60 protein-coding genes (2 of these 60 cut by a window edge) are annotated in these 57671 nt (G+C 39.7%); 26 read left to right on the forward strand and 34 right to left on the reverse strand.

Annotated features, from left to right (window positions below; all coding sequences use genetic code 11):
- Window positions 1-135 carry the beginning of a large-conductance mechanosensitive channel protein MscL gene (mscL, locus tag M3O96_RS06820; RefSeq protein ID WP_249719577.1) on the reverse strand. Its footprint begins 267 nt before the window's first position, so 135 of the gene's 402 nt are visible here — the first part of the coding sequence; the start codon lies at window positions 133-135; the stop codon falls past the left edge of the window.
- A 226-nt stretch (window positions 136-361) separates the two neighbouring features.
- Here mscL and M3O96_RS06825 point away from each other — a divergent pair, with 226 nt between their 5' ends.
- Window positions 362-736, forward strand: coding sequence for a methylglyoxal synthase (locus M3O96_RS06825; protein ID WP_249719578.1), 375 nt, complete (start codon window positions 362-364; stop codon window positions 734-736).
- Window positions 736-1722 carry a 6-phosphofructokinase gene (pfkA, locus tag M3O96_RS06830; RefSeq protein WP_249719579.1) on the forward strand — a complete coding sequence of 329 codons (987 nt, stop codon included), beginning with the start codon at window positions 736-738 and terminating at the stop codon, window positions 1720-1722. Before M3O96_RS06825 ends, pfkA begins: the two co-directional genes overlap by 1 nt.
- Before the next feature lie 68 nt (window positions 1723-1790).
- On the opposite strand, the gene M3O96_RS06835 is transcribed toward pfkA, so the two are convergent.
- From M3O96_RS06835 to M3O96_RS06855, 5 genes are all read right to left on the reverse strand, one after another.
- Entirely contained in the window at window positions 1791-3089 is a 1299-nt protein-coding gene (locus M3O96_RS06835; protein WP_249719580.1) for a TRAP transporter large permease, read from the reverse strand.
- 3 nt (window positions 3090-3092) lie between these two features.
- The gene (locus tag M3O96_RS06840) at window positions 3093-3578 is read right to left on the reverse strand and encodes a TRAP transporter small permease (RefSeq protein ID WP_249719581.1); all 486 of its coding nucleotides are present in this window, start codon (window positions 3576-3578) and stop codon (window positions 3093-3095) included.
- A 95-nt stretch (window positions 3579-3673) separates the two neighbouring features.
- Entirely contained in the window at window positions 3674-4696 is a 1023-nt protein-coding gene (locus tag M3O96_RS06845) for a TRAP transporter substrate-binding protein (RefSeq protein WP_249719582.1), read from the reverse strand.
- Between the two features lie 23 nt (window positions 4697-4719).
- A complete protein-coding gene (locus M3O96_RS06850; RefSeq protein WP_249719583.1) occupies window positions 4720-5382 on the reverse strand; it encodes a beta/alpha barrel domain-containing protein in 663 nt (220 codons plus the stop codon).
- Window positions 5383-5468: 86 nt separating this feature from the next.
- A complete protein-coding gene (locus M3O96_RS06855; RefSeq protein WP_249719584.1) occupies window positions 5469-6464 on the reverse strand; it encodes a sugar kinase in 996 nt (331 codons plus the stop codon).
- A gap of 106 nt (window positions 6465-6570) precedes the next feature.
- On the opposite strand from M3O96_RS06855, the gene M3O96_RS06860 reads away from it, so the two are divergent.
- Window positions 6571-8226, forward strand: a complete 1656-nt coding sequence (locus M3O96_RS06860; RefSeq protein ID WP_249719585.1) for a UxaA family hydrolase — start codon at window positions 6571-6573, stop codon at window positions 8224-8226.
- A gap of 96 nt (window positions 8227-8322) precedes the next feature.
- Here the strand turns inward: M3O96_RS06860 and yiaK are convergent, their stop codons facing one another.
- Window positions 8323-9321 (reverse strand): 3-dehydro-L-gulonate 2-dehydrogenase, encoded by a 999-nt coding sequence (yiaK, locus tag M3O96_RS06865; RefSeq protein WP_249719586.1) that lies wholly within the window; start codon window positions 9319-9321, stop codon window positions 8323-8325.
- A 44-nt stretch (window positions 9322-9365) separates the two neighbouring features.
- Window positions 9366-9653, reverse strand: coding sequence for a DUF1330 domain-containing protein (locus M3O96_RS06870; RefSeq protein WP_249719587.1), 288 nt, complete (start codon window positions 9651-9653; stop codon window positions 9366-9368).
- 107 nt (window positions 9654-9760) lie between these two features.
- Here M3O96_RS06870 and M3O96_RS06875 point away from each other — a divergent pair, with 107 nt between their 5' ends.
- A complete protein-coding gene (locus M3O96_RS06875; RefSeq protein ID WP_249719588.1) occupies window positions 9761-11164 on the forward strand; it encodes a tagaturonate reductase in 1404 nt (467 codons plus the stop codon).
- Here the strand turns inward: M3O96_RS06875 and arfB are convergent, their stop codons facing one another.
- Window positions 11165-11581, reverse strand: a complete 417-nt coding sequence (arfB, locus tag M3O96_RS06880; RefSeq protein ID WP_249719589.1) for an alternative ribosome rescue aminoacyl-tRNA hydrolase ArfB — start codon at window positions 11579-11581, stop codon at window positions 11165-11167.
- Between the two features lie 740 nt (window positions 11582-12321).
- On the opposite strand from arfB, the gene M3O96_RS06885 reads away from it, so the two are divergent.
- The 3 genes from M3O96_RS06885 (at window position 12322) to M3O96_RS06895 (ending at window position 13886) form a co-directional block, all read left to right on the forward strand.
- A complete protein-coding gene (locus M3O96_RS06885; RefSeq protein ID WP_249719590.1) occupies window positions 12322-12831 on the forward strand; it encodes a GNAT family N-acetyltransferase in 510 nt (169 codons plus the stop codon).
- Between the two features lie 150 nt (window positions 12832-12981).
- Window positions 12982-13425, forward strand: coding sequence for an Xre family toxin-antitoxin system antitoxin (locus M3O96_RS06890; protein WP_249719591.1), 444 nt, complete (start codon window positions 12982-12984; stop codon window positions 13423-13425).
- Window positions 13425-13886, forward strand: a complete 462-nt coding sequence (locus M3O96_RS06895) for an RES family NAD+ phosphorylase (RefSeq protein ID WP_249719592.1) — start codon at window positions 13425-13427, stop codon at window positions 13884-13886. The genes M3O96_RS06890 and M3O96_RS06895 overlap by 1 nt, the downstream gene beginning before the upstream one ends.
- A 32-nt stretch (window positions 13887-13918) precedes the next feature.
- Here the strand turns inward: M3O96_RS06895 and trmB are convergent, their stop codons facing one another.
- From trmB to holA, 9 genes are all read right to left on the reverse strand, one after another.
- Window positions 13919-14581, reverse strand: a complete 663-nt coding sequence (gene trmB / locus M3O96_RS06900; RefSeq protein WP_249719593.1) for a tRNA (guanosine(46)-N7)-methyltransferase TrmB — start codon at window positions 14579-14581, stop codon at window positions 13919-13921.
- A gap of 2 nt (window positions 14582-14583) precedes the next feature.
- Window positions 14584-15873 (reverse strand): bifunctional folylpolyglutamate synthase/dihydrofolate synthase, encoded by a 1290-nt coding sequence (locus M3O96_RS06905; protein WP_249719594.1) that lies wholly within the window; start codon window positions 15871-15873, stop codon window positions 14584-14586.
- 3 nt (window positions 15874-15876) lie between these two features.
- A complete protein-coding gene (locus M3O96_RS06910; RefSeq protein ID WP_249719595.1) occupies window positions 15877-16836 on the reverse strand; it encodes an energy transducer TonB in 960 nt (319 codons plus the stop codon).
- Window position 16837: 1 nt separating this feature from the next.
- Window positions 16838-17230 (reverse strand): ExbD/TolR family protein, encoded by a 393-nt coding sequence (locus M3O96_RS06915; RefSeq protein WP_249719596.1) that lies wholly within the window; start codon window positions 17228-17230, stop codon window positions 16838-16840.
- 1 nt (window position 17231) lies between these two features.
- A complete protein-coding gene (locus M3O96_RS06920) occupies window positions 17232-17924 on the reverse strand; it encodes a MotA/TolQ/ExbB proton channel family protein (protein WP_249719597.1) in 693 nt (230 codons plus the stop codon).
- A gap of 1 nt (window position 17925) precedes the next feature.
- Window positions 17926-18672, reverse strand: a complete 747-nt coding sequence (locus tag M3O96_RS06925) for an SPOR domain-containing protein (protein WP_249719598.1) — start codon at window positions 18670-18672, stop codon at window positions 17926-17928.
- A 96-nt stretch (window positions 18673-18768) separates the two neighbouring features.
- On the reverse strand, window positions 18769-20460 hold the full coding sequence (locus tag M3O96_RS06930) for a TonB-dependent receptor (protein WP_249719599.1): 1692 nt from the start codon (window positions 20458-20460) through the stop codon (window positions 18769-18771).
- A 1-nt stretch (window position 20461) separates the two neighbouring features.
- Entirely contained in the window at window positions 20462-23449 is a 2988-nt protein-coding gene (locus M3O96_RS06935) for a tetratricopeptide repeat protein (RefSeq protein ID WP_249719600.1), read from the reverse strand.
- 15 nt (window positions 23450-23464) lie between these two features.
- Window positions 23465-24487 (reverse strand): DNA polymerase III subunit delta, encoded by a 1023-nt coding sequence (gene holA / locus M3O96_RS06940; RefSeq protein WP_249719601.1) that lies wholly within the window; start codon window positions 24485-24487, stop codon window positions 23465-23467.
- A 106-nt stretch (window positions 24488-24593) separates the two neighbouring features.
- On the opposite strand from holA, the gene M3O96_RS06945 reads away from it, so the two are divergent.
- On the forward strand, window positions 24594-25319 hold the full coding sequence (locus tag M3O96_RS06945; RefSeq protein ID WP_249719602.1) for a tetratricopeptide repeat protein: 726 nt from the start codon (window positions 24594-24596) through the stop codon (window positions 25317-25319).
- Between the two features lie 5 nt (window positions 25320-25324).
- Here M3O96_RS06945 and M3O96_RS06950 read toward each other — a convergent pair whose 3' ends face one another.
- Together M3O96_RS06950 and M3O96_RS06955 are read right to left on the reverse strand one after the other, a co-directional pair.
- The gene (locus tag M3O96_RS06950) at window positions 25325-26167 is read right to left on the reverse strand and encodes a universal stress protein (protein WP_241140967.1); all 843 of its coding nucleotides are present in this window, start codon (window positions 26165-26167) and stop codon (window positions 25325-25327) included.
- A 12-nt stretch (window positions 26168-26179) separates the two neighbouring features.
- Window positions 26180-27100, reverse strand: coding sequence for a 2-hydroxyacid dehydrogenase (locus M3O96_RS06955; RefSeq protein ID WP_249719603.1), 921 nt, complete (start codon window positions 27098-27100; stop codon window positions 26180-26182).
- A 205-nt stretch (window positions 27101-27305) separates the two neighbouring features.
- Between M3O96_RS06955 and M3O96_RS06960 the strand changes: the two genes are divergently transcribed.
- Window positions 27306-28157 carry a DUF2911 domain-containing protein gene (locus M3O96_RS06960; RefSeq protein WP_249719604.1) on the forward strand — a complete coding sequence of 284 codons (852 nt, stop codon included), beginning with the start codon at window positions 27306-27308 and terminating at the stop codon, window positions 28155-28157.
- A gap of 284 nt (window positions 28158-28441) precedes the next feature.
- A complete protein-coding gene (serA, locus tag M3O96_RS06965; RefSeq protein ID WP_249719605.1) occupies window positions 28442-30334 on the forward strand; it encodes a phosphoglycerate dehydrogenase in 1893 nt (630 codons plus the stop codon).
- 192 nt (window positions 30335-30526) lie between these two features.
- Here serA and M3O96_RS06970 read toward each other — a convergent pair whose 3' ends face one another.
- Both M3O96_RS06970 and M3O96_RS06975 read right to left on the reverse strand, forming a co-directional pair.
- Entirely contained in the window at window positions 30527-30982 is a 456-nt protein-coding gene (locus M3O96_RS06970; protein ID WP_249719606.1) for an RES family NAD+ phosphorylase, read from the reverse strand.
- 6 nt (window positions 30983-30988) lie between these two features.
- The gene (locus tag M3O96_RS06975; protein WP_249719607.1) at window positions 30989-31450 is read right to left on the reverse strand and encodes an Xre family toxin-antitoxin system antitoxin; all 462 of its coding nucleotides are present in this window, start codon (window positions 31448-31450) and stop codon (window positions 30989-30991) included.
- Between the two features lie 199 nt (window positions 31451-31649).
- On the opposite strand from M3O96_RS06975, the gene M3O96_RS06980 reads away from it, so the two are divergent.
- The 9 genes from M3O96_RS06980 to M3O96_RS07020 all read left to right on the forward strand — a co-directional run bounded on the left by M3O96_RS06980 (window position 31650) and on the right by M3O96_RS07020 (window position 40722).
- Window positions 31650-32207 (forward strand): hypothetical protein, encoded by a 558-nt coding sequence (locus tag M3O96_RS06980; protein ID WP_249719608.1) that lies wholly within the window; start codon window positions 31650-31652, stop codon window positions 32205-32207.
- Between the two features lie 220 nt (window positions 32208-32427).
- Window positions 32428-33039 carry a fumarylacetoacetate hydrolase family protein gene (locus tag M3O96_RS06985; RefSeq protein ID WP_249719609.1) on the forward strand — a complete coding sequence of 204 codons (612 nt, stop codon included), beginning with the start codon at window positions 32428-32430 and terminating at the stop codon, window positions 33037-33039.
- Entirely contained in the window at window positions 33026-34882 is a 1857-nt protein-coding gene (locus tag M3O96_RS06990; protein ID WP_249719610.1) for a M23 family metallopeptidase, read from the forward strand. Before M3O96_RS06985 ends, M3O96_RS06990 begins: the two co-directional genes overlap by 14 nt.
- A gap of 27 nt (window positions 34883-34909) precedes the next feature.
- A complete protein-coding gene (gene bcp, locus M3O96_RS06995) occupies window positions 34910-35359 on the forward strand; it encodes a thioredoxin-dependent thiol peroxidase (RefSeq protein WP_249719611.1) in 450 nt (149 codons plus the stop codon).
- 9 nt (window positions 35360-35368) lie between these two features.
- A complete protein-coding gene (locus M3O96_RS07000) occupies window positions 35369-36220 on the forward strand; it encodes a transketolase (protein WP_249719612.1) in 852 nt (283 codons plus the stop codon).
- A 1-nt stretch (window position 36221) separates the two neighbouring features.
- Window positions 36222-37190 carry a transketolase family protein gene (locus M3O96_RS07005; RefSeq protein ID WP_249719613.1) on the forward strand — a complete coding sequence of 323 codons (969 nt, stop codon included), beginning with the start codon at window positions 36222-36224 and terminating at the stop codon, window positions 37188-37190.
- A gap of 87 nt (window positions 37191-37277) precedes the next feature.
- Window positions 37278-38891, forward strand: a complete 1614-nt coding sequence (locus tag M3O96_RS07010) for a glycoside hydrolase family 99-like domain-containing protein (RefSeq protein ID WP_249719614.1) — start codon at window positions 37278-37280, stop codon at window positions 38889-38891.
- Between the two features lie 53 nt (window positions 38892-38944).
- Window positions 38945-40018, forward strand: coding sequence for a Gfo/Idh/MocA family protein (locus tag M3O96_RS07015; RefSeq protein ID WP_249719615.1), 1074 nt, complete (start codon window positions 38945-38947; stop codon window positions 40016-40018).
- 191 nt (window positions 40019-40209) lie between these two features.
- Window positions 40210-40722: a CPBP family intramembrane glutamic endopeptidase gene (locus M3O96_RS07020; protein WP_249719616.1), complete on the forward strand. Its 513-nt coding sequence runs from the start codon at window positions 40210-40212 to the stop codon at window positions 40720-40722.
- A gap of 44 nt (window positions 40723-40766) precedes the next feature.
- On the opposite strand, the gene M3O96_RS07025 is transcribed toward M3O96_RS07020, so the two are convergent.
- Both M3O96_RS07025 and M3O96_RS07030 read right to left on the reverse strand, forming a co-directional pair.
- A complete protein-coding gene (locus M3O96_RS07025; protein ID WP_249719617.1) occupies window positions 40767-41543 on the reverse strand; it encodes a hypothetical protein in 777 nt (258 codons plus the stop codon).
- An 87-nt stretch (window positions 41544-41630) separates the two neighbouring features.
- Window positions 41631-42497 (reverse strand): AraC family transcriptional regulator, encoded by an 867-nt coding sequence (locus M3O96_RS07030; protein WP_249719618.1) that lies wholly within the window; start codon window positions 42495-42497, stop codon window positions 41631-41633.
- Window positions 42498-42849: 352 nt separating this feature from the next.
- Here M3O96_RS07030 and M3O96_RS07035 point away from each other — a divergent pair, with 352 nt between their 5' ends.
- Complete coding sequence (locus M3O96_RS07035; protein ID WP_249719619.1) at window positions 42850-43602, forward strand: SDR family NAD(P)-dependent oxidoreductase; 753 nt, start codon at window positions 42850-42852, stop codon at window positions 43600-43602.
- Here the strand turns inward: M3O96_RS07035 and M3O96_RS07040 are convergent.
- Window positions 43592-43732 (reverse strand): hypothetical protein, encoded by a 141-nt coding sequence (locus M3O96_RS07040; protein ID WP_249719620.1) that lies wholly within the window; start codon window positions 43730-43732, stop codon window positions 43592-43594. The two genes, M3O96_RS07035 and M3O96_RS07040, sit on opposite strands and share 11 nt — an antisense overlap.
- A 73-nt stretch (window positions 43733-43805) precedes the next feature.
- Window positions 43806-44165, reverse strand: coding sequence for a cupin domain-containing protein (locus M3O96_RS07045; RefSeq protein WP_249719621.1), 360 nt, complete (start codon window positions 44163-44165; stop codon window positions 43806-43808).
- Between the two features lie 248 nt (window positions 44166-44413).
- Here M3O96_RS07045 and M3O96_RS07050 point away from each other — a divergent pair, with 248 nt between their 5' ends.
- The 3 genes from M3O96_RS07050 to M3O96_RS07060 all read left to right on the forward strand — a co-directional run bounded on the left by M3O96_RS07050 (window position 44414) and on the right by M3O96_RS07060 (window position 48067).
- Entirely contained in the window at window positions 44414-45328 is a 915-nt protein-coding gene (locus tag M3O96_RS07050; protein WP_249719622.1) for a sugar phosphate isomerase/epimerase family protein, read from the forward strand.
- Between the two features lie 3 nt (window positions 45329-45331).
- Window positions 45332-46516 carry a Gfo/Idh/MocA family protein gene (locus M3O96_RS07055; protein ID WP_249719623.1) on the forward strand — a complete coding sequence of 395 codons (1185 nt, stop codon included), beginning with the start codon at window positions 45332-45334 and terminating at the stop codon, window positions 46514-46516.
- Between the two features lie 165 nt (window positions 46517-46681).
- Window positions 46682-48067: a Gfo/Idh/MocA family protein gene (locus tag M3O96_RS07060; RefSeq protein ID WP_249719624.1), complete on the forward strand. Its 1386-nt coding sequence runs from the start codon at window positions 46682-46684 to the stop codon at window positions 48065-48067.
- A 114-nt stretch (window positions 48068-48181) separates the two neighbouring features.
- On the opposite strand, the gene M3O96_RS07065 is transcribed toward M3O96_RS07060, so the two are convergent.
- The 6 genes from M3O96_RS07065 to M3O96_RS07090 form a co-directional block, all read right to left on the reverse strand.
- Complete coding sequence (locus M3O96_RS07065) at window positions 48182-49183, reverse strand: c-type cytochrome (RefSeq protein WP_249719625.1); 1002 nt, start codon at window positions 49181-49183, stop codon at window positions 48182-48184.
- 242 nt (window positions 49184-49425) lie between these two features.
- Window positions 49426-49917 (reverse strand): VOC family protein, encoded by a 492-nt coding sequence (locus tag M3O96_RS07070; protein WP_349630836.1) that lies wholly within the window; start codon window positions 49915-49917, stop codon window positions 49426-49428.
- Between the two features lie 71 nt (window positions 49918-49988).
- On the reverse strand, window positions 49989-50963 hold the full coding sequence (locus tag M3O96_RS07075) for an NAD(P)-dependent alcohol dehydrogenase (RefSeq protein ID WP_249719626.1): 975 nt from the start codon (window positions 50961-50963) through the stop codon (window positions 49989-49991).
- Window positions 50964-51086: 123 nt separating this feature from the next.
- Window positions 51087-51698: an NAD(P)-dependent alcohol dehydrogenase gene (locus tag M3O96_RS07080; RefSeq protein WP_249719627.1), complete on the reverse strand. Its 612-nt coding sequence runs from the start codon at window positions 51696-51698 to the stop codon at window positions 51087-51089.
- On the reverse strand, window positions 51683-52048 hold the full coding sequence (locus M3O96_RS07085) for an alcohol dehydrogenase catalytic domain-containing protein (RefSeq protein ID WP_249719628.1): 366 nt from the start codon (window positions 52046-52048) through the stop codon (window positions 51683-51685). Before M3O96_RS07085 ends, M3O96_RS07080 begins: the two co-directional genes overlap by 16 nt.
- Before the next feature lie 41 nt (window positions 52049-52089).
- Entirely contained in the window at window positions 52090-52548 is a 459-nt protein-coding gene (locus M3O96_RS07090; RefSeq protein WP_249719629.1) for a hypothetical protein, read from the reverse strand.
- Window positions 52549-52836: 288 nt separating this feature from the next.
- Between M3O96_RS07090 and M3O96_RS07095 the strand changes: the two genes are divergently transcribed.
- From M3O96_RS07095 to M3O96_RS07105, 3 genes are all read left to right on the forward strand, one after another.
- A complete protein-coding gene (locus M3O96_RS07095; RefSeq protein WP_249719630.1) occupies window positions 52837-53481 on the forward strand; it encodes an SDR family NAD(P)-dependent oxidoreductase in 645 nt (214 codons plus the stop codon).
- A 153-nt stretch (window positions 53482-53634) separates the two neighbouring features.
- On the forward strand, window positions 53635-54219 hold the full coding sequence (locus M3O96_RS07100) for a hypothetical protein (RefSeq protein WP_249719631.1): 585 nt from the start codon (window positions 53635-53637) through the stop codon (window positions 54217-54219).
- A gap of 197 nt (window positions 54220-54416) precedes the next feature.
- The gene (locus tag M3O96_RS07105) at window positions 54417-55790 is read left to right on the forward strand and encodes a serine hydrolase domain-containing protein (RefSeq protein ID WP_249719632.1); all 1374 of its coding nucleotides are present in this window, start codon (window positions 54417-54419) and stop codon (window positions 55788-55790) included.
- Window positions 55791-55976: 186 nt separating this feature from the next.
- Here the strand turns inward: M3O96_RS07105 and M3O96_RS07110 are convergent, their stop codons facing one another.
- The gene (locus M3O96_RS07110; RefSeq protein WP_249719633.1) at window positions 55977-57257 is read right to left on the reverse strand and encodes a polysaccharide pyruvyl transferase family protein; all 1281 of its coding nucleotides are present in this window, start codon (window positions 57255-57257) and stop codon (window positions 55977-55979) included.
- A gap of 24 nt (window positions 57258-57281) precedes the next feature.
- On the reverse strand, window positions 57282-57671 hold the final stretch of the coding sequence (locus M3O96_RS07115; RefSeq protein ID WP_249719634.1) for a phytanoyl-CoA dioxygenase family protein. It continues 468 nt past the right edge of the window; only the last 390 of its 858 coding nucleotides appear in the window; the start codon falls outside the window, past its right edge — the gene reads right to left on this strand; it ends in the stop codon at window positions 57282-57284.

Raw genomic sequence — 57671 nt, forward strand, 5'->3', positions numbered from 1 at the left:
TATGGGAGGCATGATAATGTCATTGACAAAAGATGAAACTATTTTGCCGAATGCACCGCCGATGATTACTGCGACTGCCAAATCGACTACGTTGCCTTTCATGGCAAACTCCTTAAATTCTTTAATTAGGCTCATAAACTAAATAGTTTTGTTTTGTTTGGGAAATAATGTCACAAAGTAACCAAAAAATCAAAACCAAAGAATATTTATAGATTTAAATCATGGCTAGCGTAAGGTTAGCCTATGTTTCTGGTTTTTTTCCAACCAAAATTTGGATTGAGAAAGATTAAAATAAATTATCAAGAAGGCATAAGCTATTATTTTTCCTAAATTTACCCTGACAACCTATTAAACATATCCAATGAAAATAGCATTGATTGCCCATGACGGAAAAAAGGCCGATATGGTACATTTCCTAAGTGGTTTCAAAAAGCAATTGCAAAATTCGAACATTGAATTGGTGGCTACGGGAACAACCGGTTCTCACATCGAAAAAATAGGAATCAATGTCCAAAAAGTGCTTTCTGGGCCAATAGGCGGTGATGCACAGATTGCGGCAATGGCCGCTCAAAAAGAATTGAGCATGGTTATTTTTTTTAGAGATCCTCTTGACAAGCACCCCCATGAACCGGACGTACAGATGCTGATGAGAATTTGTGATGTTCACAATATTCCCCTTGCGACAAATCCAGCTGCGGCAGAACTGATGTTCAAACAACTAACTTCACAATTTTAATGGAACCAAAAACAATCAAAAGAATAGGCGTACTTACCTCAGGTGGTGATGCTCCAGGGATGAATGCCGCGATCAGGGCCGTAGTCCGGGCAGGATTTTATTACAATCTAGAAATGTATGGCATCTACCGAGGATATGAAGGAATGATCCAAGATGACATCAAAAAACTTGAATCCAAGAACATTGCCCATGTCCTAGAACGCGGAGGCACATTTCTCAAATCGGCTAGAAGCAGTGAGTTTAGGACACCAGAAGGAAGGAAGAAGGCCTATGATAACCTTGTAAAACACGGAATCGATGCTTTAGTCATTATCGGAGGTGATGGTTCATTAACGGGAGCCCATTTATTTTACAATGAATATGGAATCCCATCTATTGGTCTTCCCGGCACTATTGACAATGACCTTGCCGGAACAGACTTGACGATTGGATTTGATACTGCCTGCAATACAGCGATTGAGGCTATTGATAAAATAAGAGATACTGCTACCTCTCACGACCGTCTTTTCTTCGTGGAAGTGATGGGAAGAGATGCAGGATTTATTGCCATCAATGCCGGAATAGGAAGTGCTGCCGCCGCAACTTTGATTCCTGAAAAGAAAATGCCAATCGAAAGGCTTGTAGAAAGACTGAAAGCAAGAACCAAAGCAATGAAATCTTCTAACATAGTCATCGTAGCAGAAGGGGGCAAAAGTGGAGGCGCTGTGGAGATCGCTGCAAAAATCAAAAAAGAACTTCCCTATTATGACATCAAAGTAACAATCCTTGGTCACCTGCAGCGTGGTGGGGCCCCAAGTTCATTGGACAGAGTCTTGGCAAGTAAACTTGGCGTATTTGCTGTTGAGGGATTAATGCAAGGAAAATACGATGTGATGGCAGGAATTATCAATAACAAGGTTGTCTTTACCCCCATTGCAAAGGCAATAGTGGGTCACAAGGAAGTAGATGAAGATGATTTTAGAATAGCAAAAATTTTATCAACCTAATGGGTTGAAACAAAAAAGGAGGCGAAAACCTCCTTTTTTGTTTCAACCCTTTTTTGGCAACACCTTTTCTACATTAATCCAAAAAGCCTTGGTAACCACAATGTCAACCCCGGCCATAAGGTAATGACTATCAATCCCAATATCATGGCGATGAAAAAAGGAATCAAGTGGCCGATGACCTTTTCTAATGTCGTACCTGCAACTTGAACCCCAATAAAAAGTACAGAACCGACAGGAGGAGTACACAACCCAATACACAGGTTCATGATCATGATAATTCCAAAATGAACAGGATCCACTCCCAACTCTGTCACTATTGGCAAGAAAATCGGAGTAAAAATCAGAACAGCTGGAGTCATGTCCATAAATACTCCCACAAAGAGTAAAATGACATTGATCAGAATCAAGATAACAATAATATTATCACTGACTGACAGCAAGGAATCTGTAATCGCCTGAGGGATATCCTCACTTGACATCACCCAAGACATGCTCATAGATGTTGCGATCAAAAGCATCACAATGGCTGTTGTCTCTGAGGATTTCAGTAGAATAGAAGGCAATTCTTTTATTTTCAGCTCTTTATAATAGAAGGACAATCCCAAAGTATAAATTACCGCAATTGCGGAAGCTTCAGTGGCAGTGAATATTCCGCCAACTATCCCTCCGATCACAATCACCAATAGCATCAGTGATGGAAATGCACGAAAAAAGGTTTTCGCAAACTCTTTTAATGAAACTCCCTCCCCAGCCGGCAGTTTTTCTTTTCGGATAAAAACTGCTGCTGTTAACATCAATACCAACCCGATAAAAATCCCAGGTAAATATCCGGCAACAAACAATGCGGCAATAGAAACCCCTCCCGATGCCAAGGAATAGACAATAAGGATATTTGATGGAGGGATTATCAATCCGGTGGTCGAGGAAGTTATATTCACAGCCGCTCCAAGTTCTTTTGGGTAGCCATCTGTTTCCATTCTTTTGCCAAGAATGCTTCCCAATGCTGATGCTGCTGCCGCAGCCGATCCTGCGATTGCCCCAAACAACATGGCAGCTATCACATTGACATATAATAAACTTCCCGGAAGTCTTCCTGCCAAGGATTTTGCCAATTCTATCAGTCTATTGGCAATTCCGCCTTTGTTCATTATCTCTCCTGCCAAAACGAAAAAAGGGATTGCCAGCAAAGCAAAACTGTCCAATCCTGTTGCCATCCGCTGTGCAATCGTAGTGGCAGAAGGTCCGGCTGCAACAGAGACAAGCAAAGTAATAAAACTAGCGATTCCCAAACTCCAGGCAACAGGAACCCCTATTGCCAATAAAGTGATAAATGAAAGAATCAAAATGATGATGCTGATATATTCCATCGCTTAGGATTTATAAAGTCTATAATGATGAGATATCTGAAAAATCTGGTAATAAATCACAAGCAATCCGCTGACCGGCAAAATGGTATAGATGTAGGCAAGAGGAATCTGCATAGTTGCAGATTTTTGCTTCAAAATGAAAGTGATGTACACGAGGTTACTTCCTCCCAATACCATTACCAAAAAGGCAAATAACAAAACTACCGCATTGATCAAAATCATTAATTTCATTTTTGATTTACCATGAAGTCTTCTGGGCAAAATGTCAATGGCTATATGCTGATCCTGTCCGGCCACATATGCTGCTCCCAACATCCCCAACCAAATCAACATGTATCTCGATAATTCATCTGTAAATGAACTTGGATTCTGTACCACGTACCTTGACAAAACCTGCCAGGTTACGTTTAAAACCATCAAAGTCATCAAAATAATCAAGAGTGACGAAATGACTTTGTCAAGATTTAATTTGAATGAAGCATTAAGCATTGGTAAATTTATTTTGGGTTAAAGAATTGAATTTAGAAGGAAGGGATCAAAGGCAAATAGTCTGAAACAAAAAGCACCTATAATGCTGAAATCCTTCATTCGACCTTTCTGATTTGATCCACGATTTCAAACAATTCAGGTTGGGAAATTTTGAAATCCTTATACATACTTTCTGTTGCCTCGCTAAAACCTGCTACTTCCGGATACAAGATGGTCACCCCCGCTTTTTTAAGTTCCCTGTAGGATTCCTCAACAGACTCTGCCCAAAGTTTATATTGATAAACAGCCGATTCGTCAGCTGCTTCCTGAAGCCATATTTTTTCCTGATCATCGAGTAGGTTCCAGACTTTGGTACTCACGATGAGCACATCCGGTACAGCAGTATGTTCATTGATAGAATAGAACTTGCAGACTTCATAATGCTTGGAAGTATAAAGACTTGGAGGATTATTTTCAGCCCCATCGACGATTCCTTGTTGCAGAGCGGTATACAGCTCGCCATACGAGACTGGAGTCGGAGAACCTCCAAAACTCTTCACCATATTGATGGCAGTATTACTTTCCATAACTCTGATTTTCAAACCTTTCAGGTCAGATGGATTTTCGATGGGTTTATTTTTGGTATAAAAACTCCTCTTGCCTGCATCATAATAACACAATCCCCTTAACCAAAAATCTTCTCCATCGAGCAGCAACTGTTTGCCGATTTCCCCTTTCAATACCTTATCTCTATGCGCATCGTCTTTAAAAAGGTACGGCATAGAAAGCACCTGCATCCTTGGCGCAAAGCTTTCCATCGTTGCTGAGGATACTTTAGTCATACCAAGACTTCCAATTTGAAGCAATTCCACCAACTCTCTTTCTGTACCCAATTGTTGGTTTGGATAGATTCGGATTTGCATCTGACCATTGGACTTCTCGGCAACTCTTTCTGCCATAAATTCCATCGCCTCATGGACAGGGTGTGTGATTCCAAGTCCATGACCCAATTTGATCAGCCTTACTCCTCCAGGACCTTTACAGGTAGAAAACAAAAGAAGAAATAATACGATCAAAAAAGTTGGTTTTGAGAGGGAATTCAAACACTTACGCTTAATGAACTGTATGTAATCAATCATGGGTTTATTGAGTCAATTGAATTTCATTTTCTAAGTTCTTGGATGGTAGTCAAAGCATTCTTGATATTACTTTCCAAAACCTCAAATTCTCCTTTTTCAATCGCTTTTTTGTCGAATAATTGAGAGCCCATCCCAACACAATGCACACCGGCTTTGAACCATTCTAAAAGGTTTTCCTTGGTAGGTTCCACACCTCCAGTTGGCATCATCTTGATGTCAGGAATGACAGACAAGACTGCTTTGATAAACCCTGAACCCAATAAATTTCCAGGAAAAGCCTTAACCAAAAGTGCTCCCATTGATTTGGCATGATGGACTTCCGTAACTGTGGCACAGCCGGGAACCCAAAAAATACCTTTCATGGTGCAGTAATTGGCGACTTCAGGAATCAACGCAGGAGAAACCACAAAATCTGTCCCGATCAGATGAAAACGGGCTGCGTCTCCTGCAGAAAAAATAGTACCTATTCCCAACAGCAAATCGGGATATTTTTCTGAATAAATCTTCAACTCTTTGAAAACTTCAAAAGCATTGGCTTCTCGGTTAGTAAATTCAAAAACCCGGATTCCGGCATTGTATGACGCATCGATAACTGCCTTTGCGATAGAGATATCCTTGTGGTTAAATACGGGAATCATTCCCGTTTCGGCCATTTTATCAAGGATTTCTTGCTGGGTATATTTCATTACTTGAGTTGGTTATTTGTTAATTGAAATTTGAAATTGCGTAAATGGAAGAGTAATTATTGAAAGGAGTTATTAAAAATCAATTACTACCTCATAAGCTTGCCGACATTTACTCCTTTTACCAAATCATGAACCTCCTCCAAAGAAACAAAATTGGCGTCACCTTTTATACTGTGCTTGAGGACAGAGGAAGCCGTCGCAAATTCAATGGCTTCTTGATCGGAAAAATGTAATAAACCATAAATCAATCCAGCGATAAAGGCATCTCCCCCACCCACTCTGTCTACAATATGTGTCATTTCATAGACAGTAGAGAAAAGGATTTCTTCCCCATTCCACAAGACACCCTTGAGACGGTTGTGAGAGGCAGAAATAGATTCTCTTTTCGTCTTGGTAATATACTTAATCTGAGGGTAATCCTTTTTGGCCTGAAAGCAAGCATCGCCCCAATCATCAAAGGCAATGTCCATACAGTTTTCAAAATCTGATTTTCCAGCTACCAAAACGTGTGTATATCTGATAAGCTCAGGCATGATATCCAAAGGTCCTTTACCATATTGCCAAAGGTTTCTTCTATAATTGATATCTCCACTGATTGTCAAACCTTTGTCATATGCAGCTTTAAGTGCCCTCAGAGTCATGTCCGCAGCATTTTGGCTCAGTGCTGGTGTTATTCCTGTCCAATGAAACCAATCCGCCCCATCAAAAACCATATCCCAATCAATGTCTTTTCCATCAAAATTGGAAAAAGCAGAATCAAATCTGTCATAGATGATTTTAGAAGAACGCTGCATGGAACCGTTCTCCAGAAAATACAAGCCCATTCTTCCCTCAGAAAAATAAATGTAATCCGTATTCACACCTGTCTGTCTCAGGTAACGGGCCGCAGCTTTTCCTATCTCATGGCCGGGAAAAGCTGTGATATGGAAAGTTTCCTGATCCCAATTGGCAAGACATATGGAAACATTAGCTTCCGATCCTCCAAAGACCGCTTCATAAGAACTCGCCTGAACGAACCTTTCGTGTCCCGGAGTGCTGAGACGCATCATTACTTCGCCTATGGTAATAATTTTTTTGCCCATTGTTTTAAAATGCTAATCTTTCATGAAAATAAACACTTAAATTTTGTTTTCAAGAAATACAGGATATAAGTTCATGCAAACGATTTCAGATTAAATCAAAATATATATGGCCGACAAACCAAATACTTTTATTCAAATCCACGAAAAGGACAATGTTTTGATCGCATTGGTGGATTTACCTGCAGAAAGTACCATTGATTTCCGCGGAAAGTCAATCAAACTTCAGCAGGAAATTCAGGCAAAACATAAGTTTACCATTGAACAATTATCAAAAGATGATGTAATCTATATGTATGGGACAGTCGTCGGACGAACCAAAATAGAATTACCTCAAGGAAGTTTGTTGACAACCCAGAATACCATCCATGAGGCTGCATATTACGGCAAGAAAACGGAAAATTACCAATGGAATCCTCCTTCCATAAGTAGATTTCAAAATCGGACTTTCATGGGCTATCACCGGGAAGATGGGCAAGTTGGTACTGCCAATTATTGGTTGATTATCCCATTGGTTTTTTGTGAAAACAGAAATGTCGAAGTCATCAAAGATGCATTTAATGAAGCTCTGGGGTATGGAAAAACGAATCCATTCAAGTCTATGGTCAAAAACATGGTGAAATTGCATCAGGAAGGAAGACAAGACGAAATTGTAAACCTGAGTGTGGAAAAAGCAAAGGAAATGGAGTCCCAAACACTTTTTCCTAATCTGGATGGTATCAAAGTTCTTGATCATCAGGGAGGATGCGGGGGTACGAGAAGGGATTCCGAATCACTGTGTGCACTTTTGGCAGGATATATCAATAATCCAAATGTGGCCGGAGCAACAGTATTGAGCTTAGGTTGTCAGAATGCACAGCCGTCGATCTTGAAACAAAAGCTACATAAAATCAATCCTGAATTAAAAAAACCTGTCATTATCCTAGAACAGCAAGAAGAGGGAACGGAGCAACAACTTCTTTCGGAAGCCATAAAAAAGACTTTTTTGGGCATGGTTGAAGCCAACAAACAAGAAAGAAAACCTGCCCCGCTGAGTAAGATAACTTTGGGATTGGAATGTGGTGGATCGGATGGCTTTTCAGGTATCTCAGCAAATCCTTCCGTAGGCTATGCTTCGGATCTGATAGTTGCTCTTGGAGGAACTACCATGCTTTCAGAATTTCCGGAATTGTGTGGAGTGGAACAGGAATTGATCAACCGATGTGCAACTGACGAATCAGCCGACAAATTCAGCGAATTGATGAAAGCATATGCAGCTTCTGCGATTGCAGTCGGTTCAGGTTTTGACATGAATCCCTCACCTGGCAATATCAAGGATGGTTTGATCACTGATGCGATAAAATCTGCCGGAGCAGCCAAAAAAGGGGGAACTTCACCTGTCATAGATGTCCTCGATTATGCAGAATATTTTCAAAAATCGGGACTCAATCTTGTCTGCACTCCGGGCAATGATGTCGAAAGTACGACTGCCATGGCAGGGTCGGGAGCGAATATCATGGTCTTCACCACGGGATTGGGAACGCCTACCGGAAATCCTATTGCCCCGATCATCAAGATCGCAACCAACACCAAACTTGCCAAACGGATGCCGGATATCATCGATATTGATACCGGAGGAATCATTTCAGGTGAAAAGAGTATACCCCAAATGGGTGAAGAAATCTTGGAAATGATTATCAAAGTGGCTTCTGGGGAAGTTAAACCAAAAGCTGTACTCCTCGGTCAGGACGATTTCATTCCTTGGAAAAGGGGAGTTTCACTATAGAGTTTAAAGGTTTTTGAAGTTGGGGGGTTGATGAGTTTAATGGTTGGAAAGTTGGAAGGTTTGAAAGTTGACCTGTTCAGTTCTACTTTCCATTTGTCATAGTTCCTTAATGATGCTCTTCCAAATCTTTTCGTCGACAGGAATCCCATGCTCCATATTTTGTTTTCTAATCTCAGGTATTTTTCCTCCCGGATACCTTATCTCACTTCCGACAAATGTTGAGGAGGATTGTAAATCAGAGATGATGGCATCCAACTTCTCCTCGGACCATTCTTTAATTCCTATTTTCTCAGCATCCAAGCAAATAAATACTTGCGACAAGCTGAATTCCTCTCCACTTTCGCCAACTTGAAAAGTTGACTTTCCACCAGACAATATGGTGGCCAACATATCAAGTAATAACGATAGGCCCGCCCCTTTCCATAAGCCAACAGGCAATGCCAATTCATTGGCTATTACACTTTCAGGGGATTTGGTAAGGTTTCCATCAGCGTCAAATCCCGCATCAAAAGGCATTTCTTTGCCTTCCCTCAGATAGGTTTTCAATTTTCCGTAAGAAAACTGTGACATAGCCATATCTAAAACGATATGACCATCAGAGTGCGGAATGGCTATAACCAAAGGATTATTGCCAAGTTTCGGTTCACTCCCACCCCATGCCGGCATGTTGGGTTTGGTATTGGTAAAGCAGATGCCGATGCAACCAGCTTCAGCGGCCTGCCAACCATAATTCCCCGCCCTCATCCAATGGTTCGTATTTTGCAGCGCAACAATACCCACTCCCAATTCTTTTGAAATTTGAATCGCCCGATCCATACATTGATAGGCGTTGAGCGGACCGGGACCGAGGTTTCCATTCCATCTTTCAAAAACCCCATAACTATCCAATATGCTCGCCTCCTGATTTGGAAGGACAAGCTTTTTCCTGATCATTTCCAAAAATACAGGAAAGCGATCCAATCCATGGGAAGCCACGCCATCTAAGCTGGCTTGGGTAAAAAGGATAGAACATAACTTTGCCCTGTCTTCTGTAAACCCGTTTTTAAGGAGGATTTTTTCTAAGTTTTGAATGATTTCCTGATAGGCTACACGCATGATTAATTGATTTTTGGGAAAGAAAAAAAGTTAATGAAGCCTAATCACAACCTCTCCACCACCAACATTTTGGATTTTGCAGCTTGGTACCTGATGTTTTTGGCTTTGGTATATTCTTCGGAGTTCCACCAATCTTTGGCCTTTTGGACTGAAGGAAATTCGAGGATCACCAATCTTTCCGGATTCCAATCACCTTCCAAAGATTCTGTTTGGGCACCCCGGACGACAAATTTTCCTCCAAATGGAAGCATGGAACCGGGAGTAAGTTTTTTGTAGGATTCATACATTTCAGGGTCATGGATACTGACCTCAACAAGAACCAATGCAGGCATATTTTTTCTGTTTAGTACATCAAAGTTTAGAAAAAATCCCTGATGTTTGATAAAGTTTTATGTAAACAGCCTTAAAACTTCCATCTAATTTTAGATTCAAACCTCCTATGCCAAACCCTAAGTCAATCTTTTTGGAACCAAAGGAAAAAAGACCGGAGAAAGTCCTTCAATTTGGGACAGGGAATTTCCTCCGTGGATTTGCGGATTGGATGATTGAGATTTTGAATGAAAAAACTGAATTTGACGGTTCTGTACATATCATCCAAAGCCATGGAAAATCCATTCCTGAAGACTTTGTTAAGCAAAATTACAATTATCACGTTTTGATCAGAGGTATTCAGAGCGGGAAAGTTATCGATGATTATAAACTTGTGACCTCGATCTCCGGGGTAAGCAATCCCAACTTGGATTATCGTTACTATTTGGATTTGGCCAAAAATCCCGATTTACAATTTATCATTTCCAATACCACCGAGGCAGGAATAGTATTCTATGAAAAAGATACTGATACCAAAAATGTTCCCACAACATTTCCGGGGAAATTGGCAGCATTGCTTTACGAGCGGTTTATATTCTTTGAGGGAAATGAAACGAACGGTCTGACAATTCTTCCCTGCGAACTCATCGAGAATAATGGGGAAAAGCTAAAAGACGGCGTGATCCATTATTCAGAATTGTGGCAGCTTCCTAAGAAATTTCTTCCTTGGATAGACGCTACTTGCACATTCTGCAATACGCTTGTAGACCGGATTGTTCCGGGTTTTCCTAAAGAGAAATTTGAAGAGTTTGAGAGGAAAACTGGCCTCAGAGACCATTTGGCAGTGATGGCAGAACCTTATCACTTTTGGGCAATAGAAGGGCCTGAATCTTTGAAGGCTGTTTTTCAGACAAAAAAAACAGGTCTGAATGTGGCAATCGTCAAAGACCTTCAACCTTATCGTCTCAGGAAAGTCAGGATTCTCAACGGTGCCCACACGGCCATGGTCCCTGTCGCATACCTACAATGCATTCGGACAGTTGGAGAAGCGATGGAAGATCCAAAGATCTCAATATTTATTTCAGACACCATCTATAAGGAGATCATCCCGACATTGGATTTACCAAAAGAGGAGTTGGAGCAATTTGCTGCCGATGTTTTGGATAGGTTTAGAAATCCATTTATCCGTCATGAGTTGATATCCATTTCCCTCAACTCCATCTCCAAATTCCGAGTCAGAGTCCTTCCCAGCATACTTGAATACCACAGTCGGACAGGTCAATTTCCTGAAAATCTCCTACGGTCATTTGCTGACCTGATCCGGTTTTACAAAGGGGAGATCAATGGTGAATCGATTCCATTGAAAGATGAACCTGCTGTGTTGGAGTTTTTTGAAAAAGTATGGCAAAAGAAAAATCTAGAGGAAATCGTAGAAACAGTGCTTTCTAATGTGGCATTATGGGGAATGGATTTAAATAGGATTCCGAGGTTAAAAGCAAAGATTATTGGCTATTTGGAAATGAGAGGAAATTAATCACCACTCCCCTCTCCTTCCTTTTTTCTTTTCAGATTGGGCTTTTTTTTCCTTCAATCTGTCCTCGACGGCACCTTTGCTAGGTTTGGTGGCTTTCCTAATTTTCTTTTTTTGAAAAGCTTTTTTGAGCAGGTCGTAGAACTTTCTAACTGCTATTTCTTTATTCTGAATCTGCGACCTCTTTTCTTGACTTTGGATACTCAAGTTTCCTTCCGTATCGATTTTGGACGAAAGTTTTTCTGAAAGTGTTGATTTTTCGGTTTCATCAAGGATTTGTGAATTTGGGATATTGAATCTTAGCTCCACTTTGGAGTTGACTTTGTTGACATTTTGCCCACCCGGACCGCTACTTCGGCTAAATTGAAACTGAAGTTCAGCATCCAAAACCTGATTGGCAATTTTTTCAGATATAGTCATATGCTACTTTTTTGGATAAGTTCAGTTGTCCCTTTTAAAAGTATATAAATTATTGATTCCATTGAAATTTGAAATTCAGAGTGTGAAGGATTGGAAAAAAAGGGATAATTCTGTCAAAAAATAAAATATAAGAATATATGGATTTATTTTCACACAATCTTGATTCTATATTTCCTTATACGTTCGTAAACGCACGAAAAAATTTGAGTAAAAAATATTTTCAACTTTTTTAAATTTTTTTTCGCCTTTTCCCTCCCGATGATAGAATTAAAAATGGCATTGGTATTCAAAAAAGTTAAAGTTGTAAAACCTACCTATTGTCAAAAAAAACAGATAAATGTTGTTGGTAGCAAAAAATATAGATTTCAAACTATTATTTGGAATTTTTAAGTAAAAACAATTTAAATAAATATTTTATTGTTTAAACATATTTTTTATTTTGTTTATATGGTTTGGTTTGCATAGTTTTATCTCAACGATAAGGACAAAAGGTTAAATCACCCACCGTTTTTCCTTCATCAAGTTGAAAATAAAAGAGGATTTAAAAGTTAATTCTCGCTTAATCTTATCTATCTCCAAAAATCTTTTTTTTCTCTGAACGCATTTATTTTTAATCTACAGTTTAATTTTTTTGCTTAATTCACCCAGTAAAAACCCTTCAATTCTGAAGGGTTTTTTGTTTTTTTGGCCAATTAAAAAATTTACTCAAAAATTAGTCCACACCTCATATCCATTCTTTTATGATTGACATTGCCAAAGCCACTTTGGAACAACTTTCCATAGTCCAAAAAATAGCCCATCAAACATGGCCTGTGACTTTTTCGAATATCCTTACGCCCGATCAAATTAGCTTTATGCTGGATTGGATGTATGACTTGAAAGCTTTAGAACAGCAGGTCAAAGAAAAGGGACATGTTTTTTTACTTGCCAAAGAAGAAGGTGAGTTTTTGGGATTTGCTGCCTACGAAGTCAATTGTCAGGATCAGGCCAAAACCAAGATCCACAAAATCTACATCTTACCCGGAACCCAAGGTAAAGGTGTAGGTAAATCCCTCATCAATAAAATAAAAAATATTGCGATAGAAAATGGAGATGGCTGCCTATTTCTTAACGTGAATAGGTTTAATGAAAAAGCCATCGAGTTTTATTCCTACATCGGATTTTATGAAGCTTACAGAGAGGTCATTGATATCGGAAATGGCTTCATTATGGATGATGTCGTCATGGAGATGAACCTGACTTTGTTGTGAAACCTTATTAATTAGTAATTTTTAGTTGTACATACAAAAATATCATCCTCGGGCGTCTAATTTTGAAAAATATGAATAAAAGAAGAGCGATAATTTTTTTATTAATCCAAAAAGAAATAAATTCGTTCATATGATAAAATAATTTATCAAATGACAGAAGAAAAAAGATATAAAGAAATTTCAGAAATAATAGGAGGTGTCAATTTCATTGGGAATTTAGATAGTCCTATGGACTTTATTTCAATTGCCTGTGAAGGTGTCGCTTCATATGCACTCAATAACTTTAAAGAAGAATTTGACCTTAGCTTATCGCAGGTTGCTTCTATTTTATCCAGTTCTGAGCCTACTCTGTACCGCCGTATCAAATCCAATCAAAAGCTCCCAAAAAACGACGCCATCAAGTTATTTGAAGTCACAGATTTATTCCTTTATGGTGAGAGGATCTTTGGGTCCAAGGAGGATTTTTTCAAGTGGATGGAATTACCCAATACCGCACTGGGTGGAATGAAGCCAATGGAGCTCATAGAAGTACCTGAGGGTGTCTCTAAGGTCTTTGATCTATTGGGAAGGATTGAGTACGGAGTTTATAGCTGATGTTGGTCTACAGGCTCTGCAACCCAAAATACAGTAATGACCTGAGTGGTACGGGTGCGGCAATTACGGGAGGCCGTTGGAATAAAAAAGGGAGGGCAGTGCTATATACCAGCGAATCAACGGCTTTGGCATTGTTGGAGGTAGTAGTCAATATTCCGCCTATGTTTCAACCAACCCTCAACCTATTGACGTTAGAAATCCCTGAAAATCTGTTAGCTGACTTCAATAGGGATATGCTTCCTGGCAATTGGTTCAAATACCCTGCACCGACCATTCTCGCAGAAATCGGAGAGAATTTTTATAGAAATGATTCCATTTTGGGTATAAAAGTTCCTAGTTCGGTGGTTTCTAATAATTCCAATATCATCCTTAACCCAAATAGCAAAGTGTATCCTCAAGTGAAGATCATTAGCAATGAACCGTTTATTTTCGACCCAAGACTCTACAGAAAAAGCTACTGATAAAAAATTAGAATTTCTATAGATAACTAAAATCAACCAATAAATCTGAATTTCAAATACTTGATTTTTTCCCCCTTTTCGCTGAAAAGTTTCTCATACTTTGTCTGAATGCCGTGATGCTCATCCCTAAACTGAGAAGTATAAAAATCATGGGTATGGATCAAAATTTCGCAATCAGGCCTGTTTTGGATCAATTCTAAAGTGTAATCAAACAAGCCCGTATTGTCAGTCTTGAAATGAATAATTCCATTTTTTTTAAGAAGTGGTTTATACATTTTAAGAAATTTTGGCGAAGTCAATCTTCTCTTTTCATCCCCTTCTCTAGGAAATGGATCTGGAAAAGTAATCCACAATTCAGCAATTTCTCCTGCATCGAATTGCTTCTCTAATAATTGGATTTGTGTTCTTAAGAATGCCACATTTAATAGTCCTTCAGAGATGGCGATCTTACTCCCCTTCCAGATCCTTGAACCTTTGATATCTACGCCTATAAAATTACTGTCAGGATATTCTCTTGCCAATCCAACTGTGAACTCCCCTCTTCCGCAAGCTAATTCAACTACCAAGGGATTTTCATTTTCAAATTGAACAGACTTCCAATCTCCTTTTATCGTTTCAAAAAGTTCTTTTCCGGGTTGGATGACATTACGGCTTTTTTCGTTTTCTTTGAACCTTTCCAGTTTTCTTCTACTCATGATTACAAATCGTTGATTTCGGCGACGACAAAAGTACTTCCACCTATAAATATTAAATCTTCTTTTGAGGCCAAATTTTTAGCCTTTTCGATAGCTAAATTTACATCCTTGACTATTTCCCCTATCAAATCTAACTCAAAAGCCTTTTTAGCCAATTCCTCGGCTTCCATTGCTCTTGGTATGTTTGCCTGACAGAAAATGTACCAGGCATCCCTTGGAAGCAATGACAATACTTTTGAAATATCCTTGTCATTCACCATCCCGATGACCATAAAAAGTTTGGTGAAATTCAGTTCGTTAATCTGCTCTACGATCAGTCTAATTCCATCCTCGTTGTGTCCCGTATCACAGATCGTCAATGGATTTTCCCCCAAAATCTGCCATCTCCCCCTTAGACCTGTATTAGAAACAATGCTTGATAATCCATTTTTCACTTCATTGTCCTCGATTTTCCATCCCAAAGATTTGAGGATTTTGATAGTCTGAAGGATTCCTGGTAGGTTTTTTTCTTGGTAATTGCCTTGAAGGTCAATTTCGATGTCATATTTTTTCCCTTCATCGAAGATCTCAAATAATCTCTTGCCACTTAAATTCATTCCTGATCTTTTGACCTGGATATAATCTTCTGCAAAATATATGGGTGACTGCACTTCCGCTGCTTTGCTTTGAAAAACAGAAAAAGTCTCTTGCTGTTTTTGACTTATCACAACAGGAACTTTTGGTTTGATGATTCCTGCTTTTTCCGCTGCGATCAATGGCAGGGTATTCCCCAAAAACTGCATGTGATCATAACTGATATTGGTGATCACCGAAACTTCAGGCAACACCACATTGGTTGAATCCAATCTCCCCCCCATTCCTACTTCGATGACAGCAATGTCAATTTTCTCTTTGGCAAAATACCAAAAAGCCAAACCCACAGTCATTTCGAAAAAACTTGGTTCTAATTCCTCCAAAAAGGCCTTGTTTTCTTCCACAAAATCAACCACATCTTTTTCAGGAATGTCTTTTCCATTGATTTTGATCCTTTCTGTGAATGATTTTAAATGGGGAGAAGTGTATAATCCTACTTTATAACCAGCTTCCATCATCACAGAACAAAGTGCATGAGAAGTGCTTCCTTTCCCATTTGTCCCCGCTACATGAATACATTTCAATTCTCTTTCGGGATTACCAAGATGGGCACATAGGGCCTCGGTATTTTTTAAATCATTTTTAAATGCGGCGGCTCCAATCCTCTGAAACATCGGTAAAGCATTGAACAAATAGTCCAACGTCTCAGGGTAAGTCATGGATTAATCTACTTTAATGATAAAAGTGATTTTACCTGTGGAAAAATCTGCGGTCGGGTTTCCTGATTGGCGTTTAAAGTTTATTTGATTGACCACAGTACGGTAGTATGCTAGCACCTCATTGGAAACATTGTAAACGTCAGGAATAGCCTGCACGATTTTACCATTGTCATCGACAGTGATTTTAAAAACGATTTTCCCGTTTCGGGTAGATACATTGTCACGGATATTTGGTTTTGATGCAAATTCCCATCCCGCAAGTTCCAGACCTACTCCCGAGGCCGGCCCAGGATTTCCTTCTCCTGATCCAGATCCCATAATAGCTCTGCCATCAACTGTGCCTGTTGGTTTTCCTTCATCTCCTTTTTGTGTGGATGAGCCTTGGGCGCTGCCGGAAGCAGGTTTAGAACCTGTTCCTGAAGTACCGCCTGCTCCAAAGATGGCTCTTTGGTCAATTTTTGGCTTCTCTTCTGCTTTTGTAGTGGTTTTCTCAGCTTCCGCTTCAGATGGTTTGGTTACTGGAGTAGGTTCTTTTTTAGCGGGACTTGGGTCTTTACTGGCTGTGTTCGATTTTTCACTTGCTTTGATTGGACTTGGGGCTTTTGATTGTGACTCGTAAGTTGTTTTGGCAGGAGAAGATTTTGGTTTGGCTGCTTCAGTCTTTGGCTCGGAAACGGGTACTGAAGATTCAACAGGTTTAGAGGCTTGTTCACCTGGCGCCGGAGATTCTGTGTTATTGGTGACTGTTTCAGAAGCTGGAGTAGTTGTTTGTCTGTTTCCATTTCCAGTGTCAGAAAATCCAAGATTGAGTTCCATGCCATAGGTTTCTAGTGGAGGAATTTGTTCTTTCCATACCACAATAAAATAGATAGCAACCAGCAAAAGCACATTCACTAAAAAAGTGATGATCAGCGCTTTTCTTTTGTTTTCAGCTTCTTGGCTATCTGTTTCCCAAATCTGCATATTACTTATATGGTTGTGTTGCGATCGAAACGTTGGCTTCTAGATTAGCAGCAATTCCTCCGATTTCCACCAAATACTCTACAGGTACTTGTTTGTCAATATGAAGAACAACTTGGCCTTTTTTGTCTTTCAGAAGCGCAGTAAGTTCGGTTTTGATCTGATCCCTTGTTACCACCTTATCGTTAACGGAAAACTTCAGGTCTTTGGTTACTGTCACTGTAATTTCCTGCATGACAATGTCAGACGTTTCGCTTGACGGTAGATTTACCGGAAGGCCTGAAGGCGTAATGAAAGAAGACGTCAGCATGAAAAATATCAGCAATAAGAAGATGATATCAGTCATCGAAGACATACTGAAAGAAGCATCTACTTTATGTTTGGATTGTAAACCCATATTATTTGTCTTGTAATAAGTCTATGAACTCCACAGAGGTATATTCCATGCTGTGGACCAATTTGGAAACCTGACTGACCAGATAATTGTAACCTAAGTAGGCAATGATACCTACTACCAAACCAGCGGCTGTGGTAATCATCGCTTCATAGATGCCTTGAGACAATAACTTGGGAGAAACCATTCCCTCCTCCTGTGCTACCGCAATAAATGCTTGGATCATACCCGTCACTGTTCCCAAAAAACCAATCATGGGAGCTGCACCAGCCACTGTGGCCAATATGCCAAGATTTTTCTCCAGTTTGTAAATTTCTATTTTTCCGACGTTCTCTATAGAAACTTCAATATTTTTTAGTGGGCTTCCAATTCTTTCTAAGCCTTTGGCAATCATGCTCGCAACAGGAGTGGACTCACCCTGACATAGGAACTTTGCTTGGTCGACTTTTCCTCCCTGCACCAAAATCTTTATTTGATCCATCAAGTGCTTGGGAGACTTGGCTGCTTTACGCAGCGTAATCAGCCTTTCGACAAAAATAAAAATCGCCAAAATAAAAAGGATATAAAGCGGGATCATCATGTATCCCCCTTTGATCAATAAGTCAAGCAAACCGATACTTGGTTTGCCGGGATCCATCATTGATAGTGAATCAGCCATCATTTGGCTATCTGTACTTAAGGTTTGTGCTAAAATCATGTTAATATTTCAAAATCCAGGTAGACTCATTAAAATCAGTTTTGGCTGCTGCCAAATCGTCGGTTGCGGATTTAAAACTACTGTACTTTCCAACGGAAAGCCTATAATTTCTGGTATCACCAGAAGGAAAAATCAACCAAATATCTTTTCCTTTATTTAAAAAGACCTGCGCCTCTTCTCTTGCTATTCTTTCATTGGGAAGACTTGCCACCACCAAATGGTAATACCGGACGTCTTCTTTTGATTCCAATACAATCAATTTACCATTTGTGGTCGAAACAATTGAGGCCGGTACCTGAGGCAAAGGTATTTCCACCACTTCGGAAGCGGTAGAATCGTGTATAGGTTCAAAAACCTCTTCTACTTTATTTTCAGGTTGAATTTTTGGCTCTTCAGTTATTTCCTCCGCAACAAGCGCGGTATTTTCTGCATCTTTTTGCCCAGGTAAATAATAAAGAAAGTAAGCCATAGAAGCCAATACAACCAATATTAATAATACCAGACTAAACAGTAATGGTACTTGATTTTTTTTCTTTCTCTTAGGTATATCCTGAGTTTTAAATTTGATATTGGCAGGGTGTGGAATTGTTTCAGGCAAAGATTCAATTATTTCAGAAATTTTTTCAACTTCCTCGGGTTGGGAAACGGATTCAACTGGCAAAGGATTTTGTAACGGTTCCACTTTTACTAAAGGAAATCCATAGTCTTTATCGTCTGAAGCGGGGTTAATTTCAGGGTCCTTTTCCATTATTGTTTAAAATCTATTTAAGCCTTAGAAACTAAATTAAAAGGGTGAATTGGCAAATCGAATTTTGACAAAGGTATAAATCAATGTTATATAAATTTAAAATTTTATGGTTGCTCCCACAATACCTTGAATTCCACGAACAGGATAATTCAAAAACCTCTGGTTGTTTCTGTTAAGTAGGTTATTGCCAATTACGAAAGCCGAAATCCTTTCTGTAATCTGATAGTCTGCCTTTAATTGCAAATCCAAAATAGCGGGCAAGACAACCAAAAGGTCACTTTGCTGGTTGAATCCAACAATTCCCCCCATTAGGTGTGCATTGACATAAACCAACCATTTTTCTGCAGGGGTGAACTGATTATTTAGCGTAAACTCCCATTCAGGTCTATGGTACGCAGCCCCTAAGCTACTTAAAGTATAATGAAAGTAATCTGCAGTAAGGCTCATTTTATACCACTCCTCATATTCCCATCCTACTTTAGCCCTGTAATTCAGCACTCTGGTATTTTCATCAAACAGTAAATTAAACGTCAGACTATCGGAAGCACTGTTTGCAAAAAAGTGCATATTCCTATATTTACCGACATTAAATCCCGCTTCATAAGTCAATCCATCTAATACGGTTCCTTTGATTCCGGCACCTGTTTTAAAATTCTGAATGGTATTGAGCAATTGGGAACTTGGTCCCAAAAATTGATTTTCCATTACAAAATCATAGTAGGTTTTCCTCAACACATCTCCTTCGAAAGCTCCATAAATCCCAAATTCTTTGCTCAGCATATATTCACCAGCCAAGGCCGGGAGAACATGAAAATCTGATTTTTTATTGAGTGTCACATCATTTTCAAACACAATATTCACGCCGACAGAAATTTTTAAAGCCTCATCCCTGTAACTTATGTTTGGCTTGGTTTTAAAGTAATTTCTATTGATATCTCCATAAAACTCATCTTTTGGGCTTGTCAGCGATATATCAAAATCTATGGTTCCATTCAAATTGTCATTATACCAATAGGAAGAATTGGCTGTAATAGCAACCTCATTTTCGGAAGCTAGAAAATTATCATTGAAGGCCCGGATGCCTAATCTTGCGTTGTAATTCAATCCTTCCATTTTGTCAATATCCTGAATGCCGCCAAATAACTGAAAGGTGTTAAAGATATTTTGGCTCGGTAGATAGTCCACCAAATTCAGGTTTTCGGGATCAAAACCATAGAAATTGAACTTATGTCTGTCATATTTCAAACCTCCATAAACCTGAAAGACATCCATGAAATATGTTCCATCCAAACCAAAATTGGAAAAACTCTCTGAAGAAGCTTCCTCCCCGACCGGACCTTTGGAAAAGCTTTGGTGTCTGAATTTAGCTCCAAGATTATAATTATTATTTTCCCATATGTTGTATCGTCCTTCGAGGAGAGGAGAACCATAATTTCCATAACCAGCCCGCACAAATCCCGGATACAACTCTTCAACCAACCTTGGAAAATTTTTCTGTGCAGCCTCTGCTTTGATTCCAATTGGGGGAAGTGTCAGAAAATATTGCTTTACGTCATATTGGAAACTTGAACTTCCTTTCGCTGACGGCAGTGCCGGAGCACGATCAAATCTTCTAGGCTGCACAGGCAATGTCAATACCCTGTCTTTTCGGATAATAAATTCCTGATCTTTGACTTCACCTTTTTGTTGGCCTAATGCCAATCCCGGAAGAACTGCCCAAGTAATCAAGCTTAAAATAGTAAACAAGAAAGCCTTTTGGACGGATCGTTTCATCTGATTTTCTTTCATACTATTTTATTTCAGCCAATTTTTTGTTTGCCATTTCTTTGATTTGCTCATTGTTGGAATTTTCGAGAATTGATTCCAAAGTTGCTTTCGCCTGAAACACTTCGTTAAGTTTCAGGTAATTGTCCGCCAATAAGATAAAACAACGGCCATACCAATAATCATGAGGAAAGAATGGGCCAGAGAAGTCAAAAATGGTGTTGTTTGACTGCTGATAGCTTCCCTTCAAGGCTTGGCTTTCTGCCAAAAGATACAGGCCTTCTGCTCCATGAACTGTCTTATATTCATTGATCAAATCCATCAGCGTTTCATCAGCTTCGGCGGTTTTTTTCAATGCTCTTTGGGATTTTGCTTTGAGCAAAGTCGCTGTCGGAACCGCATCCTGGGTCACACTTCCCAGCAAAATCACCCGGTAAGCAAAGTGTGCTGCGGAATCGAATTTTTGGGTTTGGTAATAGGCGTTCATCAAACCTGAAAAGACTTCAAACTCTTCAATTTTATTTCTTGAAAAGTTGATGGCTTCCCTATAAAAACCGATTGCCGGTTTGTAGTTCTTATTTTCCATCTCAATAGCTGCAATTCTTTGAACCGCTCTACTCCTTTGTGTTGAAGTTTTTACTTTCTCTATCTGATAGAAATATTCCAAAGCCCGATCTTTTCGTCCAAGTTTATAATGCGAATCAGCAACGAAAAAATTTGCCTCGTCTTTATTGGCAGATTGGGGATAGTTTTTGAGATATCCCGAAAAAGCAATGATTGCTTGGTCAAAAGAATTGCTGAAATAAAGGTTCTTGGCAGCCTCATATTCAAGATTTTGGAGACTTTTGTTGTCAGGATTTGCATTTCGGTATGTGCCGAGATATTGTGAAAATTCGCCTGACCTCCCTTGAAGAGCCAATGCTTCCTGTAATCCCACGAGTGCAGATTCGGCATTTGATGAATTAGGATGGGTCTGCAAAATCCTCTTGTAATCCTCTATCGTCTGATCATAATTCTGTAGAGAATAATTTGCCACTGCCCTACCCTCCAAAGCGTAAGGTACAAATTGACTGTTAGGACGGGAAGTGATCAACCTTGAATATCCCTCGCGAGCATCTGCATAGCGTGATTCTTCCATGTTGATCTGCGACTTTTGGTAAAGCGCATCCTCAAAATACAAGCTATTGGGATATCCTGTGATTAATCTATCCAATTGGCTTATGGCTTCCTGATTTCTGCTTTGGAAATTATAGACTACCCCTGACCGGAAATAGGCATAATCAACAGAAGAACCTCCTTCATTTATAGCCCTTTGAAAGGCTGTCTGTGCCTCAGGGAATTTTTTCTGGACAAAATACACATCACCTAACCTAACCAAAGCCTCATCATATTTGTCGGGATCATCGTTTTTGCCTCCCTTTTCGACATATTGTCTGAATTGGGTTTCTGCTTTGGCATATTGCTGCAGGTTAAAAAAAGTATAACCTAACCCATAGTAAGATTTCAAAAGATAAGGATCTGTAGTTTTTGGATTGAGGCTTTGGAGCGTTTCATACGACTTGATGGCTTGCGGACTACGGTCAGTAGTAGCATAGTTTTCACCCTTCCAAAAATGAGCCTGAATCACCAAATCCCTGTCAACCGGAGAGGCTATGGATTTATCAAAATAAGTTGTTGCCTGATCATGTTTTTTGTCCCTATAATAGACAATCCCTTGGTAGAAAGTAATTTTTTGATAGGCAGCTTTCAGACGATCCGACTTTTTGGGCATTTTTTCAATATGCTTAATGGCCCGCAGGTAATTGTTGGTGTTGATGAGCGCATCTGTCAACAATGTTTCGGCTTCATTGGCATAAATCCCATTTGGAAAATTCTCCAAATAAGCATCTAAAGCATTGACCGCTTCCTGGAAACTCCCCCTTTCCAGATTGACTTTGGCGAAATTCACCAAAGCATCCTCCCTGATTTTTGGATCACTTGTGTTCTTATAGGCAGCGTTGAAGCTTGTGGAAGCGAATTGTGGGTTGTTCAATTTGAGATAAGCATGCCCAAGATAGTAACTGGAAACCTGTCCGATTTCATCTTCTATGACTGCGGAAACTTTGAAATAGTCTGTAGCTCTTTGGAAGTTTCCAATCTCAAATTGCGCCACTCCTGCTTTATAGATTTGGGACCGGTCTAAGTCCCTTTTTTTGGCATTTACAAAAGCATCATAATTCTGAGCTGCTGCCGCAAAATTCCTTTTTTCAAAATAAGCTTCGGCTAAAAATAAATGGATTTCTTCCTTGCGGTCTAGGTTGGGCCGGGATTTCAAAACCGGTTCTGCATAGGCGATCAGTTCATCGAAATACCCTTGTTGGTAATAAATTCCCGCAAGCATATAGGGGACCTTGGGTGCATAGAAATTTGCTTTTTCTGCTTCCTTGAAATCCTTGATAGCCTGATCAAAATTTCCTGCTTCTTTTGAAATAAACCCTGCATAATAATAGGCGTCTGCCGAATACTCACCCCTCTCGACCTTTACCTGATTGAAATAATTCAAGGCATTTTTATTATCCTTGAGCTGAAAAAAAGAATAACCTGTCTTGAAATAGATTTCTGATTTTTGGTCAGGTTTGATGGCTGAAGTTTCGATTTTTTGAAATGCAGGTATAGCCTCCCGGTAATTTTTCTTGTCAAAATAGAAACTGCCTAATATAAATGCCGCCTCGTTCTTTTTGGGATGGTTGGGATATGTCCTTATAAAATTATTGACGAGATCGGCTGCTCCGGGATTTTCTATTTTCAGGGCTGAAATTGCGTGGAAAAAGTCCACCAACACCCGTTGACTTTCATCAAAATAGGCTTCTTTAAGTTCTTCATATTCAAACCTTGAAGCTGAAAAAAGATGTTTGTCGAACAATTCAAAGTTATCGTCTAAAACTTTCTGATTGCCTGATTGGTATAAACCTGTCTGCGCACTTACGGTGTGGGTACTCCACAAAATCAAAAACACTACAAAATTTTTCCTCATGGGTGAATGATGCCTTTAATGCATAATTTTAAATACTAATTCTCTAAGAATTTCCCTGTCTTCCATTTCCCCTGCATCGACTCCCTTAGAACGCAAATCCGCCTCTTTAATGTATGCGAAGCAATCAATAACCTTGCCCAAGCGGAAATTATTCGCAGCAATCCTATATTCTTTTAGAAAATATGGATGTACCCCGGTCACTCGCGCAAGTTCTGCGTCCGGCATCTGTTTGTTGTAATGGACCAAGGCGACTTTGCTGAAAAAGCTATAAACCAATGCGATGATAGGTATCACCGGATGGCTTTTGGGGTTTTGAGAAAAATAATGGATGATTTTATTGGCCTTAACCACATCTTTCACTCCCATTGCTTTGGTCAACTCAAAAGTGTTGTATTCCTTATTTATCCCAATGAATTTTTGGATGTGGTCTTTGGTGATTTTTGTTTCGCCTTGAAGGTTGAGAAACAGCTTTGAAAGCTCGTTGGAGATTACTTCAAGGTTATTTCCAATGCTGTCCGCCAAAAAAAACGAAGTTGTATTGTCAATGGAATAGCCTTTACTTTTAACAAAACTTTCTATCCAACCGGGCAACAAATTGTCTTTAATCTTCTCCGATTTGACAAAAACAGTGCTTTTGTCCAATTCCCTTGCCAAGGCTTTTCTTCCATCTACACTTTTGTACTTATGAGCAAATACCAAAATGGTGCTTGGAAGGGGATTCTTGATATAATTGATCAGCATCTGATCGATATCTTCTTTGCCAAGCTGTGGGATATTTTGTGCTTCCTTTACAATGACCACCTGCCTATCGGCCATCATGGGAAACCTGCGGGCATTGTTCAAAATGTCGGGTATTGTGACATCCTTGCCATACATGACCACCTGATTGAAGCCTTTGTCGTGAGGCTGCAAAGCATTGGCCTCAATAAAATCTGATATCTGATCTATAAAAAAAGGTTCCTCACCTTGCAAAAAATAGATAGGTGCATATTTCCCCGATTTGAGGTCTTTCAATACATCTTCTGCTTTATTGGCCATGGTTTGAGTTTTCGGTTCAAAGATATAAAGAAAACATTTTGGGAAAAGAATACCGCATGAGCACTTAGGTAATTTTAAACTTTATTACCCTTAATTTTGTATTTACTTGAAAATACAAATAACAGACGTGGAAGAATTTCAACTAAGTGTGTCCTATTTTAAAGAGGGAAAATTCCAAGAGGCGTTAACCCAAATCAATTTATCCATCAAAGACGATAGTAAAAACCCTGAATTTTACTTTTTCCGGGCAAGGGTTTATACCCGTTTGGGAGATTTTGATTCGGCCTTGAGTGATTTTGACAAACTGATTGACTTTGACCCCTATAATCCCTCCTACATCAACGACAGGGCTGTCGTCCTCCATTTGATGAAGAATAATGAAGAGGCCATGACTGAATTTGACAGGGCTATCAACCTTGACCCTAAAAATCCTTACAGATTTGCAAGCAGGGCATATTTTAAGGACCGAATCGGGGATTTGGCTGGGGCAATTGAGGACTATGAAAAAGCAATAGAACTCGATCCTGAGGACGCAGTAGCTTATAATAACAAAGGATTGGTGGAGGAAAAATTAGGCTACCAAGAAAGGGCAAAATCAAGTTTCTCAAAAGCAGATGACCTTATTGGGTATAAGCCAAGAGAAACAACCGAATCCTCACCTGAAACAAAAATCCAGGACAAAAACCTCACCGAAAATCCGTCCAAGACAGGTCCAAAAAAAATGACAGCCGGGAGCTATATTCAAATGGTCAGAAATATCCTGACCAACCCTTCTACCCGCCAAGAGTTTGTAGTATTTATAAAATCGAAGTTTGTTGGTTCTTCAAAATAGAACGCTTACACTTTTTTGATTACAAGCAGTGGCTTATTGATGAAATAAGACATTTTCCTCGAAAGGTTGTTGGAAAAAATCTGTTCAAACCAAGTTTTCTTTTTGCTTAGGGTAATCAGAATATCGCCTTTGGCAATGATCAGGTAATTTTCTAGGCCGAGTCCCGGTTCGTCTCTGTAGGATTTGAGAACAAAGTTCACTTTTTCATATTTGATAAATGGCTTTATCTCTTGCACCATCGTAATATGTAAGGACTTGTCGATATTCTTCATCTTGGTACTTACATGGACTATATCGATTTCACTTTCCCAGAATCTGGCCAATTCAACCACTTTTTGAACGGCTAATTTATCTTCTTCCAAATAGTCCGTGGCATACACCAGCTTTTTTGGAGACTTGAAAAAAACCTTCCGCGGAATAACCATCACATCTCTTTCAGATTTTTCCACTAGCCTACTCGCTCTGGTGCCAATATAATTTTGCTTAAAATCATTGACACCTTCAGTTCCCATGATGATCAGGTCGGCATTATTGGCATCAGCATAATCCAAAATTGTGTTGACAGTCTTTCCTTCAATGAATTCACTTTGGCAGGATTTCAATCCTTTTGGAATACTTTCCTGGCTGACAATTTTCACCAGATTATCCAGCTTTTTTTGAATAAAACTGTATTGGTCTCCGGCGTGAAATTCACTTGAAGCCAGTTTTTGGTAATCTTCCTTGTCCGGGACGTGGAATAAAAATAAATCGGCTTTGTACATTTCTCCCAATTTGGCAGCGTATTCTATGGCATTGAGTGAACATTCAGAGAAATCTGTCGGGCAAACGATCTTAAAAGTAGTGTCCATTTTATTGACTTGTTAATAACCTAAAATTGGGTTTATCTGATTCAGTAGTTTTTTCTTGCTTTTTATCCTTTTATAGTTTTCAATTATTTGTGGTATGGCAGAATTTGGATTTGTTACGCTTGCTATATGCGGCGTAACTGTAATTTTGTCAGAATTCCAAAAGGGATGTTCTTGTGGCAAAGGTTCTTTCCTAAAAACATCCAAAAAAGCACCTGATATGATGCCTTCACCGATTGCTGTCACCAGATCATCTTCTACAAGATGACTGCCTCTCGCTACATTTATGATGTAAGTACCTTTTTTACACTTTCGAAAAAAATCCAGATTCAGAATATTTTCGGTGCTTGGTGTCAAAGGTAACATACAAATAATAAGGTTTACATTATTTAAAAATTGAGGTAGTTCATTTCCATAGAAATAAGGATAATCCACATCAGACTTTGGGCTGTTACCATATCCAAACACTGAAAATCCCAACATCTTCAATTTTTCAATAACATCCCCACCCAATGCCCCGACCCCCATGACTCCAACCTGAAGATCAAGTTCGGGATTACTCATATCCCAAACCTTATTTTTTTGATTGGACTGATACCTGTACAATTGCCTTTGGTAGTTTAAAGTGGCCATGACCACATAATTGGTCATTGGAACAGTAAGCCCCGGATCAACAATTCTGGTGATCGGCAATGTAAGCGGTATCTCAGGATCACTTAAAATATGGTCAACTCCGGCACCCATTGAGCATATCAACTTCAGGTTTGGAAATTCCTTCAGAATACCCTTGGGATGCTGCCACAAAATAGCAAGCTCCACAGAATCTTTATTTCTGATATCCGGAAAAATTTGAATATCAATATCAGGATCTGAATTTTTAAAAGTTTTAACCCAAGAGCTTACGTCTCTTCCGGGTGAAATAATGGCTATACTCATCGGTTTTTTTCGAAATTACAATTTGATTCCAAGTTGCCTCTCTATTCAGTTAATTAAAAAAACAATTCTTTAAGCGGTAACAATAGGTCCAATTTTTGAAAATATTTAAAGTTGCCTTTTTCAAAAAGACTAAAATTCTACTGACTGAATAATTATTATCTTTGTATTATTCAGATCTAGATCAACTAAATTAACATACAAAAAAATGAAAAGCAAATCCATTTTATTGCAATTTATAATAATTGCCACATTTTCCTCCCTTGCTGTCGGCCAACAGATTCAAATGCCTCAAGCTAGTCCAGCTGCAACTATCAGTCAAAAAATTGGACTTACAGATGTTAGCTTTGAATATAGCCGACCCAGTACCAAAGGAAGGAAAATATTCGGAGAATTAGTTCCATTTGGTGAAGTATGGAGAACTGGTGCAAATGCAGCAACAATCATCAATTTTAAGAATGAAGCAAAGGTGGAAGGAAATTTAGTGCCTGCAGGCTCTTACGCCCTTTATTCCATTCCCGACAAAGGAGAATGGACTATTATCCTATCAAAAAACACAAAATTGTGGGGAGCGGTTGGGTATGATGCCAAAGATGACCTTGTTAGGTTCAAAGTCAAATCAGGTAAAACAGGCCAGAAGTATGAAACCATGGAAATCAATTTTGTCGACATGACAGATACTGGAGCCACAATTGCTTTGAAATGGGAAACCACAAGGGTTAAGTTCAGAATTGAAACAGAAGTAGATAGCATTGTAATGGCAGAAATCAAATCTTTGGTAATCGATAAAGAAGCCGAGAATCCGGGATTACTATATCAAGCAGCCAATTATTACTTCACAAACAACAAGGACTTGGACCAAGCGTATGACTGGATCACCAAATCTGTAAGTGAGGATCCGAAATATTGGACCATGCACCTGAAAGCAAAAATTGAATTGGCTTTAGGTAAGAAAAAAGAAGCTATTGACAGCGCTACCAAATCAATGGAATTGGCTAAAGAAGCCAAAAACCCAGATTACGTAAGCCTCAATGAGAGATTGATCAAGTCGATTAAATAATATTTACGCTATACTCAAGATTCTTGATATTGAAAAGTGGTACCTCAAAGACCACTTTTTTCTTTGCCTAAAATATATAGATAAGAGAGGCAAAGTAACCGGAATGAAATATTTGCACGATATACTCTTAAGAGAAAATATATTAAGAAAAATGGATTCTATCCTTCTCAATCGATTTCAGGACTAAGTGCCAAAAATCACAAAAGTATTTTGTTCAATAAAAGGGATTACTTTTTAATAATATGCTAATTTTGAGCTTAGATCATAAAAAATCCACAGCAATAATGCCCAACAACAAGAAATTTATCATTGATTTTGACAGTACATTTACACAGGTTGAAGCGTTGGACGTATTGGGCGAAATCAGTCTAAAGAATGATCCAAAAAGAGCTGAAAAAATCCAGGCCATCAAAGACATCACCGATCTTGGAATGGAAGGAAGTCTCAACTTCCGCGAAAGTCTTGAAAGAAGGTTGGATATATTAGAAGCTTCCAAGCCTCAAATCTCTGAATTGATCACCGAACTGAAAACCAAAGTTTCCAAATCATTTCAGCGGAACAAAGAATTTTTTGAAGAAAATGCCGACAACATCATTATCATTTCCAACGGTTTCAAGGATTTTATCACCCCCATAGTCGGGGAATACGGAATCAAAGCTGAAAATGTATTTGCCAATGAGTTTATTTACAACGATGCAGGCAAAATCATTGACTTCAACCGCGACAATGTCCTTTCCAAAAACGGAGGCAAATCCATAACCATCAAAACCCTCAATCTTGAAGGTGATATTTACGTGATTGGTGATGGATACACGGATTATGAAATCAAAGAATCAGGCCTTGCCAATAAATTCTATGCATTCACAGAAAATGTCGAAAGGCCAAAAGTGACTTCCAAAGCGGACCATATTGCACCGAGTTTAGATGAAATCCTTTATGTCAATAAAATGAACAAGAAATTTTCCTACCCAAAAAGCCGAATCAATGTACTCCTTCTTGAAAATGTCCACCCAATCGGGGTGGAATTGATGAAACAAGAAGGCTATAATGTGGAAGTAATCAGCTCTGCCCTCAGCGAAGAAGAACTTGCCGAAAAAATCAAAAATGTGAGCATCCTTGGCATCCGCTCCAAAACCAATGTCACCAAAAAAGTATTGGAAAATGCCAATAGGCTGATTTCCATAGGTGCTTTTTGCATCGGTACCAATCAGATTGATTTGGAAACCTGCACGGAAAAAGGCATAGCGGTATTCAATGCACCCTTCAGCAACACCCGTTCTGTAGTGGAAATGGCCATCGCTGAAATCATATTCCTCATGAGAGGATTTCATGACAAAAGCCATGGTATGCACAAAGGCATTTGGGACAAATCAGCTTCCGGAAGTTTTGAAATTCGCGGGAAAAAATTGGGAATCGTAGGTTACGGAAATATCGGTGCACAGCTTTCAGTCTTGGCCGAAAACATGGGAATGGATGTCTACTACTATGATGTCATCGAAAAGCTTGCACTCGGAAATGCCACAAAAATCGATTCTTTGGATGAATTGCTAAAAACCTGCGATGTGATTACCCTCCATGTGGATGGAAGAAAAGACAACAAATGCCTGATCGACAAATCTAAAATTGAGATGATGAAAAAGGGTTCCTACCTAGTGAACCTCAGCCGTGGCCACGTGGTAGACATCCCTGCCTTGAAAGCTGCTTTGGAATCAGGACATATTGCCGGTACTGCAGTGGATGTATTTCCGCATGAACCAAAAAATAACGATGAACCTTTTGCTTCGGAATTGATAGGTATGAAAAATACCATCCTGACTCCCCATATCGGTGGATCGACATTGGAAGCGCAGCAAAACATTGCACGTTTTGTTCCAGGCAAAATCATGGAATACGTCAATACGGGCAATACTTACAACTCAGTAAACTTCCCCAATATCCAATTGCCATTCCTTAAAGATGCCCACAGATTGATACATGTTCATCATAACGAACCTGGTGTTCTTGCCAAAATCAACCTTATCCTTGCAAGCTATAACATCAACATAGTAGGCCAATACCTCAAAACAAACGAAACAATTGGATATGTGATTTCTGATATTAATAAGGCTTATTCTCCGGAAATGATCGAAGCCATGAAAGAAATACCCGGTACAATCAGATTTAGAGTACTTTATTGAAATGTTAAATTGAAATTGATTGAAATACAATAGAAATAGATTGAAATACAATAGAAATACAATAGAAATAGATTGAAATACATTGAAATAAAAAGAGGCAAGGAGGGATCGTTGCCTCTTTTTATTTTTACAAACTTATCTCCAGAAAGCTCTTCAAGGTAGCTCAAATACCATCCTCATTAAAATTTGAGATTATCGAATAATGCGCGAATCCAAATTCAAGGGATATACTTTATGTGTCACTTTCAAAAAATCAACTGATATTGGATTGAGGACGAAATTCAAGGAGGTTTTATCCACAATGGAAGGGACACCAAAACAAAGAATTCCGCTTTGGAGTAATTGAGAACCGAATTGCTGCGAAGCTCTCAATGGTGGTATTGCATCCCAACCGTCCGGCAATTCATTTATTTTAGGAATAAATACGCCCTCCTCGGGAACATCAAACTCCATGACGGAATACAACACGTACCTTTCTGAAGAAAATAATTCGGAATCAATGGTAAGCCTTTCCAACAAGGAGGAAGAAATGGATGCGCTCCCATAGAGGGCCGGGAAACCTTGAAAATTCCACCTGCCGCCATACAATTTGGCCCCTTCTCCACTGACATCGCAATATTGATTCAACGCGATACGGTAAACTTTCATCTATCCTCAAATAGCAATACCGTGCTGCAAGCGCATAATCTCGGTCTTTAGAATATCAAGGCCTTCAGAAACATCAAGAAGATCAAGTGGAATTCTATTGCCGATTGTAAAAAGTGGCCTCTCCATCCAGCGCCTAAAACCCTCACTGCCAAAATAATTGGTACCCAAAGCATATAATTCAGCCAATTCATACATCTTTTCAGATTGAACGACATCAAAAACATCTTTTCTCTGAAGCGTCTTGGCAGAAACAGACAAAGCAGCAGCCAAGGTATTATTATCGAGACCGGATATCTCTTTCAATCCCTCAAAGGATCTTTTCTTCAAGCCTTTTCGGAAAGTATCCACCCTTTGGAATGGTTCATCTAACCTTCCATATTCCACATTCAAGATATCATGGGCAGACAATCGGGACTTTCTGTAATAGGCCACCGCAGGCTCGCTTACAATTGAGGGTTTCTTTTCCATTCCAATATCACGTAAATTGTCCTCTAATATAACGTAATTTGTCCGGTATTTTTATATGTTTTCTCACTTTTTTTCTGAGACATAATTCCTTCCTTTCTCTTCGTATAATTTCCCGAAAATTTATCAGGATTAGTTTAGTTTATATTTGGAAAAACTATAAGCTTTCACGACATTTAAACATACCTTTCGCCAATTTGCTATGATTAAGAAAATCCTCAGCTTCGTACTCATTGGTTTACTTTTTATTTCTTGTGCAGAAAAAGAAGATCCTGAAACTATTTTTGGTGAATATCTGCCACAATCAATAATTGTTGATCAAGCATTGGATCTCACGGGAGATGGTAATGTTTCAGAGAATTTACTCGCACAACTAGAAAGTAAAGGTGAATATTCAGGATTAACTTTTCTAAATCTATATAGCCCTGAATATTTTAACGTTAATTTTTCTCAAGTCATTCTAAGGCTTCCCCATCATTTTGAATTTGAAAACAAAGTTTACCTAGAGTTTTATCAGAATGGAAGAAGAGTCGACAAAGAAAGTAATGGAACACTTACTTTAACTTGGAATACATATCCCTATCAATTTGAGTTTCCAGAGCAAATCCATGAGGAAATTGTCATTGAAACTCTTAAAACCAATCTTGGAAATAACTATGTGGAATTGGTGACTTCACAAAGACTGTTTGACCATTCCACAAATGAATGGGTTGAGGCAAAAGTTACTTATACTTTTCGAAAGGACGGTCCATGTTGTTAGACATCAATGATAAAGAAAGAAGGCTTTGAATTAAGATTTTTGGAGTCCTGTAAAAAAATTAGCCCTCTTAATTTGATTGAAAAAGTAATGGCCTGAAAGCTTTTTAGGGTAAAAAAACCTATTTATTTCGTTCTTTTTTAGTCCCTTATCCTGCGTAATATCCCTATGTCTTTCCACAAAAAATCCCTTTCTTTGCCTCAGTCAAAATTCCCCTTCCCTTATGAAGATTATTGCCATCGGAAGAAACTATGCGGAGCACATTGAGGAACTGAAAAATGAGCGTCCCTCCGCCCCTGTCGTGTTTCTTAAGCCTGATACAGCCCTACTGAAAAACAACTCCCCATTTTACCATCCTGACTTTTCTGAAAATATCCACCATGAGGTGGAATTGGTTTTGAAGGTGTGTAAGGAAGGCAAACATATCCAGAAAAAGTTTGCCCACCGGTACTTTGACGAAATCGGCATTGGGATCGATTTCACAGCAAGAGACCTTCAGGACAAATGCAAAGCAAAAGGACTTCCTTGGGAAATCGCCAAAGCTTTTAACGGTTCTGCGCCTGTGGGTGAATTTTTACCTGTGTCGGATTTTGAAAATTTTGCTGATATCAACTTTCACCTCCATATCAATGGAGAGTTGAAGCAAAAAGGAAATACATCCATGATGCTGTTTGATTTTAGCGTAATCATAGAATATGTGTCCCAATATTTTACTTTGAAAAAAGGGGACCTCATCTTTACCGGTACTCCAGCAGGTGTAAGCAAAGTCTCGGTCGGAGATAGATTAGAAGCGTTTATAGAAGACAAAAAGCTATTGGATTTTGAAGTCAAGTAAATACCTCCTCATTTTATTTTTATTTTTTCCTTTCCTCCTCCATGCCCAGGAATACCTTTTTCCGGTCAAGCCGGGAAACAGGACTTTCCTTTCCGGAAATTTTAGTGAGATCCGTCCAAACCATTTCCATTCTGGAATTGATGTTAAAATCGGCGGAGTAGATGGGGAACCCATCCTTGCCATTTCTGATGGATACATCTACAGGATCAAAATTTCTTCCTTTGGCTATGGCAATATCATCTACCTCAAGCATACTAACGGCCAATCTTCCGTCTATGCCCACCTCCGTAATCTTTCTCCCAAGATCATGGAATTCATGCGGAAAGAGATGTATTTCGCCGAAAAAAACGAATTGGAGGTTTTTCCTGACCCGGAATTTCTTCCAATCAAAAGAGGTGAAATAATTGGAAATGGGGGAAATACAGGGAGTTCGGGAGGTCCGCATTTACATTTCGAAATTCGGGACAGTCTTGACAGGGCGATTGATCCATTTATGTTTGGATTCAAAGAAGTAGTGGACAAAACGCCGCCGGTAGTCTATCGGGTTGCCTTCAAACCACTGGACTTAAATGCTAGGGTGAATGGAAAATTTCAAAGGATGGAATTTAAACCTATTGTCGAAGGAGGCAGATACATTTTGGCGGATTTGGTTAGAATCACAGGAAATGTTGGCGTGGAAATCCATACAGTGGATAAAATGGATGATGTTTCAAATATTTTTGGCGTGCCGATAATTGAATTGATAGACAAGGAAAATCCACTTTTCAGGATTAATGTCAACAAAATCGATTTCAACAAGGGAAGGTTTTTTTTGACGCACATGCATCGAAACAAATTTATCAGACTATACAAATATCCCAACAACCAACTAGGCATCTACCAACCTGATTCACTCGCGGCAGGAGTGATGACAGCAAAAGTCGGGGAAAGGAAAAAGATGCAGATTAATCTCAAGGATTATTTTGGCAATACCAGAATCGTTACTTTTTTAGTAGAGGGAGAAGAAGCTCCACAAAGTTTTGGAAGCACTTCCATTTCAGCCAATAAAACCACAAATGTCTCTTTTGAAAGAGAAATGATGGTCATCCAGACCGGCAGTTCAGAATGGGGAACTTTGGCCAAGGTTTTTGTTAAAAGTAAGGAGATGGAAATCCCTCCGGCGTATATTCAGGACGGAAGAAGGAATTACATCTGGGATATGACTTATGGAGTTCCGGATTCAGTGGACCTCTGCACCGAAATCATCAAACCAAAAGTATTGGTAAAAATTCCTTTTGGGGAAGAAATCTCTTTTGCTAACAATGATGTGGAAATCAAATTTTCAGAAAATACGCTTTTGGATGACCTTTATCTCAGGGTAGAAAGAAAAAACAATGGCAATGGACCTTCCCTCAAGATCAACAGCCCTGGAGAATATCTCCAAAGTAACATGGAGGTTTTGATGCGAAACACCGGATATAACGGAGACAAAAAAAACACTCATGTCTATTTTCAGGCTGATAATGGACGGAAAACTTTTGTTGGTGGTGAATGGGAATCAGAAGATATCAGGTTCAAAACCAGAAATTTTGGTACTTTTGTTTTGGACGTAGATCGCATCGCTCCCACAATTGCACCGATTAGGGTCAATGCTTCTGAATTGAGATTTACCATCAAGGATGATAAATCTGGAATCAAAGATTTTAACGCTTATGTGGACGGGAAGTGGGTGATGATGAAATATGAGCACAAGCAAAGTGTAATCTGGTCCGAAAAAATAGATAAACAACCATTCAAGGGAGAAGTTCTATTGATCGTGAGGGATATGGCAGGAAATGAAAAACGCTATACCTCCAAACTTTGATCAATCCTTAACCTTAACAAAACTATTATGTCACTAGCAGTAGGAAATCCCGCACCGGCTTTTGAAGCCAAAGACCAAAATGGAAATATCATTAAACTTTCAGATTTCAAAGGAAGAAAAGTAGTCCTTTATTTTTATCCAAAAGACAATACTCCCGGATGTACTGCCCAAGCTTGCAACCTAAGAGACAATTACAATGCGCTGCAAAAGGCCGGATATATTGTATTGGGTGTGAGCTCTGATTCTGAAAAATCCCACCTCAAATTTATCGAAAAACAAAGCCTCCCCTTTCCACTTATCGCTGACGAAGACCTCAAAGTCCATGAGGCATACGGTACTTGGGTAGAAAAATCCATGTATGGAAGAAAATATATGGGCACCGCCCGTACCACTTTTGTCATTGATGCGAATGGTGTTTTGGCAGAAATAATTGAAAAAGTAGACACTAAAAACCATACCGCTCAAATTCTCAAATAATTCCAACTAATGGAAAAACAATCTATCGATCAACTCAAAAAAATCAGTTCTCAGGTAAGAAGGGATTGCCTGCGTATGGTACATGCCGTACAGTCAGGACACCCTGGTGCTGCACTTGGACTTACTGAATACTTTGTTGCGCTTTATTTCAATGAAATGACGCATAACAACAACTTTAAAATGGAAGGAAAAGGTGAAGACTTATTTTTCCTTTCCAATGGACACGTTTCAGCACTTTGGTACAGCGTATTGGCCCGTAGTGGCTATTTCAATGTCGAGGAGTTGGCTACTTTTAGAAAATTAAATTCCAGACTTCAAGGACATCCGGCCACTCACGAAGGACTTCCAGGAATCAGAATAGCATCAGGTTCATTGGGACAGGGACTTTCTGTGGCAATAGGTGTAGCTCAAGCCAAGAAAATCGATAAAGATGACAAACTTGTCTATGTTATGATGGGTGACGGTGAACAGCAGGAAGGACAGGTTTGGGAAGCGTGCATGTACGCTGCCCACCACAAGGTGGACAACCTGATCGCTGCCATTGATTACAACGGTCAGCAAATCGACGGACCAACCGCAAAAATCATGGACCTTAAAAATCTAAGGGCCAAATGGGAAGCATTTGGTTGGGAAGTAGTCGAAGTCAAAAAAGGGAATGATATGGAAGCTGTGGTTGCCGGTCTTGATGAGGCGAAAAGCCTTACAGGAAAAGGAAAACCAGTCTTAATCTTACTTTATACAGAAATGGGTTTCGGAGTTGATTTCATGGTGGGAACACACAAATGGCATGGCGTTGCTCCTAGTGATGCCGAACTTGAAAATGCATTGGGACAATTGGAAGAAACCTTAGGAGACTATTAAGATGGAAAAGACCTTAGATTTAAAATATACTTACACCGAAAAGAAAGATACCCGCTCAGGATTCGGTGACGGATTATTGGAAGCAGGACGTAATAATCCTAATGTAGTAGGCCTCTGTGCCGATTTGATCGGATCATTGAAAATGGGCGCTTTCCAAAAGGAATTCCCAGACAGGTTCTTTCAGGTTGGTATAGCTGAAGCAAACATGATTGGACTGGCAGCGGGATTGGCCATAGGAGGAAAAATTCCTTTTACAGGTACATTCGCCAACTTTTCAACCGGCCGTGTCTATGATCAGATCAGACAGTCAGTAGCTTACTCTGATAAAAATGTAAAAATCTGTGCCTCTCATGCAGGCTTGACTTTGGGAGAAGACGGAGCAACGCATCAGATTTTGGAAGATGTGGGCATGATGAGGATGTTGCCCCATATGACTGTAATCAATCCATGCGATTACAACCAAACCAAAGCTGCAACCTTGGCCTTGGTGGACCATGTCGGTCCTGCATATTTGAGATTTGGACGTCCTGTTTGGCCGATCTTTACTCCTGCTGACCAAAAGTTTGAAATCGGAAAAGCATGGAAAATGATCGAAGGTAAAGATGTAACCATCTTTGCAACCGGTCACCTTGTCTGGGAAGCTGTGGTAGCCGAAGCCATGCTCCGTGAAGAAGGCATCTTTGCTGAAGTGATCAATATCCACACCATCAAGCCTTTTGATGAAGCCGCCGTATTGGCATCCATTGCCAAAACAGGATGTGCTGTATCTGCTGAAGAACATCAGATCAACGGTGGTTTGGGTGATAGCATTGCACAGGCCTTGGTCCGAAACAATCCTGCTCCATTGGAATATGTCGGCGTGTTGGATTCCTTTGGAGAATCCGGTACACCAACACAATTGTTGGAAAAATATGGCTTGAACGCCGAAAATATAGTGAAGGCCGCAAAAAAGGCAATCGCAAGAAAATAGTATTACACTTCGTAATAATTTGAAACCGTGGTGGCATTTCCATCACGGTTTTTTAATTTTAGGTTATATTCAAAAAACAGGTTTATAATGATGAAATTACTTCCATTTCTTTTTGTTTTTTCTTTCCTGATGTATGGACCTGAAAACTGTTCTTCCAAAAAATCAACGACTCCTACAGGACCTTTGGAAACTGAAATTTCTATTGCTTCTTCAGGTATGGGATCTAAGACTTTTTTCAATCCTTCTTTTGAAAGTAAGGGAGAAAAATATTTGTGGGCCGATAAAGGAAATCTTGTGGGTGTTTATTTTATGCCTTCTTGGAATCTAACAGCAGACTCAAATAATGACATTGATAGTTTTTGGTCTTGCCTGACAGGAAATGAGAACTGTGGTCACACAAACAATCCTGCTATTTGGGGGCCAAAAGGCAGAATTTACAATGCAAGCTATCCTTACGAAGGCCCATATTTGGCAAGAAAGCCTCATCCAAGTCTAAAAGGATTTTATAAGAGGGATGATCCTGAAGTTGCCAAAAAGCAACTGGAATACATGAAAAGCTATGGCATTGATTTTTTTGCTTATAACTGGTTTTTTGGAAGGCATTATTATTATCATTTAAATTTTGCCCCACAGGCAAATACCTATTATCCCAAAGGATGGAAGACAGATCCTACAAGAGATGGAAGGGTAGAAGTTCCGGGAATAGAGCAATGGAATGAGCAATTGACTGTTCTACTCAGCGAAAATGAAAAACTACCCGAAGACAAACAAATGAAATGGGCGATCAATTGGGTAGATGACGGAGAAGACAGGTGGAGACTTTGGTTAGAATTGGGGTCACCCGAAACCATCGAGTCTGGAAGTAATTATAAAGGCGAAGTTCCCGACAAGCAGCTATTCCTCAAAGTCCATGATAAAATTACCCAATTGTGGATTGATAAATATTTCAGCAGGAAGGATTATCTCAAAGACGAAACAGGTAGACCCATTGTCTATCTCTATTTTCCACAGGACTTAGAATCGAGAGCCGCATTCTATGGAATCACCATGAAAGAGCTATTAGACAGGTCAAAAGGTTTGGCCCAAGCATCAGGATTCAAAGGAATAAAATTTATCGCAGTGGCAGCAGGAGCAATGGCTCAGAGAGAAAAGCAATACGCCCTCCCAACAAAATGGGTGGCCGCTAATGCGAGGGAACCATGGAGAGGAGGAAATTATACAAAAAAAATATTGTTTCAGGAATATGTGCCAAGGTTAAAAGGAATGGGCTTTGAAGGTATGACCGCCTACATTTACCACAGCTTTATGGACAGAGATAATAAAAGCTATACAGACATGCGGTCAACATATAAAAGCCATTGGGAAAGGTGGTCTGAGATGTTTAAGAAGGACACTGGTTTTGAATACCAAGTTCCCGTTGCCATGGGTTGGGACATGAGGCCCATCGGCGGCACTTGGCCGCAACAATCCGGGTTTCCTAGTGAACCGATCAAAGACAATGTCCACAGTACCAAATCTACCTTCAAGGCCAAACTCCTTGAAGCCCAAAAATATTCAGAGAAATATAAAGCTACCAACGGAAATACAGTGATGGTCTGCTGTTGGAATGAATACCTTGAGGGCAATCACATTGAACCCACCGAAGGACATGGCTTTGATTACTTAGAAGCGATCAAAGAGGTTTTTGTAAAGGAAAAGTAATTCTGAATTCAGAATTATGAATAAGAATTTTAGTTTATAAAACAAAGGAAAAAATGTCGACACCAATTAGAATCCTCGTAGTAGGTTGTGGTAATATGGGAGCTTTCCATGCCACATCCTATCACAATATGCCAGAATTTGAAATCTGTGGTCTTGTCGCCCGAGGTGAAAGTAAATTAAAACTGAATGAGAAATTAGGCAGCACATATCCACTATTCGATGATTTTGATTTGGCGATGATTGAATCAAAACCTGATGCCGTTTGCATTTCCACTTATCCTGATACCCATGAAGAAATGGCCGTCAGAGCTTTGGAATATGGTTGCCATGTCTTTATCGAAAAACCTTTGGCGGATACGGTAGAAGGCTCGCAAAGGATCATTGATGTAGCTAAAAAAGCCAATAAGAAAGTTGTCGTGGGCTATATTTTGAGGCATCACCCTTCTTGGGAAAGGTTTATCCTTGAGGCTCACAAGCTAGGAAAACCATTGGTAATGCGGATGAACCTCAATCAGCAAAGCCATGGCTACATGTGGGATGTTCACAAAAACCTGATGAAAAGCTTGAGCCCTATTGTGGACTGTGGCGTGCATTACATTGATGTGATGTGTCAGATGACCCGCTCCAAACCAATTTCGGTTTCGGCTATCGGCGCAAGAATGAGTGAAGAAATCCCTTTAAACAATTACAATTATGGGCAACTTCAAATCCGCTTTGAAGATGGTTCGGTGGGATGGTATGAAGCAGGTTGGGGACCTATGATTTCTGATAATGCCTTCTTTATCAAAGATGTATTTGGACCAAAAGGAGCTGTATCAATTGTGGCCAAATCTGCCGGATCAGCAGGGAAATCGGATCATGTGGATTCGCATACAAAAACAGAAAGCATCAAAGTCCACCATGCTGATTTGGATGGAAAGAACAATTTTACCAAACAGGATTTTTGGATAGATATGACCGATGAACCTGATCATCAGGAGCTTTGTGACAGAGAGCAGCAGTATTTTCTGAAATCAATACAGCAGGACATTGACCTCACAGATCATTTGCAAGATGCCATTAATAGCTTGAGGATTGCATTTGCTTGCGATGAGTCAGTAAAAACCGGAAATATGGTCTTTCTTTAAATAAAAATAGGATGATGGAAGGCCCATATCTAGGATTCATTTATCATGGATTTGCTTATATCAGCATGTTTATGATGAGTTGGTGGGCCTACCGAAACAACAGCTTAAGGTTTATTTCCGAAGAAGGATGGCCTCAAAAATTAAAAATCCTATTTCTTCTAATGCTCTTTGGGATATTGGTTTGGGCGGTGGTGCCTGTTTTAATATCAGGCAAAGAAATCGCTAATCACCTAATCTTTGGTAGAAATCAACTTTCAACGATTCAATTTGCTTTTCTTGCCCTTCTTGTGATTTTGGCATTTGTGGTTGGCTTGTCTATCGCCAAAAAATTAGATCAAAAATCTCCTATTTACCAACCCACACCTGCTCTTGCAATATTTTCAGGTTACTTTATTTTGAGATTTTTATTCCTTATTTCTTATGAAATCTGGTTTAGGGGATATTTTTTCAGTGATCTTATTACTGTCTTCTCAATACCAATCGGAATAGGAATTAATATTATTCTTTATGCTTTGATACATATTTTTAATTCAAAAAAAGAAGCCACATCAAGCTTGGGATTTGGACTTCTTGTTTGTTTGATCGTGTTAAATTTTGGGGGAGTTTGGCCTGCCATTTTAATTCACCTCAGTTTATCTATTGGATATGAGATAGGATTTTTTGTTTTGCTTCCAAAAAACAAACACAAAAGCCAAACATCATAATTAAATTGTTGAGGAATGAATGGAAATTATCAAAAAATAAAATTTTAATTTGCCAAAACAAAAACTGGAATCTCTACAGTATCAGGTGGATTTACATCCTCCGGTTCCGAAGAAGATTGGGGTTCGGGAGCATTTGAATAAAGGACAACTCCAAATTGACTTAGAGCTTCCACATTCAATATTTTTATAGTAACCACAGGCAAATCTGCGTCACTTCCGCCAACCCTCTTTTTGACGTCCAAAACCTCGAATGCGACCAACCCAAGATTTGCTCCCTGAAGATTTCCTTCCAAAGGAGAATAATTGACACTAATATCGCTGTCATAAACAACTGCTAAAACCTTAACGCCAACTAACATCTTCAATGCTGTTGCTCTAAGGGGAGTCACTTTGGGTATTTCATCCAAAAGGACATCCCTATCATTATCAATATTGGGAGCTCCTAATCCCGGTCCCGGAGTAAGGTAATTTTGGGCACCATTACCTGTCGGGCCTGCATTCACCCATCTATTCGGGATGTTTTTAAGAGCGAACCAACCTTCATCTCCCACTTGTCCGGTGTACAGGTCAATTGTTTTACCTACATTTTCTTTAAAATATTTGAGTTGATCACGTTGTCCCACAGCGGCAATTTGATCATTGACATCAGTTTCCGAAAAATCATTAGGTTCTATGCCATTGTCAATACTGCTCTCGTCAATAACCATCAATACGATGTAATCATCAAATACAGGACTCAAGTTTTCATTTTCAGATCCTGTTAGACAGGATCCGAGTATAATAAAAATCAAAAGGATATAAACACTTGATCTTTTTCTCATGGCAATTGGTAATTCAAAACGTGTTTTTGAAAATTAACAAATATAATGCCAATACTTTAAAGTGTTTTAATTAAAGTAATACTTTAATCATTTTTGATGTTTTGAAAGATATTCAGTCGGTGAAATCCCTCTTGAAGATTTGAATTGCCTATTAAAATTAGAGAGGTTATTAAAACCTGATTCGTACCCTATTTCAGAAATATTCATCTTCTCTTCCAAGAGCCTTTTGCAGGCATAACCTATTCTGATTTCATTGAGAAATTTCGAATAGTTTTTCTTGGTGTTTTTCTTAAAAAACCTACAAAACGCAGTTGGATTGAGGTTTGCAATATCCGCTACTTCTTCCAACGTGATGTTTCTATGGAAATTGTTGAAAGTGAAAGAATACACTTTGTCTATTCGGCTATCTCCGTTTTTCTCCTTTGGATGTTGGAAACCTCTAGATGAAAGATACTTGAAATCAACCTCCTCTGCCAATTCTTGTAGAAACTCCATTAATCCAATCCATCTCGAAAAGCCCTCAGCATGGTGGATGGCGAGCATTTTCTCAATTGCAGTCTCTTTGACAACGCCTTGAAAAGCTATTCCTTGAGCGGCCCTTTCAAAAAGACCTTTTATCTGGATCATTTCAGGAATATCTAGCAGGACTTCACCGCCAAAATCCTTTCTGAAGTGAATTGTGATGGATTCTGCTGTCAAGACACTGTTTCTTTCAAAATAAGATTTGTCATTTTGCCACATGTGTGGGACATTCTCGCCAATCAAAACCAATTCCCCGGGAGAAAAGGGCTGAATACTGTCTCCCACAAAACGGGTTCCTGTACTTTTAAGCATCATTACCAGTTCAAATTCAGGATGATAATGCCAGATATTGAGAAAATGGGGATAGTTGTGGATGGCCGAGGTAAAGGATTTATCAAATGGTTTCCTTCGCTCTAGTAATTTTGCTTTCATGGGTAAATTTTGGATTGTAAGCCATGTTTAAATTCCACATTAATCGATTGACAATCTCCCTGTTTTTTAGCTTATTCTGACTGAATTTTGTTCCAAATTTCGATATTTAGATATTTTTATGATATAATTAACCAACTATGGATTTTTCTATAACAATTAAGAGATGAAAATCCAACTTCGTTTGCCCCCTTATACCTTCCAATGTTGTAGCAGTCCATTCAAACAAAAATCTTTTGTGAAATTGATTGGTTGGAGAAGCCATGAAACAGATACTCCCAAATTTCTTTTAAATAGCCTCTCCCCCACCCTATCAATCATTCTTAAATCCGAATCCCCTCCCTATATTTATGCTATGAAAAATATCATCATCACCGGCGGGGCAAGTGGAATCGGCTTAGCCATCACCAAACTTTTTGCCTCAAATGGAAACAATGTCTTCTTCATCGATTACAATGAATCTTTGGGAATGGAAGTCGAAAAAGACCTTTTTGACAAAGGTTTGAAAGTAACTTTTCTCCAAGCTGATGTATCCAATTTAGCTGAGGTCAAAAAAATATTTGAAAGAACCCCTGATAAGCTCGACGTATTGGTGAACAACGCCGGGATCTCCCATATTGGAAATCTAGAAAATACGGCTGAGGAAGATTTCGAAAAAGTATTCCAAGTCAATGCCAAAGGAGTATTTACATGCAGTCAGGCAGCCATTCCAAAACTCAAATCCAATGGTGGCGGGGCGATCATCAACATGTGTTCAGTCGCGGCGACCATCGGTATCCCCGACAGGTTTGCTTACTCTATGACCAAAGGTGCGGTTTACTCCATGACATTATCCATCGCAAGGGATTTTGTAAGTCACAATATCCGGTGTAACTCTGTCTCTCCCGGTCGCATCCACACTCCATTTGTAGATGGTTTTCTTGCCAAAAATTATCCAGGTCAGGAAAAAGAGATGTTTGAAAAATTAGCTGCTACCCAACCTATCGGCAGAATGGGTACCCCTGAGGAAATAGCAGGACTAGTTTACTATTTAGGTTCTGATGAAGCTTCTTTTATCACAGGAAGTAATTTCACCATTGATGGTGGCTTCATGGGACTTAAAGTTTAAATGGAAAATTGGTACCCGCTTCTTTGACAGTATGCCAATATTCTTTTACAAACGGGTTGGAAGACGGAAGTCGGAAGACGCCCGCCTGCCGTCGGTCAGGGTTGTACCGGACATTCTGGTTTCCATCCATGATTTATATCTGATAATAATATACTGCCATCATTGCCCATATACATAATCCAAAAAAAACGAAATAACTAAAGTCAAATCTTTTCCAGATTTTCTTTTGTCAACTCTCCTTTTTGATCGCCAGTGTTCAAGGTTGAAGCCGGTTCAAAAAGCATCACGGAGACCTCCTCCTCGGCGACGGGCCTGTGTTCCACCCCTTTGGGAACAATCAGAAATTCTCCTTCATTCAGTTCGATGGTTTTATCACGAAACTCCATTTGAAATTTCCCTTTGACCACAAAAAACATTTCATCCTCATGGTCATGCTTATGCCATACAAACTCCCCTTTGAATTTGACCAATTTGACATGCTGCCCATTGAGTTCACCCGCTATCCTCGGATTCCAATAATCGTGAAATTGGGATAATTTATCATTGAGATTTACTTTTTGCATGGGATTGATATTTGGTTTTGAACAAAAAATTAGAATGATCTAGTTTCGGTTTAGTTGGTATTCGTCTTAATTTTTCAATGATAGTTAATTCAAAAACTCCTTCCTAACAATCAGTTTTCAATTAACACCCAAGAGAAAGTGCCTTTTGTTTTTAATGACATCTCCTATATTCTGTCTAAATATTCCTGATTGTGAGCCCAACCTTTTTTTGGTATATTCAAAATCACAATACCATAAACCCAAAATCAATGAATAGAAGGAATTTTGTAGGCTTATTGCCCGGACTAGCAGTTGTGCTTTCAAGCCAAAAACTTCTATCCAAGAATTCTGAAAGCCTGCCGATTTCAGCCAATGAATACAATTGGGTTACTTTTTACAATCGCTCCGGAAAGGAATGGGGAAAAGATTGGGACGCCTGTTTGGGTGAATTTGCAAAGACAAAAATCCCGGGATTCGAACCATCCATCAGAGATGCAGCCCATTTGAAGGAATTGATTCCATCTTTGGAAAAACACCAGATTCAGGTGCCGTCAATCTATGTCGGCAGCCTCATGCATGGAGACGATCTCGCCCAAAAATCAACCAAGCAAATTCTAGAAATAGCCCAAAAGGCCAAGCCATTAGGTACCAAAATCATTGTGACCAATCCCAATCCAATCCAATGGGGAAGCGGACAGCTCAAAAATGACCGTCAACTCCTCTGTCAAAGTAGCCATTTAGATAAGTTGGGGCAATCACTCAAGACTATGGGAATCACCTTGGCTTACCACACCCATGATGTGGAATTGCAAGCCGGAGCAAGGGAATTTCACCATGTACTCCAAAATACATCTCCTGAAAACCTTGCCTTTTGTATGGATGTGCATTGGATTTATCGAGGTTCGGGAAATTCTCAAGTGGCAGTTTTTGACACTTTGAAAATGTATGGAGAGAGAATCGTTTCCTTTCACCTTAGGCAATCCCAAAACGGGGTTTGGTCGGAGACATTTCATCCTGAAGGTGATATTGACTGTATCAGATTTGCTAAGGAAATCAAAAAAATGGGGATCAATGCCCATCTCGTTATTGAGCAATGTCTAGAGGAAAAGACCGTTCAAAAAACAGACGTTATCGAAGCACACAAAATCAGTTACGCAGCCATCAACAAACTCTTTAACAGCTAAAAAATGGTAAATATTTGTATTCTCGGAGGAGGATTTATAGGAAGGTTTTATGCTGATTCTCTGATAGGCCGAAGGGGGAAAGACCTTGTAAAGGTCGTATATGCCCGAAAAGAAGAAACAGCTCAGCGATTTGCCAAGGACTATAATGTCCCCTATCCAATCACCGATATGGAAGCCGCCATCACCCATACAGAAACCGATATTGTGGTAATAGCCCTTCCAAACTATGTCCACGAAGAAGCGGTGATGCTTTGTGTCAAGCACAAGAAACCTGTTTTATGCACCAAGCCTTTGGGAAGAAATGCAGAAGAAGCACTCAGGATGACTTTGGCCTGTGAGGACGCCGGAGTTTTTGGCGGCTACTTGGAAGACCTTTGCTACACCCCAAAATTTCTCAAATCGGTCAAAAGGGTAGAAGCCGGAGCTATCGGAAGGGTCCTATGGGCAAAATCAAGGGAAACGCATCCAGGTCCCCACTCAGATTGGTTTTGGGATATTGAGAAAGCAGGTGGTGGAGCAATTTTGGATTTGGGTTGTCATTGTGTGGAGATTTCAAGAAACTTTATCGGTAAAGATATTTTGCCGGTTGAGGTCATGTGTTGGGCAGATACTCAAGTCAAGCCTATAGATGCTGAAGACCATGCAATCGGTCTGGTCAAATATGAAAATGGAGCAATCGGTCAATTTGAAGTATCATGGACATTCCGGGGAGGGATGGATTTACGGGATGAGGTGATGGGCACAGAGGGCACGATTTGGATCAACTCATTTTTGAGAACTGGATTTGAGATGTTTACAACCGGTGTGGGTGATGGCTATGTGGCAGAAAAAGCTGAATCGGCTTCTGGGTGGCAATTTCCAGTTGGCGACGAGGCCCACGAATTGGGCTACCCTAATATGTTCAATGACATGTTTGATGCTTTCGAAAAAGGAGTCCAACCGCAAGAAACGTTCTACGATGGCTATGTTGTCAATGCCATCATCGATGCAGCATACAAGTCAGCCAAAACCAAGCTTTGGGAACCTGTCCAACTTCCCATTTGGAGAGGACAAAGGGGATTGTCCAAACCATCGGTATATCAGGAACACGATGCTTTTCATTGGTTTATCAAAGAAGAAATCTTGCCAAATGGAGACAAAAAATTGATTTTGAAGAATAAAGAAACCGGGGAGATTGTGGTGAGGTAGTTGGTTATTTGGTTAGGGGTTATTTGGTTAATTGTTGAAGGTACTGGAGCTTGTCGAAGGGTTGGATTTGGTTAAAGGTGAATTGGTTAATAGGTTAGTGATTATTTGGTTAGACTAGGCAGATTAGATTAAAGTGATTGGTATCAAAAATTAGAAAGAAACAAGATGGGAAATCAACGAAGGGATTTTTTGAAAAAGGTCGGTGGCTCATTGGCTTTGGCTGGTTTGGGAACAGGAATTCACAATGAGGCAAACGCCAATTCAATTGTGCTAAAATCTGTTATGAAAGTCAGTGCCAATGATAAAATCAGGATCGGCTTGATCGGCGCTGGCATCATTGGTCACTATGATACGGATACAGCTCTTTTGGTGGATGGAGTAGAATTGGTTGGTGCCTGCGATTTATATACAGGAAGATTGGATTATGCCAAAGAAAAGTGGGGAAAGGATTTCTACACGACAAGAGATTATAGGGAATTATTGGCCCGACCGGACATAGACGCTGTATTGATCTGCACGCCTGACCATTGGCATGAGCGCATGGCAGTGGATGCGATGAAAGCAGGAAAGCATGTCTACTGTGAGAAACCCATGATCCAGCAAATCAATGAAGGTCACGCCATCATCGATACCCAAAAAGCAACCGGAAAAGTCTTTCAGGTGGGAAGCCAAAGAGCAAGCTCTGTCGCCATTTTGGAAGCAAAAAAAATCCTCCAAAGTGGCATGATCGGTGACCTGACTTATGTTCAGGCTTTTTGTGACCGATCAGATGCACGTGGGGCTTGGCAGTATTCCATTCCCACAGATGCCTCTCCTGCAACCGTAGATTTTGACACCTTTTTGGGTCATGCACCTAAGACCGAATTTGACGCCAAACGGTTCTTCAGATGGAGAAACTACAAGGAATACGGCACAGGCGCTGCCGGAGATCTGATTGTTCACTTGCTGACAAGTATTCATACGATCACAGGTTCATATGGCCCAAATAAAATCTACAGCATCGGGGAATTGAAATATTGGAAAGATGGAAGGGATGCCTATGACATCATCAATGCCTTGATGGATTATCCTAAAAATGAAAACCATGATTCCTTTCAGGTTTATACAAGAGTCAACCTAGCGGATGGCGAAGGCAAAGGAGGATTTGGACTCAAAATTTATGGAACTGATGGGGTGATTGATATTGGCTGGAATGACTTCAAAGTCACCACCATCAAGCGCCATGCAGAACCTGGATTTGGGGGATATGATTCATTTACAAGTTTTTCTGCCAAGCAAAAAGAGGATTTTAAAAAATGGTACAAAGAGACTTATGGAACCGGACAAGGTGGATATGAAATGGGGAAATCCGTAAACTTCAATGCGCCAAAAGGTTATGATGATCGCTTAGATCATTTGATTTCTTTCTTCAATGGTATCCGTTCGGGAAGTCCGATTCTTGAGGACGCTTCATTTGGATTGCGGGCGGCGGCGCCTTCCTTGGCTTGTAACCTGAGCATTGATTTGCAAAAACCAATTATTTGGGATCCTATTGCAATGAAGGTCGGTTGAAGCTTGAATTCTTAAAAATGATAAAGAATAAGATGATTTCTCAGCCAATATTTTTATTCTTTGCTAAAGGAATTTAGATAAATGGTTTTGGTTATTTTCTCCTGTACTTGCCACCTATTTCTTAAAAACCGTTTCCGAATTGTCATTTTCTACAGGTTCCAAGCTGTTGAGGTACAGGTAAAGTGCCTCTAAGTCTTGGTCAGTCATTCTAGAAAATGGTCCCCAATGCATGGGAGAGATTTTAATGATTCTTCCCTGCCTGAACCTTGCTTTCCATTCCTCCACTGTCCTAAATTTGGAGAGAGCGCTGTTTGGATGTGGAGTGATATTGGGGCTTCGTGCCCATAACTCTGGATCTTCACCGATGGCAATATGAAATTCAGGAAAGGGTTCAAACTCAAAACCCCCGGAATATTCGGGACTCAATGCCTCGAATGTCATTGGATCCCTTTCGGTATGGCAACCCACGCAATTGGCAACGGACCTAGAGAGATACTCACCTCGCTCGATCGTAGCAGCCATAGGTGGCGCGTAAGCTGGAGGCTCAGGATTTTCAATAGGATGAAAAGAGGTAGCCATAACTTTTATGGCTTTTCCCATAAAAGACCATTCAGCTTGAGGAACCGGGTTTTCAAAAGGTTCCATACTTCTCAAGTAAGAAACAACTGCAACAAGATCCTCATCGGCCATATTCCAAAAGGGCATTAGAATCGACAAGGTTGCAGTGCCGTTAGGTTTTACCACGTGGCGCATCATCCTGAATAATTGACCGTCAGTATATCTACCAATTCCCGTATTCGGATCAGGTGTCAGGTTTGCGGTATATAGTGAACCTAATGGACCCAAAGGAAAAGGAGCGCCTCCTTTGAGCGGGATATTCTTTCCTTCATCTGCAGATACCATATCCTCTACACTCGACACATGGCAGTTGGAGCAGTGGGCAGGTCCATGAACGAGGTATTTCCCTCTGGCAATGACTGTGGAATCATTACTGACCTGAAGTTCAGGATAAGGGATGTGATATATTTTATCCCATGAAAGTAGAACATAAGAGACGAAAACCCCGGTAACAGCTATCAGGAGTATCAAAATACCGAGGAGAATTTTCTTGAACATAGTTGGGCTGGATTTATAGTTTATGGATAACCATAATTTACACATTCTATTTTTTGTCTATTACCGACTTAGGACAAAAGCACTCTTTTTTTGTCCCAAAGCACCCAAAAACTTACCCACTAAAAGCTCCACAATATTAATTCAAAGAAAATCTAACTTAAAAATATGTGCATTACAAAACTTGATTCAAAACTGAATATCAACAACTTAAATTATTTTTGATGTCAGGAAAAAAACCTTTCCTAAAAATGTTGATCCAACAAGATCAAATTACCGTCAGGATCTTTGACCATCAGACTGCCAGGACCCGTACTGTTTTCATTGGCTTCTGACTCCAACTTGATCCCTTGCGATTTAAGCTGCTTCTGGATTGACCTGATATCGTCATAGGAATCTAGCTGTGCAGCATTTTCATCCCAACCGGGATTAAAGGTCAGGATATTGCCTTCAAACATCCCCTGAAATAAGCCTATCAAGGCATTCTCATTTTTCATGATCAGGTAATTTTGATCCATTCCACCACCGAATACTTTAAACCCAAGCTTCTCATAAAAAGCTTGGGAAGCCTGAAGGTCTTTGACGTTGAGGCTGACTGAAAATGCTCCTAGTTTCATGTTTTCTAGAGTTGGGTTTGTTTCCGAGGTTTTATAAGAAACCTGTACTGAGGGTTTTAAAAGAAAGCCAAAACAGAATGCAGTAACTATTCCTAAGATAAATAAGCTAGTCTTTTTCATAGCAAATGAGTTGATATTGAATAGATTAAAGATAATTGATTAAGGGAAAAAATTTGTCATCAAAAGGGGAATCAATCCCCTCGGTTTACCACATCAATGACCACATTCCCTGTTTTCTCCCCTGTTTCGACATATTTTGTGGCTTGGACGATCTCTGACATGGTAAAATGTCGGTCAATGACAGCCCGATATTTTCCTGACTCAATCAGTTGTTTGAAAAATAGAATATCCTCTTTGGAGTCTGTGGCAATCGGAAACTTTACCCTTTTCCCTCCTCCTATCGGTGTCAATAAAGTCAAAAAGACATTTTGAGCGAGGAATCCAAATTCTGTGGAAACATACACACCCTTTGGTTTGAGAAGTTTTTTGCATTTAAAAAAAGAACTTTTACCAACTGCATCAAAGATGAAATCATAGTCATTCCCATCCTGTGTAAAGTCGGTTTGCGTGTAATCGATGACCTTATCCGCGCCAAGCATGCGGATCAAATCCATGCTTTTGGTATTGCAAACAGCAGTTACATTTGCGCCGAAGTACTTGGCAAATTGGACTCCAGCTGTACCGATCGAACCTGAAGCTCCGTTGATCAGAATTTTTTGTGGTTTGGTATAATCAAGATCTTTCAGGTAAGCATTGGCAAGCATCAACCCGTCGCAGACTGCTGCAGCTTCCTCAAAGGAAAAATTGCTCGGTTTGACAGCAATCGATCCGGATTCTGCAATTGTCAGGTACTCTGCATGTGCCCCAAAATTTTTAGTACTTAATCCAAATACTTCATCTCCAACTTTGAGACTACTGACCTTTTTGCCAATGGACTCCACAGTTCCCGAAAATTCAGATCCCATAATCTTGATTTTCGGTGAAAACATCCCATTGAATAAGCGAATAATAAGGTAATCCGGCTTTCTAAATCCACAATCTGTTCTGTTGACGGTAGTTGCATGGACTTTTACAAGGAGCTCATCCTCTGCAGGGACAGGCTTTGGAACTTCCTTTAACTTAAGAATTTCCGGTGGTCCGTATTGGGTGTGAAAAATGGCGCGCATTGGAGTGGTTATTTATTTAATTGGTTAAAGGTTATTTGGTTAATGGTTATTTGGTTAATGGTTATTTGGTTAATGGTTATTTGGTTAATGGTTATTTGGTTAATGGTTGGTAGAGTACAAAAACTAGGTAATATTGAGGATGACATTACCTGATTTTTGACCAGTTTCTACGTAGGTATAAGCTTCAGAGATGTCAGGCAGAGCGTATTCCTTGTCAATCAGTGGATCGAATTTTCCTTCTTCCGTTATTCTCTTGATCATTTCCAAGCTTCCTTTGATATCATGCGGGAATGGGAATTTCACCTTTTTTCCACTTTTGACTAAGCCCAACAATGAAAGAATTGGATTCTGTGCTTTTGGACCTAATTCAGATGAAATGTAAATCCCATTTTCTTTGAGCAGCGGCTTACATTTTCCAAAAGTACTTTTGCCAACGGCATCAAATACATAATCAAAAGTCTCTTCCAACTTAGTAAAATCTTCTTTTTCGTAATCAATTACTAAATGAATTCCCTTTGAAGATATCCAATCCATGCAAGCTGAATTACTGGTTGCAGTAACTTCAAGTCCATAGTATACCAGTAATTGCACCATTGCAGAGCCAATTGATCCTGAGGCTCCGTTGACAAGGACTCTCTGACCCGCTTTCAGTTTTACTTTGTTGATAAAGTTAATGGCATAATGAACCCCTTCCGCACTAGCCGCTGCTTGTTGAAAACTTACATTTTTTGGCATGAGGCTGATAAAATTATTGCGCCACAGACCAAATACGTTGCCTGTGAATTCATTCCAAGATCGCTAAACCCAAAAACGCGATCCCCTTTTTTGAATGAAGCCACTGATTTACCTATTCTCTCTACAACCCCTGCGAAATCAGTTCCTAAAACGGGGTTTCTTGGTTTAGTCAAGCCGGTAAATAACCGCATGATGAAAAAATCAGCACGGAATCTAGCACAGTCTGTCCTGTTAACAGTAGTGGCAAAAACGTGGATCAGAACCTCATCGTCTTTTGGATCAGGTTTTTGTATTTCTTTTACCTGAATCACCTCCGGAGGTCCATATTGGTAATAAACAGCAGCTTTCATAGTATTGGTTATAAAAAATTCGAAGTCAAAGAAATGTTAACTCATGCAGTCACATCGAGTTGGCGACCTTCTTTTGCAGCTTTATTGTCCAAGGAAGTCCCAACGGCTATACCCATTGCCAAACCGATTGGCAAACCCAATCCTAATAAACCCAGGTTGCCCAGTGAAATACCAAATGCCACTCCAAGGGGAATACCAAAAGCTGCCATTCCCAAGGCAAGCCAAAGGTTACGGTAATGATTTTTTACGACAAGATTCAATTCCTTTTCTATAACTTTCAAGGTATTGGTTTGGGCTTTACTCAATGTCCTTAAATATTCCTTTTCTGACCCTGGGGAGGCATTAACCTTGCTGATTTCAGTGTTGATGGTTTCAATAACATTTGGTGGAATTGGCCTTGTTCTCAATTCATCAATGATTTTGCTAAAACATGTGATTTTTTTATTGAGCTTTTCTTTAGAAGAAAATTCAGGTCTTGATTTGATTTCGGATATTTCCATGTGGTTTATAGAGGTTTAAAAACTTTAATATAGGCCTTATCAGGAGAAAAATTCTCTTATAAGCTCTATATTTGATATGATTTTCAGCAAATACCTTGACAAAAGAATGAAAAAGGTCTTCATAATAATTGATGTATGATGGCTAAAAATCGAATTTTTTTATTGAAAATAGTTTTTCTGGATTTTTTAGGGTTTTATTTTCGAATTTGATTGATCCTTTTTATATATTTTCAAAAACGTTTTCAACTTTACTTACTTTAGATTGTTCATAAAAGAAAATCTATCTCTATGCAAAAATCAATACTAATCATCGGCATGGGTCAAGGATTGAGCCTAGCTGTCGCCGAAAAATTCGGAAAAGAAGGCTACCAGGTTGGAATGATCAGCCGAAGTCCTGATAAACTCGCGGGATTTCAGCTTCATCTTGATAAAATGGGAATTGTATCCGCTTATGAAAAAGCAGATCTTTCTGACACAGGGCAGATGCTCGAAGCGATCGGAAATCTGAAAATCAAACTTCCGGTCTTCGGAATCCTCCACTACAATGCTGTAGATGCGAGAATGACTCCATTGATGGAAGAAACAGCCGATACGTTGACAGCAGGATTTCGCATCAGTGTGGCTAATGTCCTTGAAGCAGTCAAAGCTGTAATGGATGACCTGACCGAAAGCCAAGGTTCCGTTTTGCTGACTGGAGGAGGATCAGCCAACTATCCCAATGCAGGAATTGCCTCAATATCACTTGGCAAAGCTGCTATCCAAAGCCTTGCCTATATGCTCAGCGAGTCCCTGAAAGACAAAAAAATCTATGTGGGAACTTTGACTGTGTCAGGATGGATCAATCCAGAAAGCAAAACCCACGCACCCGCGGTCCTTGCCGAAAAATTCTGGAAAATGAACAAGGACCGCAAAGTGATAGAAGTAACATATTGATTTTCAATTTTTAAACTCTGAATATTAAAAAAACACAAATTAAAAACATGTGAGACAGCTGTTTGTTTTAAGCTTAAAGATGAATTTTGTGCCACATATTTTTCCTATATCATGAATACAAAACTGTTAAAAGGGTTATTAATTATTGTTTTTATGGGAATCTTACCTGTATCCTGTATTGACCAGTGCGATGGACCCTGTGGCTGCAATCCTGTATTTGAGGTGGAGGATTTTTCAATAACCACATTTTCCGCAGAGACCTTATTTCGTGCTGACCGGAATTTTGAGGTCGATCCCAACAGGTTTTACTTTCACCAGACTCTATACAAAGCTTTTTGGGTTTCGGGTTTAAAACCTGTCTCAGAAATACAGCCTGCCAAGGGTTTTATATTTTCAAATGCGGCTTTGGCTTGTAGTCCACGGGAATCTTATTCTGTTGAGAGGCTCAAATCCATTCGTTTGATCAATAAAAGAAAAGTAAAAATCAATGAAACCCTCACTCTGGAAGAAGGGGGAGTAATCAATGAAAACTTCAGAATGACCCAAAATTTTCAGCAGGAATTTGAGTTAGCAAAATTCATCGACAATCAACATCGTTTCATCAAAAACGAAAGGTTATATCTTAAATTCATCGCTGTCCCCAACCAAAACATTGAATTGTTTTTTGACCTCGAAATCGAATTAGACAATGGATCTGTTTATATTTTTAACGAAAGCATGAAAGTCAACGGGGGGTGAAATCCCTTAATTCCTTTTAAAACCATTATTTCAAATGCTATTTATTTAAACAACTTTTTGAAATATGAGGATTCTTGATCAGGTCATGGATGTAATCATAATCTTTACTAATTTCCCAAAAGAAAATCGTTCTATTAGGATTTTCGCAAACCTCTAGTATCCGTTTATTTTATCCTATCCACTCAATACTTCCTTTTATGAAAAAGAAAATCATCTATTCCCTCCTATTGCTTTTGTTCTTGGGATTAGGCTTTGGGTTAAATTATGCTTGGAAATCATTTCCCCTGATCAGTTCCTACGGTTCCAAAATCATGTGCAGTTGCATTTTTCTTGTAGAGCGGAACGAAAAATCGGTGATGAGTCAGGAATTGAGGGCTTTCCCGATCAGCCTTGGAGATTTTGAAGTAGATCGGGATGGGAAAAAAGTGACAGGCAGCGTTTTTGGATTAGCGCAAAGAGTTGCTATCTACCGCGAAGGTCAGGGATGTACATTGTTGTCAGGTTTGGAAGAAGCAGAAGTCAGAAATCAGGAATACTTTGAAGTTCCAAAACCCAATTGGAGTCAGGACACCGTAAGTTGGCCAAACGGGGACAAGCTGAATGATTCTATTATGAACCTACCCAATTACAGGAAGATTCAGGATTTGATCAACTTTGAATTTGAGGATTCTATCAGAAAAAGCTATTTGACACATATGATTGTCGTTTTGCACAGAGGAAACTTGGTAGCTGAAGGCTACGGCAATGACCATGACATTGGGACGAAACATACAAGTTGGTCAATGGGAAAAAGTATCATTAGTACCCTTGTAGGGCTTCAAGTAGACAAAGAGATCCTAAACTTGGAACAAAACGCACTTCTACCAGAATGGTCGGATGAAAGAAAGGACATCAGCCTTAAAAATATGCTTCAAGCCACCAATGGTTTGGACTGGGTGGAGGATTATGGAGGTGTCTCCGATGCCACCAATATGCTTTTTCTCAAACCTGACGCTGCAGCGGTTGCTGCCTCTAAACCCCTCAAATATGAACCCGGAACACACTTTTACTACTCAAGCGGCACCACTAACATCATTTCAAAAATTTTGCGCAACAGACTTGGTGAGGAAGACTACCAAAGACTCCCTTATGAAAGTCTGTTTTATAAAATCGGGATGCACCATACCATCATGGAAAAAGATGCATCCGGGACTTTTGTCGGCTCATCATTTGTATTTGCACCTGCAAGGGATTTTGCAAGATTGGGATTATTGATGCTGAACAAAGGCTTATGGCAAGGTGAACAAATCCTTTCGGAAGAATGGGTGACATTTGCAACTGCTCCAGGCACAGTAGCTCCGAAAGGTGAATATGGGGCACAATGGTGGCTAAATGCCGGCAATCCAAACAACGCTGAGGATAAGCTATTCTCCAAACTCCCCAATGATGCTTTTTATGCGGGAGGATTTGAAGGACAGTGGATCTTAGTCATCCCATCCAAGGATTTGGTTATTGTGCGGCTTGGCTTTACCCCCAAAGGAGAATTCAGCATGAATGATTTTGCATCAAATGTCATCAATTTACTTCTTTGATCTCAAAACAAATAAGTCTGTCGAATCAATCTGAAAGCTATCTAAGCTCTCAGTGATAAAAATCTTGTCCCACAAAGCTCAATAGAAAATGATTGAATTGTAGGAGTTGTGGATTTATCTTACATTTCTTCCTAATAATTCTATGCTGCTGCGCTCTTAAATTGTCTGTAAATGAAATTCCGTCTACTAGCTTAATTCCATAACACTTTCCACACGCTGTTTGTAGATGTCGCTGACTTGATCCATGCTCTTCTTCAAGTAGGCTTGGGCTGCAGGAAGGTCAGTCCAGATTTCACGTAGTCTGTCTGTAATCTGACTTCCCTTAGTTTGCTCAATTTCAAAAACCCAATCGTCAAAATCAAGGTCATAATACATGTGTCCTTTGATCGTGTCCTCTGGTTGGCGGAGGTAAAAGAAAGGCGTTTCATTCACCGCTGCGATGATCGGGGAATGGCATTCAAAACTCAACACGGCAAGGGTTTTCCGATAAACTGAAGCTGCTTCATCAGGAAACCAATAACCTCTTTTTAATACAAAGGGCTTGATTTCAGCTGGCAGCGGATCGATCAGCAGTTCATCCATGATATCCACCTGATAGGTCATCTCTGGGCAGACCAAAACTTTGTTGCCCGTTTCCTTGACATAAGCGATCATGGCCTCCCGCAATTTTGCATGGTCCTCTTCTTTCTTGGCAGCATTGACAGTTTCTACTTCCTTGATTTTGGCCTCCGACCAACCATTGTTATTGGGATTGAATTGATGATAAGGCGTATACCTCAACCTCGGAATCACACAAATGAATTTCTTCTCTTCCAGACCTGCCTCTTTCAAAAACTGATCTCCTTTCTGATCATTTCTGATATCCATAAAAAAAGTCGCATCCGGAGCAAACTTGATGTGGTCACCCGTTATTCCTGCTTTTTTGAGATGCTCAATGGAAAGCGTCTCCCGTGTATAAATAAAGCTTGCTTTCTTCAAAATACTTTGGTGATCCTCACTTGGATTCTGAAGTGTTGTACCAAAAACCCCAAAAGGCTTGTCGGTATGCTTCATCCAAAACGCCAAATTATCAGCCGCTACCAATAAGGGCCCTGATCCATGAACCATCACATCAGCATTTTTCAGAGCTTCCATGACCTCAGGATTTTCCACATTTTTGTCCTTGTCGACATTGCCGTAAATGATATCTACGTTCGGAAAATTCTTTTTGAGAAGCTTGCCGACCTGTTCTCCTTTGCTTCTTTTCCAAAGAATGATTTTGGTATCAGGCATAAAGGTTTGGAAAACATTCAGCAAACCCGGGGTGTGGGCAATATCCCCGATATTCACATCCTGCCATCCCGAAACCAATAAGATGGTCTTAGATGCTTTTGGTGTCGCTGAAAAGCCGAAATAAGGTTCAAACAACGTGGTAAAAAAAATCAGTCCAGCATTTTTAATTAATCTTCTTCTAGTCAGATTTTCCATGAGGCATAGGTATTAATGGATAAGTTAGGCAGACTTCACATCCTTTTCCCAACCTGTTTCTTTCAAGGCAGGATCATTTTCCTTTTTCAAAAAATCTGCTGAAGAAAGTGAATCCGCTTCCCAAGTGAGGATCGCTTCATCCGGAACGATATCCACTGGGATTTTCCAAGAAGTGGAAGTCTCGTTATAGGCTAGGTTAGATTGGGAATTATAACAGGAAATGATGGACCACCTAGGATAATCAGAAAGGTTAGCCTCTGAGCGATGCAACAAATTGCTGTGAAAAAATAAGGCGTCACCGGGCTGGATTTCGCAAAAAACCAATTCCATGGTTTTGAGGGAATTCTCCACCATCACCATGTCAGCACCGACTTGCTCCCCGGAAAATCCATGGTTGACACGTCCTAATTTGTG

Origin of the sequence: Aquiflexum sp. TKW24L (assembly GCF_023502205.1) — a bacterium.
GTDB lineage: Bacteria > Bacteroidota > Bacteroidia > Cytophagales > Cyclobacteriaceae > Cognataquiflexum.

Coding starts and splice junctions, on each gene's coding strand:
- M3O96_RS06825 (WP_249719578.1), top strand. CDS start 362: ATGAAAATAGCATTGATTGCCCATGACGGAAAAAAGGCCGATATGGTA.
- pfkA (WP_249719579.1), top strand. CDS start 736: ATGGAACCAAAAACAATCAAAAGAATAGGCGTACTTACCTCAGGTGGT.
- M3O96_RS06835 (WP_249719580.1), bottom strand. CDS start 3,089: ATGGAATATATCAGCATCATCATTTTGATTCTTTCATTTATCACTTTA.
- M3O96_RS06840 (WP_249719581.1), bottom strand. CDS start 3,578: ATGCTTAATGCTTCATTCAAATTAAATCTTGACAAAGTCATTTCGTCA.
- M3O96_RS06845 (WP_249719582.1), bottom strand. CDS start 4,696: ATGATTGATTACATACAGTTCATTAAGCGTAAGTGTTTGAATTCCCTC.
- M3O96_RS06850 (WP_249719583.1), bottom strand. CDS start 5,382: ATGAAATATACCCAGCAAGAAATCCTTGATAAAATGGCCGAAACGGGA.
- M3O96_RS06855 (WP_249719584.1), bottom strand. CDS start 6,464: ATGGGCAAAAAAATTATTACCATAGGCGAAGTAATGATGCGTCTCAGC.
- M3O96_RS06860 (WP_249719585.1), top strand. CDS start 6,571: ATGGCCGACAAACCAAATACTTTTATTCAAATCCACGAAAAGGACAAT.
- yiaK (WP_249719586.1), bottom strand. CDS start 9,321: ATGCGTGTAGCCTATCAGGAAATCATTCAAAACTTAGAAAAAATCCTC.
- M3O96_RS06870 (WP_249719587.1), bottom strand. CDS start 9,653: ATGCCTGCATTGGTTCTTGTTGAGGTCAGTATCCATGACCCTGAAATG.
- M3O96_RS06875 (WP_249719588.1), top strand. CDS start 9,761: ATGCCAAACCCTAAGTCAATCTTTTTGGAACCAAAGGAAAAAAGACCG.
- arfB (WP_249719589.1), bottom strand. CDS start 11,581: ATGACTATATCTGAAAAAATTGCCAATCAGGTTTTGGATGCTGAACTT.
- M3O96_RS06885 (WP_249719590.1), top strand. CDS start 12,322: ATGATTGACATTGCCAAAGCCACTTTGGAACAACTTTCCATAGTCCAA.
- M3O96_RS06890 (WP_249719591.1), top strand. CDS start 12,982: ATGACAGAAGAAAAAAGATATAAAGAAATTTCAGAAATAATAGGAGGT.
- M3O96_RS06895 (WP_249719592.1), top strand. CDS start 13,425: ATGTTGGTCTACAGGCTCTGCAACCCAAAATACAGTAATGACCTGAGT.
- trmB (WP_249719593.1), bottom strand. CDS start 14,581: ATGAGTAGAAGAAAACTGGAAAGGTTCAAAGAAAACGAAAAAAGCCGT.
- M3O96_RS06905 (WP_249719594.1), bottom strand. CDS start 15,873: ATGACTTACCCTGAGACGTTGGACTATTTGTTCAATGCTTTACCGATG.
- M3O96_RS06910 (WP_249719595.1), bottom strand. CDS start 16,836: ATGCAGATTTGGGAAACAGATAGCCAAGAAGCTGAAAACAAAAGAAAA.
- M3O96_RS06915 (WP_249719596.1), bottom strand. CDS start 17,230: ATGGGTTTACAATCCAAACATAAAGTAGATGCTTCTTTCAGTATGTCT.
- M3O96_RS06920 (WP_249719597.1), bottom strand. CDS start 17,924: ATGATTTTAGCACAAACCTTAAGTACAGATAGCCAAATGATGGCTGAT.
- M3O96_RS06925 (WP_249719598.1), bottom strand. CDS start 18,672: ATGGAAAAGGACCCTGAAATTAACCCCGCTTCAGACGATAAAGACTAT.
- M3O96_RS06930 (WP_249719599.1), bottom strand. CDS start 20,460: ATGAAAGAAAATCAGATGAAACGATCCGTCCAAAAGGCTTTCTTGTTT.
- M3O96_RS06935 (WP_249719600.1), bottom strand. CDS start 23,449: ATGAGGAAAAATTTTGTAGTGTTTTTGATTTTGTGGAGTACCCACACC.
- holA (WP_249719601.1), bottom strand. CDS start 24,487: ATGGCCAATAAAGCAGAAGATGTATTGAAAGACCTCAAATCGGGGAAA.
- M3O96_RS06950 (WP_241140967.1), bottom strand. CDS start 26,167: ATGGACACTACTTTTAAGATCGTTTGCCCGACAGATTTCTCTGAATGT.
- M3O96_RS06955 (WP_249719603.1), bottom strand. CDS start 27,100: ATGAGTATAGCCATTATTTCACCCGGAAGAGACGTAAGCTCTTGGGTT.
- M3O96_RS06960 (WP_249719604.1), top strand. CDS start 27,306: ATGAAAAGCAAATCCATTTTATTGCAATTTATAATAATTGCCACATTT.
- serA (WP_249719605.1), top strand. CDS start 28,442: ATGCCCAACAACAAGAAATTTATCATTGATTTTGACAGTACATTTACA.
- M3O96_RS06970 (WP_249719606.1), bottom strand. CDS start 30,982: ATGAAAGTTTACCGTATCGCGTTGAATCAATATTGCGATGTCAGTGGA.
- M3O96_RS06975 (WP_249719607.1), bottom strand. CDS start 31,450: ATGGAAAAGAAACCCTCAATTGTAAGCGAGCCTGCGGTGGCCTATTAC.
- M3O96_RS06980 (WP_249719608.1), top strand. CDS start 31,650: ATGATTAAGAAAATCCTCAGCTTCGTACTCATTGGTTTACTTTTTATT.
- M3O96_RS06985 (WP_249719609.1), top strand. CDS start 32,428: ATGAAGATTATTGCCATCGGAAGAAACTATGCGGAGCACATTGAGGAA.
- bcp (WP_249719611.1), top strand. CDS start 34,910: ATGTCACTAGCAGTAGGAAATCCCGCACCGGCTTTTGAAGCCAAAGAC.
- M3O96_RS07000 (WP_249719612.1), top strand. CDS start 35,369: ATGGAAAAACAATCTATCGATCAACTCAAAAAAATCAGTTCTCAGGTA.
- M3O96_RS07005 (WP_249719613.1), top strand. CDS start 36,222: ATGGAAAAGACCTTAGATTTAAAATATACTTACACCGAAAAGAAAGAT.
- M3O96_RS07010 (WP_249719614.1), top strand. CDS start 37,278: ATGATGAAATTACTTCCATTTCTTTTTGTTTTTTCTTTCCTGATGTAT.
- M3O96_RS07015 (WP_249719615.1), top strand. CDS start 38,945: ATGTCGACACCAATTAGAATCCTCGTAGTAGGTTGTGGTAATATGGGA.
- M3O96_RS07025 (WP_249719617.1), bottom strand. CDS start 41,543: ATGAGAAAAAGATCAAGTGTTTATATCCTTTTGATTTTTATTATACTC.
- M3O96_RS07030 (WP_249719618.1), bottom strand. CDS start 42,497: ATGAAAGCAAAATTACTAGAGCGAAGGAAACCATTTGATAAATCCTTT.
- M3O96_RS07035 (WP_249719619.1), top strand. CDS start 42,850: ATGAAAAATATCATCATCACCGGCGGGGCAAGTGGAATCGGCTTAGCC.
- M3O96_RS07040 (WP_249719620.1), bottom strand. CDS start 43,732: ATGGATGGAAACCAGAATGTCCGGTACAACCCTGACCGACGGCAGGCG.
- M3O96_RS07045 (WP_249719621.1), bottom strand. CDS start 44,165: ATGCAAAAAGTAAATCTCAATGATAAATTATCCCAATTTCACGATTAT.
- M3O96_RS07050 (WP_249719622.1), top strand. CDS start 44,414: ATGAATAGAAGGAATTTTGTAGGCTTATTGCCCGGACTAGCAGTTGTG.
- M3O96_RS07055 (WP_249719623.1), top strand. CDS start 45,332: ATGGTAAATATTTGTATTCTCGGAGGAGGATTTATAGGAAGGTTTTAT.
- M3O96_RS07060 (WP_249719624.1), top strand. CDS start 46,682: ATGGGAAATCAACGAAGGGATTTTTTGAAAAAGGTCGGTGGCTCATTG.
- M3O96_RS07065 (WP_249719625.1), bottom strand. CDS start 49,183: ATGTTCAAGAAAATTCTCCTCGGTATTTTGATACTCCTGATAGCTGTT.
- M3O96_RS07070 (WP_349630836.1), bottom strand. CDS start 49,917: ATGAAAAAGACTAGCTTATTTATCTTAGGAATAGTTACTGCATTCTGT.
- M3O96_RS07075 (WP_249719626.1), bottom strand. CDS start 50,963: ATGCGCGCCATTTTTCACACCCAATACGGACCACCGGAAATTCTTAAG.
- M3O96_RS07080 (WP_249719627.1), bottom strand. CDS start 51,698: ATGCCAAAAAATGTAAGTTTTCAACAAGCAGCGGCTAGTGCGGAAGGG.
- M3O96_RS07085 (WP_249719628.1), bottom strand. CDS start 52,048: ATGAAAGCTGCTGTTTATTACCAATATGGACCTCCGGAGGTGATTCAG.
- M3O96_RS07090 (WP_249719629.1), bottom strand. CDS start 52,548: ATGGAAATATCCGAAATCAAATCAAGACCTGAATTTTCTTCTAAAGAA.
- M3O96_RS07095 (WP_249719630.1), top strand. CDS start 52,837: ATGCAAAAATCAATACTAATCATCGGCATGGGTCAAGGATTGAGCCTA.
- M3O96_RS07100 (WP_249719631.1), top strand. CDS start 53,635: ATGGGAATCTTACCTGTATCCTGTATTGACCAGTGCGATGGACCCTGT.
- M3O96_RS07105 (WP_249719632.1), top strand. CDS start 54,417: ATGAAAAAGAAAATCATCTATTCCCTCCTATTGCTTTTGTTCTTGGGA.
- M3O96_RS07110 (WP_249719633.1), bottom strand. CDS start 57,257: ATGGAAAATCTGACTAGAAGAAGATTAATTAAAAATGCTGGACTGATT.